Source organism: Thalassobacterium sedimentorum, from assembly GCF_031127905.1.
Lineage (GTDB): Bacteria > Verrucomicrobiota > Verrucomicrobiia > Opitutales > Coraliomargaritaceae > Thalassobacterium > Thalassobacterium sedimentorum.
The window spans coordinates 1-57,671 of record NZ_JARXIC010000006.1 but is presented as its reverse complement, the minus strand read 5'-3'; the positions used below and the strand labels follow the sequence as shown (position 1 = coordinate 57,671).

Below are 57,671 nucleotides of genomic sequence, written 5' to 3'. Positions count from 1 at the left end.
TAAATGCGCCGTTTTAATGAGAGTAAATACAAGCCGGCAATCCGAGCCAAACTGGATGGTTTTGAATAAAAAAGATCGTGCCTGAACAGAGGTGTATACTGAGCACCTGTGGATTCCTTAAATTTGACTAGTGAATCACTACCTCCACCTGTAAAGTCAAAGTAACTGGCTCCCTCCAAATTAGCAGCTTCAAAGGCATGTAGATACATCGCCGAAGCGGCCCCGGTTGATAGTAAAGCAGAATGACTCACCGAATCCACTCCATAATACCCATGCGGGCCCCTTGCCACAATGAGACTCGTGGCCAATTCACCGTCAACTAACGCATGATAAGCTCGCAACCGGCCATCACTCGCCAGTGCTTGAACTAATATCTCTAGATCCTCATTAGACAGGAATGGCCGACTTTGCTTTTTTCTCAAAAATTGACTTCTTAACTGCAAGTGCTGGTCAAAGTCTCGTGTTTCTGTCCAAGAAGATATCTGAACACCTTGGCGTTTGGCCTTACGTATGGTAGCGCGAAAACGCTTCGCACTACGCGCTAGAATTGCATCGATGGAAACAGTCGTATCGACTCGATAGGTGCGGCGTGTAGGACGTCGCCGCTGAGGTAAAAAATAGATACCAGACAGTTGTGGCCACTGTTCAAGTTGCGGATCCATGCTCGCCAAAACCATATACTGTACATCGTGATCTAAGCACCATTCATGTAGGGCAGCTTGCACTATATGTGGATTACAACTTGAAAATAAGGGGCCCATCTGATTGCCATCGGCCTCAAAACTTGATGATGCTACCCGAATCGCCCCTCGACGACGTACCAATAATGGACAGAGGAAATGAGCACCTGCTTTATTGGCAAATTTCAATCGGTATAATCGATAGCCACGAATGCGTGCAATCGCCTTTAACCATGATGAAGTATGAAAGAGCGAAGCGTTCTGATAACACGCCACCGCACGATCCCAAGTGGCATCATCCACTATCGAATCCCATGTAAAATGCCTAATCCTCATATAAGCGTATGAAGAGATGTATCTAATCGCATCTCATACAAGGAAAACCACGTATTTTTCTTTAAATAATTACGCAAGTTAGGCGGGAAGCTTCCTGGCATTGCTAGTTCAATAAAGCCATACGCTACATCGCCGGAGAACTCGGTGTCGGTCTCTATGGAGCCAACCCTGAAAACTAAAGTCTGGTTTGCTACTCAACTCAACTCGTAATCGCCCGCTCGAATTTGACGGCAAAGTTCACGCGGCGTTCGATTCGCCATACGCCGAATGAAACGCGTAAATACCGACTGCGAATTAAAGCCGCTTAATTCTGCGACATCAGAGAGGCTACACCGTGAATCGCGCATCAATGAAATGGCAGTGTGGAACTGATAGTTACTGCGGTAATCTCGTAAGGAGAGGCCCATCTGACGCTCGAAGCGCTCGCGTAGATGTCGTTGCGAAAACCCGACTCGCTGGGCGACTTCTTCAAACGTCCATCCCTCGCGGACAGAACGAATGATTAGGGCTTCCACCTGTGCAATCCACTCATGAGCACTGTCCTGGCGAGGTAGTGTCGTGCGGGAGGGATGTGTTGCTGTGGCCTGTAAGTGCGTGAGTAAGCGATCCAGTACAGGCATTATTTCTGACCGCCTATCCGCATCCTGGTGTCCCCACAAAGACGCGATTTCTCCCCACAAACGATGTGCGGCACCATCGGGTTGTAGGCGACGATAACTTAAATCCGTTAACGATGCATCTCCTTGAATTAAATCGAAGGTGATAAATAACCATCGTAGTTGATCCAACTCGAGATCTACGTAATGGTGAAATTGATAAGGGGTGACCAACAAAGCCTCGCCTGCTTCCAATTTGAAGCTTTGACCATCTACACTCACGACGCCCCCGGTTTTGAGTACGCGCATCAACACGTAGCGATGATGCATTCGATTAGCTAAGTCCTGCTGCTGCAACGACTTGCGGGTCAATCGTTCGAATACAATGACATTGCGGCAAATCACACGATTCGGGAGATCTAGCCCCTTATAATAATTTACTGGGTCCTGAATCTGCTCCGGGAAAACCTCCAGTAATTCACAATCATCTGCCATTTCCGAAAAGATCAATTATTACTCCGATTTAAGCAAGTAATTTACAGTATAAAAATCATATTATTGAGGACATGACACACTTGGTATCAGAACTAACCCAACTTGAACGTATCCCTACCCAAATCTACGAAAGCGCTGATGCTGCTTGCCTTACAGTTGCCAATGCGATCACTGATTTAATTAATGAACGCAATGCGGCTAACAAATCTACTGTGCTCGGACTGGCCACCGGATCCACGCCAGTACGACTGTACCGTGAACTGATTCGGCGTCACCGGGAAGAAGGGCTGTCCTTTGCCAAAGTAATTACTTTCAATCTGGATGAATATTATGGTCTCGCGAGTGACCATCCCGAAAGTTATCGGAAATTCATGCAGGATCAGCTCTTCGACCATGTCGATCTTAAGCCAGAAAATACTCATGTGCCGGATGGTTTGGTTGATCGTGATGCGGTTTTTCAATCCTGTAAAGATTACGAGGATGCCATTGCCGCCGCAGGTGGCATCGACATCCAGATTCTAGGAATCGGTCGCACCGGGCATATTGGCTTTAATGAACCAGGTTCAGGTCCAGAAACGCTGACACGTTTGGTCACACTCGACAACTTGACTCGTCGCGATGCCGCGCGCGACTTCCTCGGGGAAGAAAACGTTCCGCGCCATGCGATTACGATGGGAGTCGGCACCATTCTGGCGGCGCATCGCCTTTTCTTGCTGGCCTGGGGTGAGGGGAAGGCCTCGATCATGGCAAAGACCGTGGAGGGCACGCAAACCGAAACCATTCCCGCGACTTTTCTACAGCAGCATGCGAATTGCACCTTCTGCATTGACCAGGCAGCTGCCAGCCAACTCACCCGGCAGTGCCACCCTTGGTTAGTCGGACGTATTGAATGGACGGCTGAGACCACGCGTAAGGCTGTGATATGGCTGGCACAGAAAACTGGTAAATCGCTACTTAAATTGATCGATGAAGATTACACTGAGAACGGGATGTCCGACCTACTGGTGGAGCAAGGGCCCGCCTACGATCTCAACATTCGACTCTTCAACATAACCCAGCATACCATTACTGGTTGGCCAGGCGGTAAGCCCAATGCCGATGACAGCCATCGTCCCGAACGGGCCACACCCTTCCCGAAGCGTTCATTGATTTTAAGTCCTGAACCACTCGACGATGTCTACTGCTTGGGAGGCACAATCAATCGGCTGAAGCAACATGGCAATGAGGTCACAATCGCCTACCAAACTTCTGGCAATTTAGCGGTTCCAGACACTGAGGTACGTCGTGCAATCGAATTAATGATTGAACTAGGCACAGATCGTATCGGTGAAGCGGATTTGAGCTACGCCATTACTGTTGAAACGCAACTCAACGAAAAGGGCAGCTTTGGCGCTGATACCAGTGAAATTCGTCAACTCAAGGGCCTCATTCGTCGTAGTGAAGCACGTTCTTCCGCACGCACCCTTGGCATCGATACTGAAAATCTACATTTCATGGATCTTCCTTTTTATGAGGAGGGACGTTACCGCCGTTTTGTCGCCACCCAGGCAGACGTGACTAAAATGTGCGAATTATTGGAAACTGTTAAACCGCATCAGATCTTTGCGACTGGACATGGACATGACCCCTTATCCGTGCCTGCACTCAGTTTTGAAATCTTAAGCGCAGCGCTTCAACAATGTGCCGATTCAGAATGGCTAAAGGACTGCAATATCTGGCTCTACAAGGGACCCGCGGATGAATGGGAGGCACATGAAATTGACATGGCGGTACCACTCTCTCCCGATGAATTCGAAAATAAGATTCAAGGCATCTACCAGCACCAAACACAACGCAGTCAGAGCCCAGGCAGAGCGAATCAAAAAAGTAGTAACACCTGGGACTTGGCGCGTGAAATTAATTGCGGCACTGCCGAAGTCTATGACGCGCTAGGACTGGCGGAATATGAAGCAATCGAATGCTTTAAGCGTTACACTAAATAATAAGCACATCCGATGATCAAAATCACTCCACGTTGTAAGCCACCGCTCGATCCTGAATTTCTTCCAGCTGTATTATGGAATCATGCCTACTTAAAGGCCGCACTCGCTGCGCCTGATTGTCGAAAAATCCGGATTGCGATTGATCGCCCCGAAGGTACAACTTGGGTTTACGATACCACCCTGCTCCCCGCCTCAGCCGACAACCAGAACGACACGCTCAAATATTGTGAGCGTATCGTTAAATTTTTACTGTGGGCCTGGGGGGGATCACAGGTGCGTATTAGCAATGCCCCGGATGTCGTCGAGCAACTTCGGACCATCTATTCTGCCCAGGGGGCCCGCGCATTTGATTACGATTTCATGGGGAAGACTTGCTTTGATCAGGAGTTTGCCATTGAAAATGGAGACGATTCCGATCTGCAACAAGTACTCCCGCCTGCAACCGGCGGTGTGGGATCATTGCAAGGCAACCGTATCGGTTTTGACTTAGGAGGTAGCGATCGTAAGTGCGCTGCGATGATCGATGGCAAAGTTGTTTTTTCTGAGGAAATTAAATGGAGCCCCTATTTCGAAAGCGATCCCGCCTATCATCGAGCAGGCATACAAGACAGCCTCACACGCGCCGCTGCCCATCTACCATCTGTCGATGCCATCGGAGGCAGTGCAGCAGGCATTTATATCAATAACGTGCCCCGCGTTGGTTCGCTGTATCGTGGTATCAGCAGCAAAGATTTTCATGAGTCGATTCGTCCCCTCTTCTATGAGCTTAAAGCTGAATGGAATGATATCCCTTTTGAACTAGCTAACGATGGCGACGTTACCGCAATGGCAGGTGCAATGGCAATCAATGACAGTGCGGTGCTAGGCATTTCCATGGGCACCAGTCTTGCCGCTGGCTACATCAACCCGCAGGGATCCGTCACTGGTTGGATTAATGAGTTGGCCTTTGTACCAGTTGACTATCGGGAAGGTGTCGCTAAAGATGAATGGAGCGGCGACGATGGCTGCGGCGTACAATACTTCTCACAGCAAGCTGTTGCACGTTTACTCCCACGTTCCGGCATCACTGTTAGCGGAGACTTGGGCTTGCCGGAGCAACTCGAAGTGGTGCAAACGAAAATGATTGAGGGAGACGAACGAGCACTCGCTATTTATCAAAGCATTGGCACTTACTTTGGCTATACTATTGCACAGTTTGCGGAGTTTTATGAATTTCGTCATTTGCTATTTCTCGGACGTGTCAGCTCGGGCCCCGGTGGGGATATTATTATGCAAGAGGCGCGTCGCGTGCTCGATCTAGAATTCCCAGAGCTTTCCCAAAGCATTCAGTTTCAAACTCCCGATGAAAAGACAAAACGTCACGGTCAAGCAATTGCAGCTGCGACTTTGCCTAAGATTAATTAAATACTTTAACTTCAAAAATAATAGATATGAACCCACACTTTTCCCAGAACGGCTCTGATCTCTACGTCCCTGACTCGAATCAGGCAGCCCTCAAACGCACCACACATTTAGGTGTGGGTGCCCACCAGGATGACTTAGAGTTTATGGCCATGCATGGCATCATCGAATGCTATGATAATGCGGATCGCTGGTTTGGTGGCGTCACTTGTACCAATGGCGCAGGTAGCGCGCGCACAGGCGAATTTGCGCACGTGACCGATGTGGAAATGCAAGCGATCCGCGCCGAAGAGCAACGTGAAGCGTCTCGCGTAGGTCAATACAGCTTTATGGCGCAGCTTCATCTTTCGAGCGCCAGTATCAAAGACCCCGAGAACGATGATTTGGAGAATGATCTTGTTCAAATCCTGAGCGAGGCACAGCCTGATGTTATCTACACTCATAATTTGGCAGACAAACACAGCACGCATATCGCCGTAGCGGCCTCTCTGATAAAAGCTCTACGTCGTTTACCATTCGAGCAACGACCGAAACAATTGATTGGTTGTGAAGTATGGCGCAATCTGGATTGGCTGCCCGATGATAAAAAAATCATTATGGACCTGAGTGCCCGCACTCAGTTGGCGAGCAAGTTAAATGGTCTCTTTGTTTCGCAAATCAGCGGTGGCAAACGCTATGACCTTGCCGTCGATGGACGTCGTCGAGCTAACGCGACATTCTTTGATAGTCACTCTGTTGACGATGCTCAAAGTGTGGCCTTCGGTGTTGATCTCACGCCATTAATCATAGACGATGAACTATCGCCTGAGAATTACATCGTGAGCTTTATTGAAGCGTTTAAACAAGACGTCCGAGGACAAGTTAGCACCTTCTTTTAAGACAGCAGTACATGCTGTCTTAAAAGATAATAAGCGATTTGTTAAAACTGTACTTACCTGATTCAAACCTATTTTAGACAATTATTGGGCGATTTCCTGTATTAATAATCTCCGCAGGTCGCGGACTAGATTAGGTGAGGTATCAAATAAATTAGTGGTCTCGCCGGGATCTATGCTTAAGTTATATAATTGCCCACAGTGATGTCTACTGAGCGGTTCTCTCTTTCCAACGGGTTCAGTAAAACCGCCAGAACCATTACCAAGTATAAATTTATAATCCCCCCTGCGGATTGAGAAGTGGCCTTCACCGGAATGATGGATCAAAGTCTCGCGGGTAGCGCTCGCTTGCGGATCTTTTAACAAGCTCAGAAAACTGATAGAGTCTTCGACCTGATCTCTATCGACAGCCACGCCCAGAATATCTGCAACAGTTGCATACATATCTGATAAGCCAATTAGTTGATTACAGACGCCCTGCGCTTCGATTTGTTGAGGCCAGCGAACCAAAAAGGGTTCACGGTGCCCTCCTTCCCAGATGTCAGCTTTCTGGCCACGATAGACTCCATTCGCGGCATGACCATAATCTTGGCCATTTGCGCAGGTGATGCGTGCTCCATTATCTGAAGTGACTATCACCATCGTATTTTCTGATATACCAAGAGTGTCGAGCGTATCCAGGATTTGTCCAACCATCCAATCAAAGAGTAGCACCATATCGCCGCGATCACCGGCAGCGCTTTGCCCTTTGACAAATTCGGGAGCGACTTCACATGGGCGATGCGGTGCGGAGGCTGCCAGATATAGGAAAAATGGTTGCTCGCCGGCGTGTGTATGATGCTTCTGAATGCAACCAACCGCCTCCTCTGCGAAGCGCATGTCCACCTGCTCCTCTATATAGTCGGGCGAATGCATGCCGCGTCGCTGTTGATTGTAATAATGAGCTTTCTCTGATACTGGCGGAGTTATTACGTGATCGCCCTCGATGTAACAATAGGGAGGCATGTCCATCGAACCTGAGATGCCGAAGTAGTGATCGAAGCCAACATCCAAAGGTCCACCTGCCAGCCTCTGAGTATAATCTACATTAAAACCCTGCGCATTCATGTCATCGGCCTCTTCGAAGGGCAATAGTTCCCCAGCCTGATTCTGCCATTCGAATCCGAGATGCCACTTCCCCACTCCATAGGTCCGGTAACCTTGTTCTTGTAGCATACGTGGTAGAGTGCTTTGCTCGGGTTCAATGAGCGGACGTCCGAAACCACCGATGACCCACTGTTGCAAACGAGTGCGCCAACAATTACGTCCTGTTAGGATGGAATAGCGACTCGGCGTGCATACCGCCGAAGAAGAATGTGCATCGGTAAACCGTAGCCCTTCCGAGGCTAATCGATCCATATTGGGCGTCACAATCTTCTCGGCTCCATAACAACTGAGATCTCCGATCCCCATGTCGTCCGCCAAAATGTATATTATATTGGGAGCTGTTGTCATGACTTTGGTGATTCTTAGGCTACTGTTGATGCTTTCAAGGCGCTATTAACTGTATCCGCAAAAGCCGTATAATCGTCGTATAACTGATCCAACCAATCATAGTCTTTTGCTGTTACTTCAGCATTATTCAAGAAGGATAAAAGGGGAAACTTGATTCCCAAGCGGCGGCCCACAAAGGCCTTGGCGCTTGCTGGATATGATCTAGCTAGAGCCCAATTATACTCTTCACAAAATCCTTGAATGCGCACTGCAACCTCAGGGTGCGATTCACGACATTCGAACATCTTGACGTGTAAATCAGGCCACAGGTTGGATTGTAAGCCGCAATATCCGTGCAGTCCCCGCTGGTAGGAGTCTAATGTAGTGCCCGCATGAGCATTAAACACTTTAAACCCTACGGCTAGCCCCGCATCACGCTTACGACTTTGCTCTGCAGGATCACAGGAAGTTTCTTTTAAAAAACAAAAACGTTCTGCGGACACAACAAATTCAGTTAATTGCGTCGTCAGCATGCGATGATTGGGAACCGGGCATTCGTAGAGTCCGAGTGAGAGATCGGGCACCTGTTCTAGAAACGATTGCATCGTTTCAATCCATACAGCATCTGAGGCATCCGCTTGGACAACTTCTCCGAGTGGTATCACCGCTGCAACTGAACCGCCATCAGCCATAGCCTTAGCCATCATGATCCGCTCCTCATTACTGCGACACCCCATCAGGCCGCCCACTACAGGAACTCGCCCAGCGCTGCGTGCTACAGCTCGCTCAACCAATGTGATGCGATTTTTAGCCGACATGCTAAGCGATTCACTAGAGAGACATGATGCAAACAATCCGTGACAGCCCTGCTCAATGTACCAGTCGATGAGTTGGTCATAGGCGTCCCAATCCACTCGATCGGCTCCCGCAAAAGGAGTCATCACAACAGGCCAGACTCCATTAGTAATCAAATTATTCATTGTTCTTTATGTAATTTTATTTATTTAAAAAGTTTGCGCAATTTGCATGTAATTACTTGCAAAAATCTTTATAATCAATAAAATAATTGATCAATTACATTTGAAATTTTAACCTACCGCCTGATGCAGCACACCACGAAACGCTTCCCCCCTGAACAACGTAACTTTACGCAAAAAACGAATGCCGGATTTGCGTTGACGCTAGCACTCAGTTTAATGGCCTTTGTATTGATTCTGCTGTTGAGCATCACAACGCTCACGCGAGTCGAGACGCAGGGCTCGCAAATGATGCTGGCGCAAGTGCAGGCGAAACAAAATGCGCAACTTGCCCTGCAACTGGCCTTGGGTAACTTACAGCAGCATACAGGAATTGACCAAGTTGCTACGGGTCCTGCGGAATTGAGTGACGGTGCTTCGCCTCCAACGCAGGCGCACTGGACCGGTGCATGGCGACGTCGTTCCGGGGTCTCGACCAACCCGCTGGACCCAAGCTATCAAGCGCATCCAGTTGAAACTCCAGTCTGGCTGGTATCCAATGATGCGTCCAGCCCACTACTCCCATCCGATACGCTGCCGACACCAAGTGCAAATGCGACTTCAACCACGCAGTGGCTATTGAAAGATGCTGTCGAAACATCGGAACAGCAAGTTATAGTACCATTGCAGGAGATTGTCGGCAACTCTGATCAAATCGGAGGCAAATTCGGATGGTGGGCTTCGGACCAAAGTCTCCAAGCCAAAATAACGCTCATTGACGCAGATGTGGTTGCAGACGAGTCAAGCTTAAGCCCTTCTTTTATCGTTTCACAACGAAATGGTATCGAAAATTTCACTAACGATCCATTTTCCTACACTCCCAATGATACGCAGCTTACGACTGTGTTTAGTCCAGATCAGTATCAGCTATTAACAGGGGTATCCGATGCACTCGCGAGCCATTATCATGATGCAACAACCTATGGATATGGTTTGGCTGCAGATACTTTGAATGGCGGGCTCAAGCGCGACTTAACTGCCCTGTTCTTTGGTTCCAACACGATGGTTGCTGATATGCTCAGTGCGGGCAAGCTAGTGAGCTACGAAGGTAATCGTGTCGCTAATTATCCACTACAACCCGGACAAAGTATCTCAAACTCAAATTGGGTTAAGTCCCCAACCTGGCAATTGCTTGATTCATTCGCAGATTTAAGTGATGCGATTGACAACTCAGGCAATATCAGCCCTCGCGTGCCAGCGGAAGATCAGCATAAGGCTGGTCCAGTATTACTCGCCAGTTCACTGGAATTGACTCCATTCAAGGAAGAAAGACTGGACTTGGGAGTTCCTACCGATGAGTATGACATACGTTTAGACTTGGAGTTTACAGCGATGCTATGGAATCCATACGACGTCACGCTGGCCCCCTCGGATTATGAAATTGAATTTTTCATTGTCGAAAACGGTTCCAGTATTGCAGCTGGCGACACGTCTCCGATTCGCAATACTAACTTAAGCCTCACTCAGAACGGTGGCAGCGGCTTGCACTTGCCGCTGGATGAATTCAACACGATTAGTCGTATTCAACCAGAGGCGAATCGCTACGAATCGGGGATAGGCTTAGTCTTTGCTGCGCCAAACGTTTCACTGGAACCCGGCGAAATCATGCTTCTTTCCATCGATGATAGTAGTGATGAAACGGAATATAATCCAGCCAACGGACTGCCCACTTTAATCGAGGATATTGCGCCCACTCGCAATCGTGTATTTATTAAACACGGAAATGGAACTGGATTGACGGAGGCTGAAATCGATGGCGAATGGCGTATCGCAAACACAAACCCCAGCAATCATTCGTCGACTGCTAACATCCCCTTCCTACATAGCGCTGGCATACGCACGGCTGGGAGTGCGATTGGGCAGATCGATGCCTACTACCATCAGATATCCAGTGTAAAAACAATTAATGGGCAAATCACTTTCAAAGTGAATGATTCCAATAATCCATATCATCAACCTGCCACAGATGCCAGTCCAAGTAACGACGATCAAACCTACCAACTACACTTTCAATACTCCAACAATCAAAGTAAGACGCGCAGCATTCGCTGGCTAGCCAATTACGATCCTACGGCTACATTGGCCAGCAAGGACTCACTTGATCTGACTACAGATTCAAATGCCTCTTACGACTATACTCGTGACCTCGAAGGTTATGATTTTTATAGTCGTCGCCGTTCAGATAACCTTGCGCAAAAATTCCCGACAGGTACTGCTTTCATGCCAGCTGATGGTGAACTGGACCGTGTTATTTTAAGAGATTTACCGGACTCTGAGCAACAGTTGCTATCCATCGCACAATTTCAACACGCCAACTTGCACGATCATAGTTATGGAGCGCCTTTTTTAGTGGGTAATTCAGATGTTGAAGTTCGTCTTCCAGATACCGCGCAAGTCGCACGCCTGGAGGGAGACCTTCCTGATCCCAATTATCGCAATAATGTTGATCGAGCATGGTTACTCAATAGCGCGCTCTATGATCGCTTTTTCTTCTCTAGTGTGACCAGTTCTGGAAACTTGGAAAGTGTGAATCATCGCATGCTGCCGGTCAACCCTAGCAGTGCCGACCTCAGGGACTTTGAAAAAGCATCTTCCAATCTATATATTGACGGTGCCTTCAATGTGAATTCAACTTCTGTCGAAGCATGGAAGGCAATCCTTAGTGGTCGCAATCAGTTGCCAATGGATCCAAGCACAGGCAGCTCAAGTGCCAATGAATTACAAAACCCATTCTCGCGTCTAAGTCATCCAAGCGCCACCTCCAACCTAAGTTCAATGGATAACAAATGGAACGGTTTTCGTGAGCTCAGTGAGAGTCAACTTGATGATCTGGCAAATGCGATAGTCGACGAAGTTATTGAACGTGGTCCTTTCTTAAGCCTTTCCGACTTTGTCAATCGACGCATCGACAGCGATCATCGAGTGGGCTTGAACGGAGCCATACAAAGTGCGATCGAACAAACCGCATCCATTAATTTGGATTTCGACGACATCAATAATGACAACGAAGCTGACGACGTAGATCCGGATCGCATTCCACCCAACAAAATGATCCTTGAAGCTGCCAAAGGCAATCGCAACGAGAATGCAACTGCCTGGCTAAAGCAAGGAGATGTGCTGCAGGCAATTGATGCGTTTATAACAAATCGAGGTGACACTTTTACCGTCAGGACATATGGAAACCAGATCGATCCAGTTAAAAATACTATTATCGCAGAGGCATGGTGTGAGGCTGTGATTCAGCGGACTCATGAGTATGTCGACAGTACAAATCAAAGCCATGAATTACCTTATCTAGTCAGCTCCCCAGACACTCTTAATCCTGCCTTGTCTGACATCAACCAGCGATTTGGTAGACGCTACAAAATCGTAAGCCTACGTTGGCTCACTGAAGACGAAATATAAAGACACATTCCATGACCTACCGCTCCATTTTATTTTTTCTGCTTTTCATAGCCACTCAGTCGGGACTCATGGCTGAGAACTTCTCCATCCGTACTTTTGGTCGCAATCTCAGTTCGGATGCCACTTTTTGGATTAGTTCAAACGGTGAACGTAAAGCAATTCAGGTCAGTGAACACAGCTTTTCCGACTATCAGAATTATGTCGGTTCTGCAAACCTCGCGCTGTATCGTGACCGTGAGTCCGAAACACCGATCACTACAATACAACTTCCAGTCGACCATAAGAAACTACTTTTAATTTTCTTAATTGACGAAAATAATCGAACAAAAGTCATTCCCATTCGAGAGGTGCCGTTATTCAACGAAGCTGGTTGGCTCTATCTAATTAATGCGACGAATCAGCCATTGGTCGCTTCGGTCAACGAGGAACGCGCATTACTTGAAGCATGGAATTCGAATCATTTGCGCTTTCCAGATGTTAAAAGGATACGGGTTCTACTTGGGGCGAACGACGGTCAAGAGTGGAAGATTGCCATTCGCTCAAATATACGACTGGGGAGTGCCGCCGCACGTAAACAACAGAATGTGTTTGTTTTCATTGTACCACAAAGATCCAGCGAGGAGCGGCAAGCGGCGAAGGGAGCCCTGACTTGGTTTACCTTTAGAGAAACCATCGCTCCTCCGGAGCCAATTGCAGAAAACAATCAGGAGTAATGACCCGAATATAAATGGGCGAAGTTGTATTCAATTACGTAATTACTCAATAATTGCTTGATCAATACAAAGATGCAATTAAGCCTAATTAACTAATACCTTAATAATAATAACAACCTACCCCATGAAAACAAAACATACACAACTAGTAACATGCCTCCTCGCAGGCTTCGCCCTTAACGCAAGCGCTGCAGAATACATCCTAACCTTGGGAGGCTCCGGCACCGACCATCGCCATGCAACTGGTGTTGCCCCCTTTACTGATGACGTTACCACTGCTGGAACTTTTGACGATGCCTTCGACAGCACACTCGGTTTCTCCGCCGGCACAGAATTCCTTACTGTTGGTTATGCGAATAATGCCCCAGCTGGACAAGTGCGGCGTGCCATGATGAAGTGGGACTTGAGTGTGTTAGATACGGCTGGACTCACATCTGCCAACGACATCCAGTCCGTAATTTTAACAGTCGGGGTGTCTCAGTTCACCGCGGAGCCCTATAGTAATCTTTGGGTGGGACAAGATCTCAGTGTTTCTAGTGGCACCAATCCAAGTGCAGCTGACTTCAATGAAGGGTTCATTAATGGCTTTTTTACCGGAATCACAGCAGCTGACGTTAACAATACAGCTGAGACTGTATTTAACATCGATATTACAGATTTCGTTCGCAACGACTTTAATAATGACGGCGGCAATACACATACGACCCTCATATTCTATCTCGAGGATGAGTATGCTGAATTCTCGAAAAACACAGCACAGTACAAAATTGGAGCTTCGGGCGCCGTAAATAGCACGAAACTCACCATTACCACTGTGCCTGAACCCTCTCAAATGGCTGTTGGGCTCACGGCATTGGGCGTGGTTGCCTACACCTTTATTCGCAGACGACACGCTTAACAGGCACATGCTTATTGCTCTCTCATAATCAAACAGTTCTAATCTAAAGCTGTTTGTTTGTGGGAGACTAAAGTAATGCCGACAAGGCACATAATGAAAAAGATCTTACTGCTTACATTCATTCTCCTATCGCTACACGCACATGCGGCCATCACGACCTTAACGCTCGACGGTCTCGGTTCAGGACATGCTGGCAAACATCGCCACGGAACGGGGCAAGATACGGGCAATGATGGGAAATATGATGCAGTCATGCATCATGGCGGAGGGACGCCTTTGCTGGCTGTTGGCACGCAGAACACTGCTGCGGGTGAAATTAGGCGTGCTATGATCAAGTGGGCTCTCCCGGCAAGCATAGACAACGTAGCCATCACCTCAGGTTCGCAAATCAAATCTGTTCAACTTCGCTTGCATATTGATTTCACCACCCAACGTCCTCCATCCGATTTGATGCTTGGTCAAAATTACTCCTTCAGCCGTCTAGTAAATCCGAGTACATTAGACTTTGAAAAAAGCGTTGTTAATGCCTTTAACACAGGTGTCACCCCACATCAAGCAACTGGCGAAGTGATCATCGACGTCACGCATCTCGTAAAGACACAATATAACCAAGGGCCCGAACGACACATTGCAGCGTTCATTTTCTTTCTGGAAAATGAAGCCGAACATTTTGCAGATACAACGGCATTGTACCTCATTGGTGCATCTGGCGCTCCGACTCCGACGACGCTGACCATTGAAACTTACTGAACACACCGCAGCACCGATGAAACTGCATCAGGCAATGGTTTTCGCGTTGACCTTATTCCTCTCTCATTGCCTGAGTTCCAGCGCGCGCCCCAATATCATATTTATTTTTAGTGATGATCACGCCGCACATTCGATCGGTGCATATGGTGCAAGCATACGCCCCACGCCTAACTTGGATCAACTCGCTCAAGACGGCGCAATTTTCCTAAACAATTTCTCTAACAATGCAATCTGTTGCCCTAGTCGTGCTGCAGTATTAACAGGGACGCATAGCCAAATCAATCAGGTGTATACCAATTGGAACGGCTTAGATCCGCGCAAGAATATTACCTACCCCGAGGTGCTTCAGGCAGCCGGCTATCAGACCGCGCTCTTTGGGAAGTGGCATCTTAAATTCAATCCTACTGGTTACACGGACTGGATGATTTTTCCCGACCAAGGAGACTACTACAACCCCACTTACAAAACAGCTCATGGTCATGTCCGACACGAAGGCTATTCAACTGATATAACGACTAATTTGGCCATTGAATGGTTGGATAAACAACGAAATCCAGAACAACCATTCTTACTCAGTATACAATATAAAGCACCGCATCAAGATTACATGCCGGGGCCCTCTGAACTCGAAAGAGGCGACTACACGCACATCGAATTCCCTGAGCCCGCCACCCTGCTGGATGATTACACGTCACGCTCACCTGCGCTGGGCAATGCAACGCAATTCTTCATACAAAACTGGGGCGGCATATCAGAGCACAAACTTACTTTGGGCCAGAAATCAGCGTTCAAGTCGGTAAACAAGTCCATCGGCCGCATGAATCGGCAGCAATTAGGTATTTGGAATCAATACTATGCTACCATCGCAACCAGCGACAGTTACACTGATCCACTTAAACGCACACGCGCAATTTACCAACGCTTCATCAAAAACTACTACATGACGGTGGACGGCATCGATCGTAATATCGGCCGTCTTCTCCACTACTTGGAAGACAGATCCCTGGACGAAAACACACTCATTGTCTATTCTTCGGATCACGGCTATTTTCTAGGGGAGCATGGTCAACGCGGTAAGCGCTGGTTCTATGAGGAAAGTGCCCGCATGCCACTGATCATGCGTTGGAAAGAAAAAATCGCCCCCGGCACACGTATAGAGGCACTCACCCAAAACATTGATTATGCCCCTTTTTTCGCAGATATTGCACACACTAGCATGCCTAAAACCACGCAGGGCAAAAGCTTTCTGCGATTGCTTTCTCAGCCGCTGGCCCCCCGATGGCGCGAAGCCATTTACTACACCTACTTCCAACCCAATCAGGGGGTCGAACCGCATGAGGGAGTCCGCACGCAACGGTACAAATTGATACACTTCTACCAACTGAATGCCTTTGAACTTTATGATTTGGAAAACGATCCGAATGAAATAAAGAACTTATATGGCAGCGTTCAGTATTCCAACCTGCAGACTAAGTTGAAGCAAATTTTAGATCAACAACGTTCACAATACAATGCCCATAGCTATGACACATTGATTCGTGAAAATATTGAATTTCGAACACCGAAAGAAACGGTCCAATCATACAACAGTGTCTCATATCCAGTCAAACTACCTTAATAAATGCATCAGCGACTTCTACTCATTTTATGCAGCATTCTTTCGTTCGTATCGCAAGCAAAACTCCAAGCTGGTTTTACATTCTATAGCGGTTTTGAAAGCCTGCAAGCCGAGTATGCGGCAGGTGATGCTAAAATACAAATTAGCGATCAATTGCCACTTATCGATCTTGTCACTTTCCCTACTGGAAAATTCGGAAGCGGTGTTCAATTGGCACCGAATCAGTGGTTACGCATTGCTTTGGATCAAAACGTTTCATTCGACCAAGGCAGTCTTTCATTCTGGATCCAGCCGCATTACACCATCCCCGACTACGACCGCGCGAACCGCACGGCGGAACAGTATCTATTCGCTTTCAACACGCGCACTGGTGATTGTTTTGAGCTCAAAATCGTCAATGATAAAAACAGCTACCTGGCGCTCACATTAGGATCAAATAAGTCCAATCGTCGCACCTTGCGCTATCCACTCACAACGCCTTTAAACCAATCTGAATGGTATCCAATTACAGTGCGATGGCAACGCAAGTCCACACTTACAATTGAAGCCGCGGGGCAAGCGCCACAGAATTATACTGACTTTTCGATGCCAGACATCCCTGAAGAAATGGGCCATGACCTGTTCATAGGTTCAAATGCAGATGTCCTCATTTTTCGCCGATCACTGCAATCTTTTGATGGAATTATAGATGAATTGAAAATTTCGAGTCAAATGGATCAGGACATGAGTCAGTTCCCTAAAATCACGCCTGAGAGCGTACCGGAGAAAATCCCGGATTTGACTTGGCTCACTGAAAATGCTGCACGCCAAATTATACGAATCGTCCCTCAGCAGAAAAGTACATTCAAGAAATCACCAGCACTGGTAGAGCTCGATATCAAAGAAGTCTCAACTCGCTCGCCTGCTCAGCGTAATCAACTCATTAAGACCTTCCGTCTAATACGGTATAACGACAATGGAATACCGATACCCTACGATACAAAAATCGAAACTGAAGAAAAATACAGCCACCCCTTTTTGGCTACATTTGATGATCTCGATCGTAGTAAACTAACCTTACGCTTTAACCATGCGGGCTTAGAACCTGCTTGGTATGGTCTCTATTACGATTTCGATAATGAGTCCAGTCAGCACTCGCCAATGCAGATTCCAATGATTGGAAACGGTGAAAAATTGCGAATTGGCGACAAAAATAGTATCGGCCAATTTAGTGCTGGTATCAGTGGCGGTTTTGACGTCGCAGACTTCGATGGTGATGGTGACTGGGACATCTGGGCAAATAGTGGTACGCACTTCGTCCGTCGCGGATTCGATTTGAATTATGGCAACTTTTACTACGATGGCTTAGCTAAGAATACAGGCCTTCCTGATTTAGTAGATGCGCCCACTCGTGTTATCAGTCGCAATTCATTAACTGGTTCGATTTCAGGCAACACCACTCCATGTATAGGTGATTTAAACGGTGATGGAAAACTGGATGTACTATATTATGGTCACTCAACCCATGAATGGTGGGAACTGGAAATGGTACACGGCAAGCCGGAAATCGTTAAAATTCATAAACTGAATCTAACTGCGGCGCCCAGTAAGCGTGAAATTAAAGTCACACTTTACGACTATAATAAAGACGGGTTGCTAGACATTGTGACTGGTTTTATGCGCCTCAATCCGGTGACCAATGATCCACTAAAACCAGAAATACTCCATGTGATACTCAATATCGGAAGCGTACGAGAGCCAAAATTTGATAATGAGAATCCGCTTAAAATAAATTTACCAGATAATGGTGATGGTGAATGGCAGTACAGTTTCATTGATCTCAATAACGATGGGCTCGACGATATTCTTTCGGCTGGCTTCAATACGCGTTTCTTTACTTACCTCAATACAGGTAGCGCAAAGGCCCCCATCTACACAAACCGCAAACAATTGCGAACCTTTGATGGGCATGAGATTTATACCCCGCAACAATTAAACTATGCACGTGTCGTTGACTGGGATCATGATGGTGATGTCGATATCCTATTTTCAGGCGAAAACACGACGATGGGGCTACTGGAAAATATCGCTGAACCTGATGGTCCGGCACAATTCCGGCAAACGACTTGGATACAGCAACAACAACCAGTCATCGACGCAGGGAGTCTTGCCATACCTGCCCTAGCCGATATCGACAGTGACGGCGACTTGGATATTATTGCTGGAAATTCAAATCCTCACTTATATCTATTTGAAAATCATGGTGATACTGAGCGTCCTTTTTGGGGGCATCGCAAACGTATAGAAGCGGCCGGGAATCCCATCGATCTGCGCCCGGGGCCAGTTGGGTCATTACAATCAAAACACGAGAATGATTGGGGATATAATAATCCAGAGGTCGCTGATTGGACTGGTGACGGACTGTTGGATATCGTTGCGCAGGGTAACCGGATGGACCATATTTTATTTAAGAATATTGGAACTCAAAGGGTGCCCTACTTCGCGCGTGGCGAGCAACTAATGCTTGATTCCGAAGGTGCCAATGTACCACTCCCACACGGTTTTCCTTACATCCCCACGCCTGGTAGTTTGATCACGGTGCACCGCTCACGCCCGGCAATGGTGGATTGGAATGGAGATGGCTTGATGGACTACGTTGCATTGGATTCAGAAAGCCAATTCCGAGTTTATCTGCGTAAGCAGGATGAAGATGGCACGTTGCGACTGACGCTCGGGCATACTTTGAGTTTACATGGTAATCATGATCGAGCGATTGCAATAGTTCGAACACCTCCTGAAGAATGGACCCGCCCTGGCTATGCTGGGCGTACTGTAATTAACGTGGCAGATTGGGATGGGGATGGCGATTATGATATCGTCCTGAATAATATTAATGCGCGACTTTACGAAAATGTCTCAGGGAATGTTGAGAATGCTCAGTTCGAGGACCGAGGTAATTTGGTTCAAGAAAGACTCTCTGCACATAATGTTGCACCCGAACTGGTGGACTGGGATTCGGATGGGTTACTAGATTTTTTTCTTGGGACTGAAGAAGGCCAAATATACTTCTTTAGTCGTGCATACATAGAACATGGAAACCTACCTTATTCATTGTACCCGGAAGAGCACAGGCACTAAATATACAAACTGGAGTTAGGTGTACAATCCTCTGATAGTGCTTCGGGCATACAAAGAACCTGAAGTAAAAGCTATTATTATCTAGTATGGGCATCGAACTTGCTCGTTATTGTAATCATAGACTGCAATGAAGCGATCTTTGAGCACTTAAACATACTATATTTATTTAACCAATCGTCAGCTGTGATAAGAACAACAATTGCGGCGTCGACGAAAGCTACCCTAGTTGAATGGCTCCTATGATGGGGGCACAACTTTTGCAAAAAATGGCCCTTCTAACACGAGACTGTAATTGCACGCTAAATGACTTCAATGCTTTCGCCAACAATGTAATTACGTAAATAGCCAACACAATTACTTGATAATTACAAATCCGGGGATCATTATAAAGTAACAATTTAAACTGGCACTAAATAACCACCTAAAAACGAAAAATAAATGAAACAAACACTAATCACCGCACTCCTGCTAACGGGCGCAGCCGCAATTACTAGCGCTGAGACCTATATAATTAACATGGATGGTGGCACGGGTACGCACCGTTATGGCACCGGCAAGGATGCCTTGAATGATGATGTATTTGAAAGCACATTAGGATCCAGTGTGACAACGGAATATTTAGGTGTAGGGTATGCGAATAACGATGATGGCGAAGTGCGTCGTGCCATGATGAAATGGGACTTGAGCATACTGGATGAAGCGGGGCTGAGTTCTTCCAGCGATATTCAATCAGTAATTTTGACGATTGGTGTCACTCAATACACCTCGGAGCCCGATAGTGACCTTTGGGTGGGGCAGGATCTCAGCATCACCTCAATATCCAACCCAACCGCAGCTGATTTTAATGAAGGTTATGTCAATGGTTTCTTTACCGGTGTCACCGCTGCTGGCGTTGAGGCAGGTTCTGAAACGGTATTTGACATCGATATCACCGATTTTGTTCGCAATGATTATGACAATGATAATGGCGATACCTTCACGACCCTAATCTTCTTCCTGGAAAATGAGGATATCGACTTCACTGACCACACCGCTCAGTATCGGATCGGTGCGGGCGCAGCGGTCAATGTTCCCAAACTGACAATCAGCACCATACCGGAACCTTCGCAATTCATGCTCGGGCTCGTAGCGTTGGGTACGGTCGCAATAGCCGCAACACGCCGTCGCCGCAATTGATGCGATGCGCCCTAGCGCGTTTAATAATTCCACACTCTACAGCAGCTCCGTAAGGGAGCTGTTTTTTTATATATGCTAACTTAAATGCCAGGGCGTTAGCCATCGGACGAAATAATTACCGGGTTAATAACGACTGAAATCTCGCGCGAAATCTGTGGATTTCGAATCTTCCACAGCAATTGATCCGCGGCAACGCGTCCCACCACATCATAACCAAAATCAACCGTCACTGGTGCTGGATGCAGTCCCCGTAAATAGCTCGTGTAGCCGCCGCATGAAATGACTGTGACATTCGGACGATCAAAAAATCCGTTGGCAATTAGAAACGGATACAGGCTCGCAGTCAACCAGTCTGCCGGGATGAATAGCGCATCAGCAGCCAATACGTCAGCCACAATCTCATCCCATAGGTGCGCCCATGCCTCCCTCCCCGAGTCCGGGGCAAGTCGCGAGCTCGAATGAATACCAACCTCTAATTCCAATTCACGTGCTCGCGCTTCGCAGGCACCACCGCGAGCCACCAGAGCATCAGCTTCTCGATCTGGGTTGATGATAAAAACCTTCTTATAACTATGTTCGGCTAGGTATTCTGCAGAGATAACGCCTGCGCGCCGATTTCCCGCCAACAGAAAAGGTTTACCATGTTCACGCCGCGATGTCATCCAAAGGCTCGTCACCCCGGATAAGTGTCCGCATACTTCCGCGCTGACATTTCCGAAATAAAACACTCCGTCGATTTCACGATCTCGTATGCTCTGCGGTAATTTTTGAACCGACATCCCATCGGTCGAAATTAAAACAGCGATCCCTTCCTCCGCGAATCGCTGGCAAATTGGATGTACTTGCTTCAGAAACACTTCTGAAGCATGTAGAAAACCATCTCCCGCAACAATGATGGCAACCGTATTATAATACACCCCCAAGCTAACTGCGGTCTTCACCTTAACTTGATTGCGCCCGCGAAGTTTCGGCCGTTCACCCATCTCATCGACAATTTGTTGGATTTGAGCGACGCGACTCTCTGATACGCCGGGGAGTCCATTGAGCGCACGTGACACCGTGGCGATCGATACGCCCGCTTTTTTTGCAATTACGTCAAGATTTAGCTTAGCCATAGCGCCATTAAACAAACTCTATGGTGCCAGTAAAGCGCAATTAAGCAGTATAATTCAAAAGTGCGCTCTGATCTCACAAACGACAAAAGAAGAGAAAAAGCATAGCTTCTCACGACTTGCCAGACCTGACGATGAGCCGCCTTCAACACACATAATCGACATTGGTAGAGTAGACATGATTTATCAGGTGCAAGCTCTGCAAAAAAAAACACCACAGGAGCTGGTTCTTGGTCTTTTTTTTTTGCGTAATTACATTTTAATTACTTGATTTGCGATAAGATCTCATTCACTTGTAACATAAACTCAGCTTTTCGCCATTCATAGGCTTCCGCTCATATAACAATGTGGCAACGTTCATGCTTAACAAGCCACCCTTCCCCAATACACACGATGACCATCTCTCGTTTACTTTGCCTGATAACAACAATCTTCCTCGCATCGAATTTAGTTGCAGAGGTTATATTCTACAGTGACTTCAATGATGGATTCACCGCAAGTATCGCCCGGGGAAATGCTACGCCGGTCATACACGATGACCTGAAACAAAGTGATGCTCAGGCATTGCGAGTACGGCCCAATCATTTCCTACGTTATGACGCGAAGGACAATATCGAACCTTCCGAGGGAACCTTGCATTTACGATTTAAACCAAACTTCAACGGCACAGAAACAGCCCCAAACTATAGTCAAAAAGCGCAGCATTTATTCGGAACTCGCCTGCGTTCTGGCCCTTGGATAAATGCCTATATTGATTTATCCAAGGATGATACACCTGCAGTTGTCTTTGCCATAGCCGCAAACACCTCAGGGGCAAAGAAGCTGCGTTTACCGTTCATTCTTGAAGAAAACAGATGGTATACGCTCATTCTGCGCTGGAAGCACGATGGTAAAGTCTCCTTACAGCTCGATCAGGCAATTCAGAGTGAACCTGCAGATGGCATGGTGCCAACTGTACCATCCAGTTTCTTAGGCGATTTATTTGTAGGTACGAATACGAAACAAATCCTACGTGGACCTTATGGCGATATCGGCCACTTCGATGGTTGGGTTGACGATCTAATCATCGATAATCAAGTTGATGCAGACGTGACGACAGTCATCCCTCCCACTAAAGTTGTATCACATCCACTGCCTCAGCAGCCTTGGCAGCTCGAGACTCATAATCGACGCCTAAGATTCCAGCTGCAAGACCTCGGATCGCAAAAGGGCACGTCACCAATTAAAGCAAAAATTACACTGAACGATGAATGGTTAACGCTCTCGAGTGCACAAAAGCGCGCGGCGATTCGTTCTTTTCGACTCATTAACCTGGAAACTCCTGAGACCCATCATCCATTCAGAATCGATGATTCTTTCTATTGGACGAACACTGGCACGTTACGCTGGAGTCATTCAGCGAACGCATCGGCGAATTATGCACTTTATTACGATTTGAATGCGGCGGACTGGGAATCTTCCCCAAAGTCGATCCCAATGATTGGCAATGGCGATCGACTTATGCTTGGAAAGAAAGATGAAATACACTTGCTCAGTGGTACGCTACGTGGTCATTTACAAGCATGGGATGCAGATGGTGACGGCGACCTGGATCTTTGGTTTCAATACGGAGATTTACGTGAAACCAATGATGAATTTCGCTCCGGCCATTACTACTACGAGAATTTAGGCCCCGAAAAGCCCAACATCTACGCCGCCCCTCAATTAATCATCCGCCATTACCCTCCTTATGTAGAGCTGAAACGGACCAATCGCGCCATGCTCGGAGACCTAAATCGCAACGGCGCGCCCGATCTGTTGCTAATCAACTCAACCGGTGCGCAATGGAGTGAATTCGAAATGCAGGCGGGACGACCTGTGATTACAGCACACCATCAAATCCACCTATCCAAAGAACTTCGAAGCAAAGAACCGCATCTGATCGACTGGGATCACGATGGTAACCTCGAATTAGTACTCGGTAATGAAGTTTACAGATTTGAAATGCAGAATGACAAGCAACTGATACTCAACCCCACTCCAATTGCCATCCTAGAACATCAAAGTGAATCAATTCTAGCATTTGTTGACTGGGAGAACGACGGTGACTGGGACATTATCAGCGAGGTAAAAAGAGAGGTAAAGGAAATGCCCTATCGCAATGGACGTGGTGGCAACATTCAGCGCCTCACGATTCCGACTGTAGAAATCAATGACGGCAGCAATAACTTCGCGCCCCCGGTAGAAGTCAAACTCTACGACGGTCACGAAATCGATATTCCTGGAGTATTCTTTGCTCCGACCTTTGTCGACTATGACAATGATGGCGACCTTGACATGCTTTGGTCCAATGACCGGGCAATGATTGGCTACAATGAGAACATCAGCTTCGACAGTCTCCAAACTCCGCTGTGGCGTCCCACCACCTTTCTACAGCAAGAGGAGCGATCCTACTTGGACCCAGGAGCCCTCGCGGTTCCCGTTTTTACCGATTGGGATGACGATGGAGATCTCGACCTCATCATCGGCGCCGCACATGAACATATTGAGTATTTCGAGAATGTTGGCAGTCAAGCAGAGCCCATTTGGCTAGAATCCGAAAGAATGATGGCTGACAATGCAATTATTTCCTTGCGCGCTGGCCCCTACGGCTCACATCAGGGTCCGCAGGAAAATGACTGGGCTTATACTCAACCTAAAGTTGTTGATTGGAATGGCGATGGGCTCAAGGATCTAATCGTTAGCGGAATTGATGGGCGACATCGTTACTTTAAAAATATCGGTCAAAAGGGTCGACCCAAGTTAACGCGCTGGGAATTTCTGGAAGTGGATTGGGGCGACAAGACTCCTCAATTCCCCGATTGGTTAAATTATGACCTTGAGGGGCATGAATTGGTGACTGCACACCGCAGTCAACCGGAGATTATAGACTGGGATGGTGATGGACAGCTCGACTACATCACACTCGACCACACCAATCATCTTGCATTGTATCGAGGTCAGGTAAGTCATGCCGGAACGCTGCGGGTATTACCGGGTGAACAAATATTTAAAATTGATGCGCCCTATCGCCATATCGTTTACCTGGCTCAAGCCAGTCCAGAAGAAAACTACTTCAAATCAAAGTTAAACTTCTTTTACTTCGGACGCACGAGCACTAGCTTAGTGGATTGGGATGGTGATGGAGATCACGATCTAATCTGGAACAATCTAAATAGTCGCCTGCTGGAGAATGTGAGCGATGATACGCACCCGGAGTTTCGTGACCGCGGAAATCTCCTGCAGGAACATTTAGAAGCACACAACAATACACACGACGTTCTTGATTGGGACGGCGATGGGAAGCTCGATCTATTTATCACGACAGAAACTGGTGCTACGCATTACTTTAATCGGAAATATATCGACCAGCAAGTGCCGCAGGTTCAAGCCAGTAAAGTTGAAGTGAAAACTAAATAGTTCATAGCACTTAGCCTTCGGACTCCAATACAAGATCAAATCACTCTCCGACCAAAATAAACTTCATAAAACCATGAAATTGTATTTCTTTCTATTATTCAGTGTGCTGTCCGTATGCACAGCTGAAACACCCAATATTGTATTCCTATTAACCGATGACTTAGGTTACGGAGATCTCGGATCTTACGGGAGCGAAAACGAAACTCCGAATATCGATCAATTAGCCCGCGATGGCATTCGTTATACAAACTTTTATGTGAATGCTCCCGCCTGCTCAGCTGCGAGAGCTGGCTTTTTAACTGGAACCTACCATCGCAGAAATCGCGCTCAATCCGTCTACAATCCAGACCTAAATGAGGAAAAACATAGAGGACTAAGCCTGGGCGAAATCACCATCGCCGAGCTGTTAAAGACCCGCGGCTATACCAGTGCATGCATCGGCAAGTGGCATCTAGGCGACCATCCACATTTTCATCCGCAGGCACAAGGCTTTGATTACTTTTATGGACTTCCTTATTCCCACGACATGTGGCCTGAGCATCCAACCCGAGAATTCCCTCCACTGCGCCTTATTCAAAACGATACGATCATCAACCATAACATTGTTGAAAATGACCAAAGAAAAATGATCGATGCACTCACGCAAGAGGCGATTGATTTTGTTAGTGAGAATAAAAAAGCGCCCTTCTTTTTATATTTGCCATATCCCGCACCGCATACGCCACTCTTACCCGATCAACGTTATCTCGGCAAAACAGAAAAAGGTCTCTATGCAGACACCTTGCTTGCGATTGATGAGTCCGTAGGTCAAGTAATCGCTCATTTAAAGGAATCCGGGTTGGAGGATAATACCATTGTTATTTTCAGTTCCGATAATGGCCCATGGCGTATGTATGGTACCCATGGCGGTTCATCTGGTGGGCTACGCGAAGGAAAGGCGACCTGCTGGGAAGGCGGTATCAAAGTGCCGTTGATCGTCAAATGGCCTAAGCACATTCAAGCGAATACCAGTTTCGAACAACCCGTGATCAACTTGGATATCTTACCAACAATTGCGGATATCGTCGATTATGATATAAAAGAGATCCCGCACAAAATTGATGGCTGGAGTATATTAGATACTTTCTATGGAAAAGAGAACTTTGATTTGGAACGACGTCCGCTGGTATTTTATTATCGATCGCAATTGAGAGGGCTACGCTTAGGTGATTGGAAACTCATGCCGAAGCAGACCTACTTCAGTATGAACCCACCGGAAAAGGAACCCGATAATCGAGGTGCGCCCGGAGTGTACAATAGAGTCGCGATGGAAGATCAGCTATTTGATCTGTCGAAAGATCCAAATGAACTGAACAATGTGATTGAGCAATACCCGGGCATATATCGCGACCTTACAAAAATTGCGAATCACTACCGTCAGCAACTAGGCGATATCACTACCGGCGACAAGGGGACACAACGTCGTGGAGGTGAAAACTATATTGAAGAATAAACAACCGACTGCCCACTCTGGTTGCCTTAAAATAACTGGCGAATTCAACGCCGTAAAATACAATGAATTTACATATACTCGACTACCTAGTCATTGCCGCCTACTTTGCAACCACGATTGGCATTGGTATTTATTGCTCACGTAAGAACACTGACACTGAAGAGTATTTCCTCGGAGGACGTTCGTTCCCTGGATGGGCAATCGCACTCAGCCTAGTTGGTACCACGATGAGTTCAGTGACTTTTATAGGGCACCCCGCAGACACATTCAAAACCACAATGATTCGACTTGTGCCAGGACTAGCGATGCCCCTGGTTGTCATTGTTTCAGCCTATCTATTTCTTCCCTTCTTCCGCAAAGGTACCATCTCATCAGCCTATGAATATTTAAAACTACGCTATAGTGCTTCAGTTTCTTGCTATGCTGCTACGCTTTTTTTCTTATTACAACTGATTCGTGTGGCGAGTATTCTTTTCCTAATCTCATTAGTCATCCAGTCTGTCACAGGCCTTGACTATGTACTTTGTATGATTGTCGCCGGAGGGGTCACTGCACTGTATACTGGAGCTGGTGGTTTCGGCGCTGTTATTTGGACAGATGTGTTTCAGACAATCGTACTTATCAGCGGTGCATTTATTATCGTGGCGATTGCAGCGTATTCCACTGAAGGTGGTTTTTTGAGCTTACTCGAAACTGCTCAAGCTGGACATAAACTGTCTTTCTCGGCAGACCTGAACACGGATACGGGAGCGATTGAACCACTTGCAAAAGGTTTCTCTCTCTCGGAAAGAACCATGACCATGCTGTTTATTATTGGCATCGTTCAATTCCTCACAAACCAATTCGACCAAACTAATGTGCAACGCTGGTGCTCAGCTAAATCTGCCAAGGAGGCAAGAAAAGCAATTTTAATATTGGGCATCATTGCAGTTCCGATTTGGTATAGTTTTAAATTTGTTGGTGCTATCTTATGGGCATTCTTTCAAAAAATGCCGGATCCTATTGCCACTGAAATTCTTAATGGGACTAGAAAAGCGGAAGAAATTATTCCCTACTACATTGTAGAATACATACCAGCTGGCATCGCCGGCGTACTGATTTCTGGAGCTCTGGCCGCAGCAATGTCTTCGCTTAGTTCCAGTATTAATTCGGCTAGTATGGTGTGGGTTAACGACATCTATCAGCCCTACATCGCTAAACAGCAATCCGATCAACATTATTTAAGAGTCGGCTTTATCGCTGCCGGCGTCATCTCCTTGTTCATGATTATTGGTGCCTATTGGTTCTATGTCGCTGACAATAAAACCTTTAATGACATCGGTTTAATTTTAATTTCCGTCTTTGGCGGCGGTTTATTAGCAGTCTATTTGGTCGGAATCTTTTCAAGACTAGCAGATGCGCGGGCCATTTGGATCGCCATAGCTGGGAATGCTGCGTTTACTGGCTATCTGCTACTGTCGACTCGCGGAATCATTCCAGTGGACTATACCTTAAAAATCGACATTTATTATGCCGCCCTTTGCGGCAATACGATCACGTTACTACTTGCTCTCGTAATCGGATATTTCCTACGCCCGAAACAAGATCTCAAGAATTTAACCGTATGGGATCAGGATGACAAACCGCTGGTTTAATAACATGCTAATAAAAATACTAATTCCCGCGCTAGCATTCATTGCAGCTTCATTCTCAAATCTATTTGCGGCACCAACAGTAAATGTACGTGATTTCGGAGCCATGGGGGATGGATTGACTGACGATACAATCGCCATACGCGCGGCCTTGGAGGCATCGTCCAATATATTTTTCCCCGCAGGAACCTATGTGTTATCAGACGGCATTCAATTGCCTGCCGGTGCTCATATCCGCGGTGAAGGTTCTCCGCGCCTAGGCACCTTTCCAATGATTGAGGATGACAAACGTTACCTGCGTCAGGGCCTTAAGGATCAATTACCAGGCACCACTCTATTATTCACAGGCAAAGGTGCCCAGAGTACGATTCTGGAGAATCGTAGCGACCGATTTAACGAAGTGCGCTACGCATTGGCTACAGCGACAAAACATCCCTTTCACATCGAAGGCTTGGCCATCGCCTTAGACGTTAACGTCATTGGATCCAATGGCCGGGTCACCAAACCTGAGGATGATAATCGTGCCGATTATGACGTCGGGCTATTAATCGATGATGCTGGTTTCAGCACAGTTCGGGATGTTTGTGTCTATGGCTTCTACAAGAAAGCAGGCTTACTCATCAGTACACGTGGAATCGGAGGCAATCCTGATTATGTTACGTTTTGGAATTGTAGTTTCATGGGCGACGTTGGAGTAGCCTTATTAGGTGATGATGCTCCGGGAGATCGTATCACATATGGCCTGAGTGGAACGCAGTTCTATGGATGCAATTTTTTTGCTAACGATCATCACTTTCGCTCTTCTGAGCAGTTTGGAACGACGGCAATTCTAATCGATGGGCACACGAATGCCAAAAATGCGGACATCAACGGACACTATTTCTTTGGTGGTAGTGTCAGAACTTACAGCGCGAATGCTGTGACTTTAAAAGCTGCATCCAATGTGGTTTTTTATGGTACCATTTTTGAGTTACCAAAAAGTAATTGGGGTGGCATTGAATATGGAGAGTCTGACAATCGAATCACTGGAACTGAAGACACTCGTGATGTATCGTTTTACAGTTGTCGTATGCACTCAAAGGGGCTGGATGAACTCGGTCGATCGATGACGAATGGGAAATTATTCGTGGTACAAGGACACTATGGAGACATTTCAGTGCAATCAAATGGTGCTATTGCACGACTATATGCGAACTCAAACAAAGAAGCCATCTTCCAATTGTCAGATAAAAATAACAGTGCGTTCACTGGTTGGAATTTCCGTTTTAACTCTGACAAGCGTGAACAACTACGCCTAACTTTTGATAGTAAGGAAATTGCCCGATTTGAATCCGATGGAAAGTTCATTGTTGATTCCACCGATACCAACATGCAAAAGAAAGACGTCGCGTCCAGCCTGGGAGCAACTCAACAGGTTATATTGAATGATGGTCATATCTCAGTCGATTCTGCAGTTGTTGCTATTGACAATGAACGTGGTGGCAACGCATTGCGGGAAATCACCGGTGGTTCTGAAAACCAGTTATTAGTGCTAAAGAAAACTCCGAATGCGGCCACTTTCTCAATTACATCTGGAAGAAATATCTATCTAAGCGAATCATTTAGAATGCGGTCAGCTACAGACCGGCTTACACTCATTAAAAATGACGATGGCTGGTATGAAATCAGCCGTATCGGAGGCAAAAATTGACTTATTTATTTCAAGCAATTCTACCTACATTAGAGACGCAAGGTGCTGACTGTCGCTAAAAGCGTGAAGGCATAAAATATAAGAAGTAACCACAAATTTGTATTCAATCATCATGCAGCATCTAACACGAACTATCTTATCCAGTTTTATTGGGTTTCTGTTGTTAACACCACTTCAAGCCGAACTTTGGCTGCCTGCTATCTTCAGTGATAACATGGTGTTACAACGTGAAGCACCTGTCCCCATTTGGGGATCTACGATTGCTGGCTATAGTGTTTCAGTGGAAATTGACGGACAAACAAAGTCCACCACAGCAAATTCTGAAGGTAAATGGCGAATCGACCTGGATCCGATTCCTGCTGGTGGTCCCTATACTCTGGCCATACAAGCGAATGAAATAGTCAAACGTTTTGAAAATGTTCTAAGTGGAGAAGTCTGGATTTGTTCTGGTCAATCCAATATGGCCCTCGGAGCTAAAAGAAGTTACGATTGGGATTTAGAGCGTTTGGTGACTCACTCACCTAATATACGAATACTCACAATTGGACAGCAAAGCGCAGAGAGACCATTGAACGATTTCAAGGGAGAATGGAAGCTAAGCACTGATCAAAGTTTAGAGGATTTTTCAGCAGTTGGCTATTATTTTGGGCGACGCCTCCATCAAACATTAAATGTTCCCATTGGGTTGATCGATAATTCATGGGGTGGCTCTACTGTCGAAGCATGGCTACCGAGGGAAACTCTTGACGCAGATTCGATGTTCAGTCCACTCATGAACTGGTGGGACCGGAAGATGGCCGCTTATTCACAAGAAGATTACGATGCAGATGTCGCTGCAGCTCAGACGAAAATCGCGGCTTGGGAGGCCGGCGGTCGCCAAGGGGCGAAGCCTAGAATTCCCCGCGATGATAGAAATGGTCAGAAACGCCCAGCTAATCTATATAATGCCATGGTTCATCCAATACTGGGCTACGGTATTAGAGGCATGATATGGTATCAAGGAGAGGCCAATACTAAGCGTGCGTATCAGTATCGCGAACTGTTTCCCTTACTCATACAAACAATACGTCAACGTTGGGGCCTAGGCGATTTTCCATTTTATTGGGTGCAGTTAGCTGATTACCGCGATGAAAAAAGCGTTCCCGTGCAAAGCGAATGGGCAGAACTACGTGAAGCTCAAAGTTTAACCTTGGAAAGACTCGATAATGTCGCTCAAGCCATCATCATAGATGCTGGCGAAGGCCGTGATATTCACCCCCGCGACAAGCATACAGTCAGCGAACGCTTAGCACGTATCGCACTTGCAAGAGATTATAACTATAATCTCGCTTATCAAAGTCCTCAAATGCAATCAGTCGAATTTAAAGACGGACAGGCTTTAATTACCTTCGAACATGTCGATGGGAGTCTGTATACATTTGATGTAAAACAACCACTTGGATTTACCATTGCAGGTGTAAACCGTAAATTTGTTTGGGCCGAAGCAAAGCAAATTGGAAGCAATAAAATACAGGTTTGGAGTGACGAAGTGCCGAATCCTGTTGCTGTCCGTTACGGATGGGCAGACAATCCAATCGTCAATGTCTATGACAGAGCCGGATTGCCGCTAACACCATTTAGGAGTGATGATTGGCCGGGAATCACAGCGCATACAAAGACGCCTTAAGTAATCGAAGCATCAATTACTTGACAATTTAATGCGATGCCTATCGCCGTATTGGACTCAACACAGACCGCTGTTTGAATTCAGACGTACAGCTTAAATGCGGAATAAGTCTTCTCTTCGATCGTCCCACGCGCTCAGTTTCGAACGAACTTGATCCACCGATCTGGGATCAATCTCAATATCAAGAAGAGATTCGTTTTCATCGGCCTCCAGCACGATCTCACCCCATGGATCCACGACCATCGAGTGACCAAAGTATTGAGTTTTATCCACGCTACCATGATGACCTTCAAGTCCGCATTGATTGACAGCAACGAAGTATGTTTGGTTTTCAATAGCACGTGCCCTTACCAATGTACGCCAATGATCCAAGCGTGGATGTGGAAATGCAGCGGGTAAGATGTGCATAAACGCACCCGATGCAGTATTACGCCGGAACAACTCAGGGAAGCGTAAATCATAACAGATTGCTGCTGCAATCGTCCCAAAATCGGTAGCTACGGTGATGCACTCATTGCCCGCTTCGACATGCTGTTCTTCGCGAAATAAAGTAAACAAATGTAACTTGCGATAACTCGCTAACAGCACACCATTTGCATCGAAATAACAAAAACAATTGGCTGCATTCCCGCTCTCTGTTTGCTCTAAAAAGGAACCACATATTGCCAGTGAGTGGGAACGGGCAATAGTTGCCACCGCATCAATAATTTTAGACGCCGCTGCCAAATGCTCCCGATTATAAGACCAATCAAAGCCTGTGGTGCACATTTCTGGCAAACACAGTAAATCGACACCAGCGGCTGATGCTGTTGTTGCTCGCTCTCCGATTCGTACGAGATTCTCTGCTGGATTAGCACGGGCGACTTCGAACTGAGCAAGTGCGAGTTTCATACGATTCCCTAAGTTTCTATAGCAGCCTCTCTAGGCCTTCTTAACAAATTCAGATTTCAATTTCATTCCTCCAAAACCTTTGATCTTACAATCAATATCATGATCCCCACCAACCAGCCGGATATTCTTCACCTTGGTTCCAATCTTAAGTGTCGACGAAGTGCCCCCAACCTTAAGGTCTTTAATCACGGTGACGGTGTCTCCGTCTGTAAGCGGTGTACCAAAGGCATCACGATATTCAACAGTGTCCTTTGACGATTCCTCCAAAGATTCCAGCGTAAACTCATGCCCGCAGTCAGGGCATACGATTAAACTACCATCTTCATAGGTATATTCAGAGTCGCACTTGGGACAGTTTGGTAATTCAGACATTACATTACCTGAAGCAAAGATGCATAATGAGGCAAGCATCGAAATGTGCTGAAAATCACCACATCACACCTGTGATGTGAACAGACACTCCATTTTTCTCCACAGTTCATTTGCTCTGCTATAAAAAATAGTTAGCCATACTCCTATGAAACGAACCAGCGCATACATACTGCCCATCTTGCTTTCCATCTTCACCATAGCTGAAGCCAATATACGCTTAGAGAGCTTTGATTACCCCTTCACTGTAAACAACTACCTAGTCGAGAGTCAGCAACAAAGCCTCGAAATGAGTTATATGGATGTCGCTCCCCGGGGCGAGGCGCTAGCAACGGTATTATTGCTACACGGTAAAAACTTTTCAGGCGCCTATTTCGAAGAAACCGCCCGCGCTTTACTACAAGAGGGCTATCGTGTAGTCATGCCAGATCAGATTGGATTCGGGAAGTCTTCAAAACCTGAAAATTACCAGTATAGCTTTCAGCAATTAGCGCAAAATACTCGGCAGTTACTAGAGTCGCTTCAGATCCAAAAGGTGCACGTGCTCGGACATTCTATGGGAGGGATGATTGCCTCGCGTTTTGCTTTAATGTATCCGGAAATGACCACAAGTTTGACCTTGCTGAACCCGATCGGACTGGAGGATTGGAAGGCTAAGGGAGTTCCTTACGTATCAGTCGACGCTTGGTATCAATCTGAATTGAATAAGACGCCGGAAAAAATCCGAGCCTACCAACTGGATTCCTATTATGATGGCCAATGGAAGCCAGCATATGACGCCTGGGTTGAATTATTAACGCTATTTATTCAAAGCCCTCAGTATGCTCGCATGGCATGGAACCAGGCACTTACCTATGACATGATCTATACGCAGCCGGTCGTCCATGAATTTGATCAAATTGCAGTGCCTACCCTATTAATTATTGGTCAACGGGATACAACTGCGCTGGGTAAGAATTTAGTTTCAGAGGAAAAACGTGCCACACTCGGCAATTACCCGCAACTTGGACGATTGGCTCACGCGGCAATCCCGGACTCGACACTGGTGGAACTCGAAGGTCTTGGACATTTACCACAAATCGAAGCATTCGCTCGCTTCTTTCCACCCTATCTAGAATTTCTAAAAACTCATAATTCATATAGTGAAGAGCGCGCTGCCCCAGCTTCACAACAAACAGCTGCACATTGATCAATTCCCGTAGGTAAGTATAAATTGACTCATTTTGAATGCAGTTTAGTGTAAAACTCATGATCGCCCGCCTGCAATGGAATCGACTACTAACAAGCTTGCTTTGGCTACTAACTCTAGCAGGCAGTATGATAACTCAAGCGCAGGCAAATAACGACGTCTCGATACGAGTTGGCATACGCGACGCGGCCCCCTTCGCCTTTCAGTCGGACAACGGACAATGGCAAGGCATCGCAATCGAACTCTGGCAGAAAATGGCGGACTCCGCGGGGATTCAATACACGCTAGAGCCTTTAAGTTTGTCGGAATTACTTGATGCATTGACTAAGGGAGAGGTTGACCTTGGTGTGGCGGCGCTAACTGTAAGTCAAGAGCGTGAAGCGAACTTTGACTTCACGAACCCCTTCATGCGTTCAGGACTCGCTATTGCTACTGAAGTGACCCCTGCTGGCTGGCTACAAACTGCACGTCGTTTCTTCTCACTGCCGTTTTTATCGGCCGCGGGTGCATTGATTGGTGTGCTATTTGCCTTTGGACTACTCATTTGGTGGTTCGAGCACCGCCACAATGATGAGTTTGGAGGCACCACAGCAGAAGGGATTGGCTCTGGATTCTGGTGGTCAGCAGTCACAATGACGACGGTTGGTTATGGGGACAAGTCACCGAAAACGCTAGGCGGCCGTATTGTCGGATTAATCTGGATGTTTGCGGCGATCATTATTATTTCGGGATTTACGGCCGCGATCGCATCTTCATTGACTGTTAGCAGCTTACAAACTCGAATTCAAAGTTTGGATGATTTGCACGGAGCAAAAGTAGCTGTATTAAGAGACTCGAGTGCAGCTGTATTTTTAAACAACGAAGGTATCAGGTTCCGTCATTTTGAGACCCTTAGTAGTGCTGTCACTGCTTTAGCAAAAGGAAACGTTGATGCGGTCGTACATGATGCTCCGATGCTTAAATATCAATTAAAACTGCAAGCGAATGAAACGCTACAAGTCTTGCCGAATAGAATCGAAGATCAGTATTATGCTTTTGGGCTACGTAACGAGATGCCCTTACGTGAAACGCTGAATCGAGCACTGCTACAAGTGCTTTACAGTGACGAATGGGATTCTCTGATTCAAGGCTATCTAGAGTGATGATCCCTACCGCGGGAAAATAATGTAATCAAGTGAACTCTCGGTAGACTTGCTCAATCGAAATTCTGATACCACACGAGTGGTGGTAAGCGTTAAGACAAATCAACTTCAAGCGAAATAAATCATCGCTGACGACGGCAATGACTCATTTACCACACTTATAGTATTCGCGGTAGAGGCTATGGCTGAGCGCTTCTGCTTGGCCACGGCTCCTCAAGCGTGCAAAGCGGTAACGTGACACAAGGCTCATGACTAAACGAAAACGCGTGAACCACTCAGACGCGTTCCAACTGCGATGACAAACCTCACAGGGTTGATTCATAAATACAAAACCACTAGTCTCGCGCAAACGCCAACTGGACTCAACATCCTCCATCAATGGTTGTGCTGGCATGAGTTGATGGCGCAATGCGGTCATACGGTGAAAAAATTGCACTTGGTCACCAAATGCAGTGCGTGAGAACAATGCGCGTCCATCATTCAGCACTTCGATCGGCAATAACTCTGCATGGTTATCTGCAAAGCGTTGCCCTAAGGCCCCCCCACAAACCTCAGGGTCCACAGATACACTTCGATCTAAGCACTCTAATGCCTGAGGGGATAACAGTGCATCGGCGTGCAGAATACATACCCAAGAGCCAGAGGCAGCCGCGATTCCCGTAGCTATTTGTTGCCCGCGCCCCTGCTCGGATTCGATTACACTTACAGGAAGCGCATTCGCTTTCGCCAATGCTACAGTTCCATCGCTGGAACCAGCATCAACGCAAATGATCTCAATTGGCTGCAGGGTCTGCTGCGCCACACAACTCAATGCGCCTTCGAGTTTATCCACGATATTTAAAGTAGGAATAATTATCGAAATTGTCACGGATTCACCCAGTGTACGCCTGATAGGAAACATCACCCGCCCCCGCGTACTCCAGATTTCATAGATCAAGGCCAAAAAGAAGGGGGACCACAGTCCCCAGCGTTGCCAAACACTCAACCCCCAGATTTCGTTAGACCAAACCAGAAAATATAGCCCACTGGTCAGCGACAGAATAATCCATGGTAAACTAGGACGTAAACAGACGAAAGGTAAGACCCATCCAAGATACCAAAAATGAACAGTCGGCGAGAGCACGATCAATACGCCCAAAATCCAGCGAACATGGGCATCCAAAGTGCAACGCCCCCGCAGGCTCCAGCGCCAAAGACAGACGACTGCTAGCAAGCCAATCACCAGCGAGGAGCAAACGGCACGCGGTAGATTCAGCCCAAGCAGCATAATATCATATACCGGCCCGTTAAAGCTTCGCGTCCCTCCAAATCGAAATAGTCCCTCAAACAAAGCTGGCAACGATTCCCAAAAATATAAAGCCGGAAAGATCAGTGTCAGCAGCGCGATAAATAGATGCGGGCTACGTTGCCTCAGCGCTGTCCATATCGCGAAAACGCCGCCCTCTTTACTCTGCTCATTCCCCCATATCACAAATGGTAATAGTGGCAAGGATATCCACTTAACACCAGTGGCCATGGCGACCAAAAACGATGACAACTTTTCACGTCCGTCTGCGGCTGCCCAGACACCCCAAGCTAGGGCAGCCACCATCAACGCATCAAAGTGCCCTTCACCGGCATATGCGATCAATATAATTGGCGATAGTGCATAAAACCCAGAATACTGTAACGCGATTCCACGTAATTGTAACAAGCGCAGCACGGCTGCCAATGTCAGTAAGTCCGCGAAAACAAACAACAGCTTAAACGCTAGCGAATGGTAAGCTACTTGTGCGACTACAGCAAAGCTCAATTCCGACAACGGCGGATAGGCGGTGGGCTGGTCTTTGTGATTCATCAGCGCCCACTGGGCATCACGATATGCACGTACAGATTCCGAGTCTGCAGTTTGCGCATATGGGCTCATACCTTCGTTCACGAGTTGCCCCTCCCATAAATAGCGACTGACATCATCTGAAGGTGCCGCAGGCAGTAGCAAAATACGTAGTGAAATCGCCGGCAACCAAATCGCTAACTGTAGCGTTCTGCCTTGTTTTAAGTGCGGGAACAGAAAAATGCTCAATACACCCGCGGCTCCGATGACTACAAAACATAGTGCACGCGGCGCACCAGCCGCATCAAATTCAGACGTCACGATCGTATAGCCCCAAGCAGCTGCGCCTGCAATTATAAGGCTGAGCAACCAGGCTGCACTACGGGCATGCATGCCGCCTAGACTCGTGCTTCGGCGAGGCCCTTTGAACCGATAACGCCAAATCCAAGTGTATACACCGCAACAAATGGCATCAAGCCATACAGCCCCAAGTAAGCCAGCACGCCAATGGTAATGGCACAATAAGCAGCAAAGATCATTTCAATGCGCGGCATCCAATCACGCTTGACCAAGTAGTCCTTCAGGCTCTTCTCACCAGACTTGGGCGTGCGCACGAAGGTACTATCATTCCCAAACATTCCAGCTAATACAGCTTTGCCATTGGATAAACAAATGCCAAATCCTACCAGTAAGAGGAATGGTAGAAAGGCAATGCGTCGTTTCCACGTATCTGGATGCTCACTATATTGGCAAACAATATAGCCCAAGCTGGGACCAATCGCCGCAGGAATCAACAAACTGATAAAAAGCACGGAACGATAGAACCAGACCCCACCCTCACCTAGACTAAGTATCAAGGGCAAGACCAGCACCGCAATCAAAGCCATCTGTAGATTCAATCCATAACGTGTCAGATGTACCGTCGCTTGTAATTTTTTAAAAAAAGGCATGGGCGCACGCCAGACCGTTGGCAACAGTTTGCGGGCAGTTTGCAGCGTCCCCTTTGCCCAACGATATTGTTGACTCTTAAATGCGCTATATGTGGGCGGTAATTCTGCGGGCACAAGTAGCGTGGGCAAATAATGAAAACGCCAGCCGCGCATCTGTGCACGATAAGAAAGATCCAAATCCTCGGTTACGGTGTCATGCTGCCAGCCCCCGGAATCGTTGATTGCCGCACGACGCCATACACCTGCAGTGCCACAGAAATTCATAAACAGTCCATTACGATTGCGTGCGGTCTGCTCAATCACGAAGTGCCCGTCAATCCCCATAGCTTGCACACGTGTCAGCCAGGATTGATCCTGATTCACGTGATCCCAGCGCGCCTGCACTAGGCCACACTTTTCGTCGGCCCACAAATGAGCAAGTGTGCGACGTAGAAAATCAGCTGGAGGGATAAAATCACTGTCAAAGATCGCAATATACTCGCCATGACTGACTGCCATCCCTGCCTCGAGTGCGCCAGCCTTATAACCGGTGCGATCCTGACGACGAAAGACTTCGACCCAGTGCCCCTGTTCACGCAAGTCAGCAGCCACCTGATCAACCAAAGCACAGGTTTCATCATCAGAATCATCTAACACTTGAATCTCATGGCAGGCAAGTGGATAGTCCATCGCTGCCACTGCACGAATCACACGTTCGGCGACATTAACCTCATTATAGAGCGGAATCTGTGTCGTCACGACAGGTAGGTCCTCGCGTCCTTGAAAATGATCGGAGAACTGTGCCTCGGTGCTGATATCGCTCTCCAAATTCGCCTGTCGCTTACGCAGGTAAAGATAGAGAACTAAGTAAGTATTGATTCCATAAAAAAGCAGTAGAACGCTACAGGATGTGTATAAGATAAAAACAAGGAGACTCAGAAGGTTCATATAAATAAAATGAAGTATGCGAACGTATCGTCGCGAAGCTATACTAGAATGTTTCTCCGCGCTTGCGAGCGTTCGATAAGAACTGATCGACTGGCGTCAAGTCTTGTAACTCTTGCATGCGAATGGGTGAAGCAGACAACTTGTCTAGGACCACTCCTCCCGAGCGACTCAAGCGACCAAAACTCAATACACCAGTTGGGCAGGACTGCACACAAGCGGAGCAACGCACACACTCCGGGTCTTCCATCGGTAGTCCCTTATTCGCAAAGTTCATAATGTCAATCCCCTGATGACAAACCGAGGTGCACACGTTACAGGAAATACATTTCTTTTTTTCCGCAAAAATACGAAACTGCGAAAAACGCGCGTAGATGTGCATCAGCGCGGCCAATGGGCAGGCAAAACGGCACCACACCCGCCCAGATAGATGAAAGTAAAGCCCATAACCAATCGCCCCCGCCAACCAGAGGTCAATTAAGACTTTATAACTCAACAGCTCATTCTTATCAATGAATCCAGCGATTGCGGTGTCAAAACCTTCCCACGGAGTCATCCAGCCAATAATGCGCAAAATGAGTAAAACGAAGGCGAGCGCTAATATCCACTGACCGATCATATTGAGCCGATTCCACTTTGGACCATGTGGCATTTTGTGGCGGTGTTGGTCACCTAATGTCTCAGCCATCGCACCACAGGAGCAAATCCAACCACAGTAAGCCCCCTTACCCCAGCGCCAAACGATTAACGGAACGATCACGAAGCTTTGAACAAAACCAAAAATGATCCACCCCCAGATCGGCGCTTCAGTAAATATATTATAAATGAATAATGGCCATGCCAGAATGAAGCCGAAAGAGCGCCAAAACTGGTTGGGATCCCCACCTTGACCATCTGATAAAAAAGTCATCCCAAACCACTCACCGAGACCGCCATGAGTGAATACACCATGCTGATATAAATAAGGAAACAGCAAATACGGCAGTATAAATAAAGGTATAACTTGTATGGCCATCAAGGTTAGCGTCTGAAGCTTAACGTAAGGCGTCTTCCGACGTCGCATACGCCGCAGGCCAAATACTACAATCACAGTGGTGTATATCAGTGCAAAGGTGAAACCGGGATCATTGCGGGCGGCATTGAGAAAAGTATGGAGTAGACCTCCTTCCCCGCCAAGGATTGGAATATTGAAAGGAAACCACTGCTTGCTTGCGAAAATCTGCCACAGATTAGTGCCTGGAATGCCAAGGAAAGTTTTATATGCCTTAAGGTGATACAAAAACGCCATCAGTAGCATGAACGCAATCAAACCAAGCCAGACCTTTGGCGTCCAATCCCCCGTCACCGGAATACTCGACTTACGAAAGAAATCCAGTGGCGGCTCACGACCAATCAAGGTAAACACGTAGTCATTCTCAATCTTACAATCCTCACTGTCTTCACGGCATAGTACGACATGATCCTCATTAATCTCCTGCAGTTGAGATTCCATCAGCAATTTCAATCGCGCCTGATCTGCGAGTTCCTTAATGCGTTCAACATTATCAGGTTTCGCACGTGAGAATTCTTTTTTACGATAGCTTAAAGTAACTACAGCATCAGCTTCTGCCAAAGCTATCGCTGCTTCCAATGCAGAATCCCCGCCACCAACAACCATAACTCGTTGCTTGGCATACTCGCCTGCATCAAGCAGGCGGTTTGAAACTTTATCCAACGACTCACCAGGTACATTGAGTTTACGGTAGTTGCCTGTGCGACCGATTGCCACGATTACACGCTGAGCACGCACCTGCTGTCCCTGAGCCAGCTTCACTTGTAGTACACCTCCCTCACGCTCGATATGATCGACTCTGGCGCGGGTCGTTTGGATCGCATGTGCTTTTTTCTGCGCATCAAGCTCCAGTAACAAATCTTCCTTCACCTTCGATTCGAAACGCAATTCCCCCGCAGGCGTCATCTCGCTGGGATAGGTGTAGATTGGCTTCTTACGAGGGAAATTTTTTATCGTCGAAAAGCTCTCATCAGCCTCGAATAGCACATAATTCAGACCTGCTTTTTTAGCTTCGATTGCGGCAGAAAGACCTGACACACCTGCCCCAACGATCACTAAATCGTAAATCTTGGCATCACTGCCTGCACCTGGCTTAAAATCAGAGTCTTTCAACAGATCCAGAACAGCCTTGGCCCCAGTATCCGCTGAAAATTTGAGTAGCGGTACGCCAGTGAGATCTCCAACGACCCGAACTCCCTTTAAGCGCGTCGAGCCATCTTCACTTACATTTGGCCCTTTTTCAACACCCCCAGCAGGCCACCGCGTATGAAGCCAATTTGTATAACGTGAGATTATGTTTTGCATACGGTCTACTGAGATTGATTAAGTGACCAGTCATAGTCGATCCAAATCACCGTATGCTCGATCGGCAATGGCTCCGAACGGTAACGATTCAGAAATAAAGCTGGATTCGTCACTGCGAAATCAGAAGCGTACCATTTAAATAGCTCCGAATATGCTGTGCGCTGCTTACTCACATTCACACGAGCCGCATGATCGCTGGCAGCAAATAAACGTGTTTGCGCCTCCAGCTGTTGATCCAATTGTTTCGCCCGATAGGGTTCTGCACGCAAGGGCGGGCAACTGACGCTGGCACAGTTGACCGCAAAGTGAATGCGAGGATCAGGGAAATCCTTCAACAAAATGCCCTTTTCTATATTATCCAGACTCAGGCTACGATCCATTAATTGAATATAATTTTTCTTAAAAATACTGAATGGTATTAGACCAATGTCCTTTACAGACTTGATGGGATAGCGTTCCAGCACGGCTTGTAGCATCCCTGCGTTATACAAATTGATATAAAATGCTTTCTGTTCATCTGCAGACAGCTCCGCAACTGAAATTTGAGCCCACTCGGCGAGCACCGCATTCAGCGCCGCAACATCAGCATGCTGCCCCGCCCATACATCATAACTCACACCGTCTGCTTGCACATATTTGTGAAGAAGCTCCGCATAACTGGTATAATCCACCTTGGCATCGGAAAAATGCATCGCTGCCAAGAAGACACAAACAAGTGAGAAAAATTTCATGATGGATGAGGGCCTGAACGATGACTAAGTACTAGTTGAGCGGTAATTCGCGGGCATCTACTGGAACAGAAAAGTCTGCTGCTTGTTTGGAGGTATAGCGGATATTCGAAACCGTCCCGACACCCTTCGGCGTGTCTCCAACCACAGTGTGCCGCTTGGCATTCCAATACCAGAACTCGTAACGAGTCGCAATAACCGGCCCATCCGCATCGACATAATCATAATACTTCAAAATGGACGGTGTTTCATTCGCAGTGTCCACATCTTTACCAAAAGTGACGATGTAAGCCATCGCATCCACCAGCTTGGTTTTAGGATTCAAATAGAAGCGATACCAATCATCCGGGGTATCCCCCATTTCATCGCCAAAGGTTTGAAAGATTGTGTCATATGCCTGACCATCCACTTCAGCCTGATTGAGATCACTCAAGTGGATGCCATCACCTTGCATTTTAAAAGGTGCCATTATGAACCATGGCCATGTCAACACATGAAAGCGACCTTTAGGCGCGCTTGCGTCGCCCGGCGTCACCCACGCGGTCTCACCATCAAATATAATCGAAGTGCCATCTTTACGGTCGTAACGTGCACGCGGCCCATGGGCTTCAAAGCTGAAGGTGCCATCAACAATGGTATGACCACCGAATATAATTTCGACATCAGCTACGACCACTTCCTTTCCCCACCAAGCCTGTAGGCCATGCGCTTCTTGTGTCGCATCCACTGCGACCAGAAGCTCGGGTGGCATCGTCGTTTGTGCTGAAACTGCTTGCGTCAATGCCACCAACACCAACGTTGTGCTGAAAGAAATGGTACGTATAATTTTTAATATCATAGCGATAGGATCGTCTAATACGGACTTTATTCCTGCAAATTGCTATTTAACGTGCATGAGGTAATCACTTGCAAAAAAATCAGATGCGACGTACTATATGAGGGTCGCACAGTCTATTCCCCTCAACCCCAGGCACCCGATGGAACCACACCCCAGTTACCAAGAATGTCGCAGCTACGTAGCCGCTCACTTACATCATCAGCCACAAAAGCCTATAGGTAATACCCTAGCTCCAACCAGTCTGACTATTTCCCGTCAAACGGGTGCACGAGGACGAACAATCGGTATAAAACTCAAGGATAAGCTACGTTCTTTAACACCTACCTCCCCCATCCCGTGGACACTTTTTGACGAAGACTTGGTTCAGCAGGTCTTAACAGAACACCAACTTCCCATTGATCTAGAGCAATTCATGCCGGATGATGGTACCAGTGAGATTACCGCCTCAATTAACGAACTATTGGGACGGCATCCTTCACTATGGACGCTATTCGAGAAGACCGCGGCAACAATCAGCCGTCTCGCTCGTATCGGACACTGCATTATAGTTGGCCGCGGTGGCAATGAAATCACTCAAGGGTTTTCCAATGTGATACGCGTGCGGCTAATTGGCTCGATGGAACAGAGGCTGCATCAAATGACTGCCGTGCACGGCATGTCTAATACCGGCGCAATAAAATTCATTAAAGAGGAGGATACCGCACGGAGACGTTATATAAAGCAGCACTTCGGTGCTGATATTGACGCGTCAAATCGTTATGATTTAGTGATTAATACGGACAAGCTCTCTGATGAAACAATTGTCAATCTACTTGCAACTGCGATCCAGCAGCATTCCAAGACAGTCTGACAGATCTCAGCACGCTTGCTGAAGCATAGCGAAAAGCGCTCTTAATCCTCGATCAACCAGAGTAATTCGTAGGGAGCTAGATCAAGTGTATCATGCGTGGAGACCATGCGTTCACTTAAGGTGTCTTTGAAAAAATGCGCCAATCCTTCGCAACGTAAATTACGCATATTTACAGTCTGCTCGGAATCTGCAAAGTTAGCAATGACTACCAATAGATGCCCCTCATCCCATCGTAGATAGCTCAGCACATGTTCATTTTCTGTATTTAATAAACGCATCTGACTACCATTGAATGCAGCGCAGCGCTTTCGCACATCAAAGAGTACCTGCATTTCGCGGAAAATACGTGCTCGTGGCGAATGTTGCTGCTTTAGCTCATTAAGGAGTGACCAATCCATTTTAGGTCGATGTACCCAACGACTGTCATCTTTTTTCTCTTTATCACCTAAATACTGATAATCATTTAGAATACCCCACTCTTCTCCAAGGAATATGAGCGGAATACCGCCGATGCTAGAGAGTACACCATAAAGCATACGAATACGCCGTAGAGCCATATCAATCAAAAGTGCATCCTGGCTCGCCAAGGCTTGTTCCAGCCCAGCCAGCGAGGCCATCGTACCAGAAACCCGCATGTCCCCAGTATCCGTATTATGTTGAAATGGCACCCCCGCTGCAAATGTACCTTTAAATGTGCCGGTATAAAAACTGTTCAAAAAATCCCGATGATCATCGGGCTTAATACCCACGGCCCATGCATCCCCATTATCAAACGACCAACCGATATCGTCATGACTACGTAAATAATTCACCCATACGGTCCCCGGCCAAAGTGACTGGCGATGGTTCACGGATTGTTTCAACAACTTAGTTTCACGCGTGGCTATCGCCTCCCAGAGCAGCGCCATCAAGGTGGGGTTATAAGAGATCTGACATTCATTGGTACTGATGTATTTGACGACTTCGTCAGGATGAACAATTGCTTCCGATTTAAAAGCTAATCCAGGCGCAGCAATACGACATACAGTATTAAAAGCTTGAATCAACAAATGCGCTTCAGGCAGATTCTCACAGTTTGTGCCCATTTGCTTCCAAATAAAAGCGACCGCATCCAAACGTAAAATCTCAACACCAGTGTTCGCGAGAAACAACATTTCCTCAACCATAGCACGAAACACCTCAGGGTTGGCATACTTCAAATCCCATTGAAAGCTATTAAATGTGGTCCATACCCAGCGTTGCATTCCTTCGTGCCATGTGAAATTTCCACGGCGAATCGTAGGAAAGATCTCACGCAAATTATGCTCGTATTGATCTGGAATACTGCGATCTGGATAGATATGATAATAATCCATGAACTCACGATCTCCCTCCTGGGCACGTATCGCCCAATCGTGATCATCAGCAGTGTGGTTAAATACGAAATCGATCACTAAGGAAATACCAACAGCACGAAAGTCATGCGCCAGCGCACGCAATTCATCCATAGTGCCCAATTCAGGATTCACACTACGGTAATCACTAATCGCATAACCTCCGTCACTATTTCCTTCACGATCCTTAAACAGCGGCATTAAATGAACGTAGGTAAGCCCGAGATCTTTCAAATATGAAATCTTGTCGCGTAACTGATTCAGATCATCACTAAATAGATCTACATAGAGAGAGCCCCCAACCATACGTTCCGATAAATACCAGTTCGGGTCGTTTTCGCGACGCAGATCTAACTGACGAAGGTCTTCTGGACGCCGCAACCATGAATCGACCGCAGTTAAGAGTATGCGCTCAATATAGTAAAAGAAGTCGTAATGCTGTCCATATAGGCGGTACAGCAGACCGAATAAATGAGCCCAGTGCTCATCCAGGCGAGCCTCTATCGTTTCCAACAACTGAGCAACTTCACATGGGGCATCCGCTTCAACCTCAATCTTACTTATAATTTTAGGACGAATACGGCGTAAAGTGCGACTGGCTTCGTAAACTAAATCCAAATCAAGCATCCTCGTTTGCGGTCAACTTCTCATTCGGAATCGTGATCTGATCCAGAAAATTATAATAATTAATACCCTCGATAATACCGGCTGCGTGATTTTGTTCTGCGAAGTAAACTCGTGGGTATTTACGCAATTTCTCGAGTTCTTGACTATAATTACCAACAACGACGCCGAGCGTACTACCTGCTAACATTTCTTCATCATTTCCCGAATCACCCGCCACTAAAATATGCTCTAATGGGAAGCCCCACTTGTAAGCCATGTGGCGAATACTAATACCACTGCCAGCACGACAAGGAATAATATCCAGGTACATTCCCAGTGAAACGATACACTTCGTGCGAATCCCATGCTCTCGTAGGATGCGCCGAATTGCTGCAGGACGTGGAGCCACGGCAAAATCAACTTTATAACTAATCTTAAATTGAGACTGCTCATTGTCATCCTGCAAATACAGCCCTTCGACCTCTTCGAGCACATCACGGATTTTTTCAGGTTCCCAGCGAAAATCGATATGCTTACGCCATGATGTGTCTAAAGTATAATTTTTACCGTAGTATATTTCGGTGCCCACGGAGGTGATCAACACTTCAGGATTGGGGATGTCATATTCAGCCATTAATTGCATGACGTCTTCATACCGTCGCCCAGTCGCAATACCAAACCCAACATGCTCTTCCGTTTCACTGATTAAACGGAAGAAATCCAACATTGCATCGTCATGGCCAGTTAACGTGTTGTCGATGTCGGCAATAATTAATCGATCGATTTGTGGCAGTCGACGTGTCGTTCGACCACGGGCAATTGGTGGCGGCACGTCCGATTCTCTTAGCACTTCATGCACATCACGCAAGTAGCGCTCGACATGACGCTTCCATGAATAGTGCTTATTCACATTCTCAATCCCATCGCGCGACCACTGATCCCATTGCTCAGGTTCCAGCAACGCATGTACAAGTGCCTTTTCGATTGCCTTCGAATCAAATGGATCCACCAACACGCCATTCTTACAGTTCGCAACGATGTCGGTCGGTCCACCATCGTTTGTAGCAACAATGGGCGCCCCACTTGCTGCCGCTTCTAATAATGTGAGTCCAAAAGGCTCTGTCATAGCAGCATTCACGAAGATGCCTCGTGACTTGGTGATTTCCCGATATAGCGTCGCCACATCATCTGCCTGATGATACTTGGGATAAGCCACACGTCCATACAGATTATAAACATCGATCAGAGTCAGTATTTGGGTTAACACGGCACGTTGGCCCGCAGGCATTTGACGCATATCGTCACGTGTGCCCATAATCAAAACAAGATTTGCCTCACGTTGCAATTGTGGTGATTCACCGTAGGTTTTAACCAGCATAGCCAGGTTCTTACGTTCGTCTGGTCGTGCCATCGCAACAATCATCGGTTTTTCTGGATCGTGTAAAAAAGCATTCACATCTTTGGTTAATTGTGACATTTCGTCACCTGCCTCGGGAGGACGAAAAGAGCTCAAATCCACCCCAGGTGGAATAACTTCCATACGTTCAGGTATGTAGTTCTCATACTGTTCATACTGCTCTTTGACCTCTTGATGAGTGCTAGTACAAATCAGAGAACATGTCTCTAGCGCGAACTCTTCTGCCTCAATACGACGGGAAATCGCATAATTGGCCTCTATTTTATCCGGCTTAAGCCCCGCCTCCTCCAAACGTGCTTTTTTAACACGTCCAAGCGAATGCCCAGTGAAAATAAAAGGCACACCGATAAGACGAGCCAATTGCCCGCCCCCATAACCAGCATCTGCATAGTGCCCATGAATAACATCTGGAACTGTACGAGTACGTTGAAAGTGACTCAAACACTGGTCAACAAACACTTCCATATAGGGCCACAATTTAGACTTGCTTAAATAACGCTTCGGCCCAAATGGGATGCGCACTATATATGCTTTGTCCGCAATCTGCTCTTCGAGTTTAGCGTAATCATCCGACACCTTCTCATCGATGATTTGACGTGTGATCAGGTCAACCCGATCGACATCTTCTCGCTCGGATAAAGCGCGTGCAAGTTCCAAAACATAACGAGTCTGTCCACCCGTATCTTCATCACGCCCAAGTTCTAATTCTGTGCCTCGAATCAAGCCATGTAGGCTAATGAGTGCAATACGTAGTCCTTTTTTATTCGCCATAGTAGATTATTGATAAAACAATGTTTCGTTATTATAAGCATCGTGCATATCGCAAATCTTAGCCACAGCGTGGTGTGCATTGTGCACGATATACGATATAATGACGCTTAATACGATGTTATGCAGATGGTATGCCGAAACCAAGCACCCTGGGTTGGTGCCCTGCGGGTAACTGCTAGCCACAGAACCAATCGTCCACGAGGGATACAACGTGAACTTAATGTTGTTTTCAGTTCCTGCTAGTGATTCGCGTAATAACATGTATATTCAGCAGCTTTGTAATACTAAGAGCGAAGTCACTCGCGAGCCTGATCAAAGCCTAAATTATTTAATACCACATCATGAATGTTTTCAACCCTCAACCTGAAGTGACGCCAAGTGTCTTAGCCACAGACTTGGACGGGACGCTAATTCCCCTGCCGGATTCGGAGACGCATCACATTGATTTGAAGTATATCGCTGAATGCTTTGCAGATTCGAAAGTTCAACTCGTCTATGCCACTGGCCGACATTATGAATCGGTCGTTGAAGCAATGCGCACCTATAATTTACCCACTCCTGAATGGATTATCTGTGATGTAGGGAGTAGCATTTATCAACGTACTGATAACACATTTAGAGTATTTGAAACGTACGAGTCACACTTGTTAAAAAACTCAGATGGTCTGGACCGTCAGATCATTGAAGAAGCGCTGGGGGCAATCGAAGGACTCATCCCTCAAGCGAGCGAGCATCAACGCCGTTTTAAAATCAGTTACCAATCCAGCGCGCAGGCTCTGGAAGCTTTGGTTGAGCAGGTCACACAAAAACTATTGGCGGCACAGTTGCCCTACGACTGCATGGGAAGCCTTGATCCTTTTTTGAATTGCGGGCTCATTGATGTCATGCCGACCGGTGTGTCCAAGGCCTACGCCTTATTATGGCTAAGCACACATGCTGATTTTACGCCAGATCAAGTCGTCTATGCTGGCGACTCCGGAAATGATTATGCCGCGTTGATCAGCGGCTTCCGTGCGATCATCGTAGCAAATGGAAGTCAAGGCCTGGTCAAGAAAGTGAGTACACATTTATCTCAACGCAACCTGAGTGATCGACTATATGTTGCGCATGCGAGCGCGACCAGTGGAGTGCTGGAAGGCTGTCGTCACTATGGTCTACTTTAAGCCGCCCAACTAAACCAGCAGTTAGCGCAGTTGCCCTTATTATCAGGGGCAACTGCGTACAGTAATTATTGCACAGCGATGTCCTTAATGATCTGTTCAAATGCCCGAATCGCATTGTCCATCAACCACAGGCTAAAGCTCTCATCGGGTGCATGTAAATTATCCACAGGAGTGAACAGGCCTATCATGAGCGCATCAAGTCCAGCGCGCTTTTTGAAATCAGCGATCACAGGAATACTTCCGCCTTCACGCAAATAAATCGGTGGCTTCCCAAATTGATTTGCGATAGCCGCATCTGCAGCCTTGAATGCGCGTGCCAAGGCTGGCGATTGCTGTGCTGGTGTGTTAGGACGTTCAGGCGGTACCACGTAGTAAGCCTCGGCAATTCCACCATCTCGAAAAGAAACTCGCACCCCCTCCGGACAACGTTCCTGTATCGTGGCAATCAACTGTGCCTGTAATTTAACCGGGTCTTGATTCGCCACCAAACGACAAGTAATTTTTGCGAACGCTTCGCTGGGAATGACTGTTTTGGACCCCTCCCCCTGATAACCGCCACCGATGCCATTGAACTCTAGCGTCGGGCCAAAACGAACCGCTTCAAGCGGGCCCAGCCCATTTGCGGGATAAAATGCAGGGACATCCAGCATCTTGCGGTAGCTTTCAACAGTTTCGGGATAACGTTTCAACTCCTCGCGTTCCCAATCAAATACTGGAACCACATCATCATAAAATCCCGGCACATTCACACTACCATCCGTATTATGTAATGAAGCACAGATTTCCATCAGCGCCTGAAGTGGATTATATACGGCCCCCCCGTGTATTCCCGAGTGCAAATCACCTTTGGGCCCACGTACTTTAATTTCAAAATCTACTAACCCACGCAAGGCTGTGGTAATCACAATCTGTTCGGTGTTAGGACTTCCCGTATCAGACACCAACATAAAGTCCGCTTGCGACAGACGCTCAGCATATTGATCAAAGAATTTAGGCATACTGGGGCTACCAATTTCTTCTTCACCTTCGATTACATAAGTAATGTTTAACGGCAGGTCTGGGTTGGCTTTTAAAACACGTGAAAGCGCGGCCATGTGGACAATTGTGGGGCCCTTATTGTCGGCGGCCCCTCGACCATATAGGCGCCCGTCACGTTCAGTAGGCTCAAAAGGTTCGTCTGTCCACAGGGCAAATGGATCTGCAGGCTGAACGTCGTAATGTCCATAAATCACTACATGCGGCCAATCTGGGGAACCAATACGATCAGCCAGCAATATGGGATGCAGCTCCGTTTCAACGACTTCGACTGTGAAGCCAAGTTCTGTTAACAAGCGCGACGCATACTCACGGGCTCCGGCCATGCCTTCTGCGTAAGCAGGATCGGTCGATACCGATGCGAAACGAATGTAATCTTTTAAAACCTCTACTGGATTATGCATATGATTTAACGTGTTTTATAAATTTCGTAGGCCTTGGGCATAAACTCATTGAGTTGCCGAATGCGTGTACTACCCGATGGATGGGTTGAAAGGAATTCCGGAGTTGAACCGCTTTTCTGAGCTTCCATCCGCTCCCAAAATCCAATTGCTGCGCGCGGATCGTAACCTGCTTTGGCCGCATATATCAGACCAATTTCATCGGCTTCACTTTCATGATAGCGACTATAAGGCAATATGACGCCGAGCGTGGCACCCGCCCCATAAGCTGCCATAATCATTGTTTGATCCTCACTATCCATGTCCTTTGTGCCTAATTGTAGCGCCAGAGCGCCTCCTGCAGCTAATAGCTGTTGCGACACACGCTCATTACCATGACCAGCGGCAACGTGCGCAACTTCATGCCCCATAACTACCGCAAGGTCAGCATCCGTCTTTGCCACCTTAAAAATCCCAGTGTACACTGCGACCTTCCCTCCTGGCATAGCGAACGCGTTGATTTGGTCCGGATCATCAAACACAACAAATTCCCATTGCGCATTCGGCATGTCTGGAGCGGCTACATACGCGATACGCTCACCCACGCGATTCACCATAGCCGTGTAAGTAGGATCTCGTGAAATGGGGGTTTCTTGTTTGAGCTGTCCAAATTGTGTCGATGCCATCGATGCCAATTGATCAGAAGGAACTAAATGCAAAGCAGAACGTCCAGTTTGAGGCACTGTATGGCACCCAACTCCCCAAAGCAACATAGCTATAAGAAGTGGCAAAATATAGAACTTCGAGTACATGGCACGATTTTGCGCAGCTTCGCGTGACAAAGCAACTTTGTTTGCGTTTTTCTGAATGATTAACTGACGTGTATTTGAACTGTAGGCCGTGTTCTTGCACACATACCGAGCAGATAAGTCAGTTTGATAATGCGTATTCATATCGATACGTACTAAGGGAAAATAAAGTTTCCCTTGTGTAATACTTACTTTCCGAGTAATGCTACGCAGCCTTCATGGCTAAGAAAGAATATTTAGGACGTTACACCCGCTTGCTCCCCGTGATTGGGATGCTCTTCATCGGGTCCATTCCCAATATAATCGGTGCGCAAACCAAGGCTGAACTCGCCCAACGCGTCTCTCAGCTGGAACAAGATCTCGCAGCTGCACGTCAAGCGCTGAATGCGGCCACTCAGCGCGAGCAAAGTGCATTGGACCGAGCCCATCAGGCAGAAGAACAACTATCAGCCACTAATACTAAGCTCGCTCCAGCAAACATACAAATTGGCAATCTAACGGTTGGCGGCGCAATTCGCGCTAATTACATAATTGGCGACTACGATAATCCCAGCCCCGATCGCCCGAGCCGCGGCGGTGACGGAGGCAATTTTGAGTTAGACACCTTCAGAATCAATTTAGACTACATTTCCGGTCCCTATAGCGCGAAAGTAGAATACCGCTTTTATAACACTTATAACTTCCTTCACACTGCTTGGATTGGCTACACTTTAGAAGACGAAAGCCGATTACAGTTGGGCGTCAATCGTGTACCATTTGGGCCAGGAGCTTACGGAGTTTCACAGAGTTGGTTATTTGATCAGCATTATTACGTCGGACTATCCGACGACATGGACCTCGGCATTAAATACACTTTTCAACCAGACAACTGGACTTTCGACCTCGCTTACTATATCTCTGATGAGGGGCAATGGCGCGGTGCCAGTCAGGACAGTGCTCGTTATTCTTATGATGTCGTCAATGAATCAGGTGACGGTTATCAAGAGAATCACCAGCTAAACTTACGAGCCATTTATCATACGCAACTTGGCAATGTTGATACAGCACTCGGCGGCTCGATGCAATACGGGCATTTGGCCAGCCAAGGTAATCAATCTGACGGGGCACATTACGCTGGCTCGCTGCACGCAGTCCTCAAGTGGAACGATTGGACACTCGCGCCTCAACTGACTTACTATCATTACGATGTGGACGCCCACCGCGTTCAGTCGGGCGTCATTAGTGAGGAATTAATCGATTTAGGCGCTTACGATTTTGCGTGGCCCGTCGCTGCGGAAGCATGGATTCCAGCGATCTCATTGAGTCGCTACTACGAAACACCAAGGATTGCTTGGCTCGATTCAATCACGCCCTACCTGGAATACAGCAGTATTATCAAAACAGCGCAGGGGCATAACGACAGCGAACTCTTCATCCTAGGAGCAGCCTGGGCCCACGGAGGGTGGTACATTTATACCGATCTCGCATTTTCCAATGGTAACTACTTCGTCGGTGGCGACAGTTTCACTACCTTTGGAGAGAATGCGGACGACACCTGGCAATCACGCTTCAACCTGAATTTCGGTTATTATTTTTAACTATGCATAAGCACACGACACCTAAACCTAACAGAGAGCTGACGCTGGCTGAGAAGCTGAAGAAAGCAGAAAAAATCGCTCGCGAGAAAGCGATTAAAGAACGCAGTAAGTTTAAGGGCCTGCAGATCCGCCCCACTCCAGGACTGTTCGACGAGTCAGAAAAACAAGAACCAGGCGAAAATAATTGGAGTGGTTTCGGCTTCGACATTCATCCCCATGTCACAGTTACCTCAGTCATTATATTAACGCTGTTTATCGTCATCACATTGATGTTTAAGGACCAAGCCGCAGCGATATCTACGGATGTATTGGCATGGATCTCCAGCAGTTTTGGTTGGTTTTTTATTCTAGCAGCTAACATTTTCATCGGCTGTGCTGTGTATTTTGCATTCAGCCGATTTGGAAAAATACGCATTGGCGGAGCCAAAGCCTTACCTGAATTTTCAACCCCTGCCTGGTATGCCATGCTGCTAAGCGCAGGAATGGGGATTGGCTTAATGTTTTGGAGTGTCGGAGAGCCCATGTTTCACTTTGCCTCTCCCTCACCAATGTTCAATGGTGTGGAAGGACACACGCCAGAGGCTGCACAAGCTGCGATGGGCCTGACCTATTTCCACTGGGGACTGCACCCTTGGGCGATCTATTCTATCGTTGGCCTTGGCTTGGCCTTCTTTGCGTACAATCGTGGACTGCCTCTGACGATTCGGTCGATTTTCTACCCGATTTTAGGAAACCGCATCTACGGCCGTTGGGGAGACTTCATCGACGTGCTCTCTGTTCTCGCGACTTTGATGGGGCTGGCCACATCCTTAGGTCTGGGAGTCTCTCAAATTAATGCCGGCCTGAACTATCTATTTGGATTTAGTGTGTCCACACAAATGCAAGTGACTTTAATCGCCATCATCACAGCGGTCGCAACGCTGTCGGTCATGTCCGGCCTGGACGGTGGTGTGAAGCGCTTAAGTGAATTAAACATGGGCTTAGCAGGACTCTTACTATTGTTTGTATTGGTTGCCGGCCCCACCATTTATATACTCAGTGGCTTCACTCAAAACCTCGGCTTCTATATCGAGAATTTCGCCCAACTGAGCCTCTGGACAGAAACTTTTCGTGACAGTAATTGGCAGGGAAGCTGGACAGTATTCTACTGGGCTTGGTGGATCTCCTGGTCCCCATTTGTTGGCATGTTTATTGCCCGCATCTCGAAAGGACGCACCGTGCGTGAATTTATACTGGGTGTTATGGTTGTCCCAACATTACTTTCTTTTCTATGGATGTCTGTATTTGGCGGTTCCGCCCTCTGGATGGAAGCCAGTGGGTTGGCGAAAATTTCAGAAGCCGTAAATGCGGACGTCGCTACAGCGATGTTTGCAATGTTTGAAAACCTTCCTATCAGTAGCGTACTGTCCTTTGTTGGTATCATACTGGTCTCGGTATTCTTTATTACCTCATCTGACTCAGGCTCCCTGGTTGTCGATCACCTCACCTCCGGAGGAAAACTCGACTCTCCAGTGCCACAGCGCGTTTTCTGGGCAGTAATGGAAGGTGTCGTCGCCGCAGTGCTCCTATTGGGAGGTGGCTTACATACTCTACAAACAGCATCCATTGTGACAGGCCTTCCATTCACCGTCGTGCTACTGCTGATCTGTTACTCGCTCTACCTGGGACTTTCGCAAGAAGCACACATGGAAAATGCAGTTAAAAATAAACTGCGCGACGTACATGCAGATCATAAATTAGATGAAGCGATCAGTTCAGCCCATGAAGAATTACTAGAAAAAACAAAGGCTGAGCTTGCGAATGAGTGACAACAAACACTGAAATATCCTTTCGCTGAGATGCCTAAGCGAATGTAGAGAAATGTAATTTCAAACTCCACTCCCTCAAAGCGCCAAAGCGCATACACAGAATAAGAGTTAAACTCTTCGTCTGCACTTCATTCCATGACCTCACTGGATGTCGTTTACATATCATAATTACGATATCGTTTACGATGCGCTGCAGCCGTGCGGTCATAGTATTTTTTGAAGGCTCGGCAAAAGCTCTCGGAATTGACATAACCAACATCCAATGCAATCGCTTTGATAGGCCGGTCGGAACTCACCAATAAATGAGCTGCTGCACGCATTCGCGCACGTATCAGGTATTGATGAGGTGTCTGATCTAAATGCAAACGAAAGAGCGAGTGCAGGTGTGAGGCGCTTAAACCCACATGCTCGGCCACGTCTTCCACGGAAATCGCTTCAGATAAGTTATGTTCGAAATAAGACATAACCGCCTTCAAGCGCGGTGGAATCTCATCTTGAGCTTGTTCCAGTCTAGAAGCTTCTAAGCGAAAACGAAGTTGATTCAAAATAAAATCTCCAATGATACCACGGTCCAAGATCTGGTGATGATACGCAGACAACATTTCATCTGAAAATTTAAGCACTGCATTCATATCGTTCCATAGAAAGCGACGTGGCCATTCCACCAATGCTTGTAAATCAGTATAAGCGAAACGTATGGTCAAACAGCTGTAACGAGTCTGACCGGGGCTACGGGTCACCGTACAATCCCCGGGTTTGTGTACGAAAATCGAGCCGATTCCATGCAACTGCGCAGGCTTTTCGAAACCATAGACCTCCCCGGCAGTAATGATTTCAAAAAACAGGTCATCTTCACCAATACGAGCTGGCTCGGCGGCACCCCCGACCGGACTCGTATAATAGCCCACCGAGCGTAAACTTGAAATGAGTTTTGACGCTATTATCATAGAAATTGTCAATATACAAAAGAATGATGTTCAATTAGTATGCTTATAACGATTCAAATACACAGAAATCGTCAATACTCTAAATAATACACAATGACTATATTACCGCAAATTACCGTTCAACTCTACAGTGTGCGCGAGCATGCATCCAATGATTATGAAGCGACGCTTCGGTCCATCGCAGCGATGGGATTTGGCTGCGTCGAACCAGCAGGCTACCCAAGCTACACCGCAGAAAAGGCAGCGAAATTATTCTCCGAATTAGGATTGAGTGCGCCTACAGCTCATATCGCTTTACCCGTTGGTGACAAAAAAAACGAAATCATCGAACAAGCACTCATGATGGGCCACAAATATCTAATCACAGGCTGCCCACCAAATTTTAAAGAAAACTTCAGCTCGATCGACACTATCAAAGCGACTGCGGAGCTCTACTGCCAAGCCGCAGAAAATGCTGCTGCACATGGATTACAGGTTGGCTATCATAATCATGATTGGGACCTGATCGACGTAGATGGCAAACCTGGCTATCAAGTATTCCTAGACAATACCCCTGAAACGATCCTCTGGGAAGCCGACCTCTTCTGGGTCGCCCGAGCCGGACGCTCTCCTGTTGAATTTTTAAAAGAAATCGGTGTACGTGGTAAAGCGCTACACTTCAAAGACGGCAACACACATACCAACGATACCTTCACTGAAGCTGAAACAGAAGATGGTAAGATCATGGTTAGCGACGCAATTCCGTTCCTACCCGCTGGCACTGGCCAAGTTGACCTCATCGCAGCATCAAAAGTAGCCACGTATGCCGAGTACATCGCTGTCGAACTTGACAGCTATAACGGTGATATGATGGAAGCCATTCAGACTAGTTACACTTACCTCACAAGCCAAGGTATCGCACAAGGCAAACGTTAACTTCCAATACATTTATAATATGAATACTCCCAATAAAACAGTCGGTGTCGGTATCATCGGGTGCGGCAATATCTCCGATGCCTACTTTAATGGTGCCAACACTTTTGAAATTCTAAACATTATAGCCTGTGCTGACATTAATATATCTGCAGCAGAAAAGAAAGCAGAGGCACATGGTTGCGTTGCGCAATCTGTGGACGAATTATTAGCTAACCCTGAAATCGATCTGGTAATTAACCTAACGATCCCAGCCGTGCACGCTGAAATCAGTATTGCGGCACTGAATGCCGGAAAACACGTTCATTGCGAAAAACCACTCGCAGTCAGTCTGGAAGACGGTAAAGCAGTGCTGGATCTAGCGGCAGAGAGAGGGCTACTGGTTGGCTGTGCCCCCGATACTTTCCTAGGCGCCGGTCTGCAAACATCCCGAAAACTCATCGATGATCAGTGGATCGGTAAAGTGATCGGTGGCACTGCCTTCATGATGGGGCGAGGCCCCGAGTCCTGGCACCCCAACCCAGCCTTCTTTTATCAAATCGGTGCAGGCCCACTCTTCGATATGGGCCCCTATTACATAACTGCACTCGTACACCTACTGGGACCGATCAAAAGCGTGCGTGCAGCAACTTCAAAAGCCTTCGAAGTTCGCACGGCTACCAGCATAGAAGCCTTTGGACAAGAGCTGCAAGTGAACGTCCCGACCCATTACGTAGGCATCCTAGAATTTCATAGCGGCCCCACTCTCACGATGACGATTTCTTTCGACGTGCATAAACACGGGCACAGTCCGATCGAAATCTATGGAACTCAAGGCTCACTCAAAGTGCCCGATCCCAATACCTTTGATGGTCCAGTTGAACTATGGACCCCCACGACCAAAGAATGGCGCTCACAGGCGCTGAGTCATCCGTATGCTACGAACATGCGTAGTATAGGCGCGGCCGACATCGCTTACAGCATTTTAAGCAACGGTCAACGCACACCACGCAGTAGCGGTGCCCTCGCCTACCATGCTCTTGAAGTAATGCATGCCTTCGAGAAGGCTTCCAGTTCCGAACAAACCATTGTTATTGAGTCTAAACCACAACAGCCCACCGCACTACCTCTGGGCTTAATTTCAGGCCGCCTCGATCCCTAGACCTGTAACTGGAATTTCAAATATAAACGTCCCGTCATCATTATAATGTGACGGGGCGTTCTTTTTGCTGCATAGATTGCTTAGAAAATATAGTTTGTCTTCTCACCACCCAACTTGATTAG

41 protein-coding genes (1 of these 41 running past the window's edge) are annotated in these 57,671 nt (G+C 47.1%); 23 read left to right on the top strand and 18 right to left on the bottom strand.

From position 1 onward, the window contains the following. Together QEH59_RS05085 and QEH59_RS05080 are read right to left on the bottom strand one after the other, a co-directional pair. Positions 1 to 1,016: the 5' portion of a GNAT family N-acetyltransferase gene (locus QEH59_RS05085; protein WP_308984275.1), read on the bottom strand. It extends 1 nt beyond the left edge of the window; only the first 1,016 of its 1,017 coding nucleotides appear in the window; its start codon is at positions 1,014 to 1,016; only part of the stop codon is in view: it crosses the left edge, with 2 bases visible at positions 1 to 2. Positions 1,017 to 1,210: 194 nt separating this feature from the next. Beyond that, positions 1,211 to 2,107: a helix-turn-helix transcriptional regulator gene (locus QEH59_RS05080; RefSeq protein WP_308984274.1), complete on the bottom strand. Its 897-nt coding sequence runs from the start codon at positions 2,105 to 2,107 to the stop codon at positions 1,211 to 1,213. A gap of 71 nt (positions 2,108 to 2,178) precedes the next feature. Here QEH59_RS05080 and nagB point away from each other — a divergent pair, with 71 nt between their 5' ends. From nagB to QEH59_RS05065, 3 genes are read left to right on the top strand one after another with little or no spacing between them, the layout of a single operon-like run. After that, on the top strand, positions 2,179 to 4,089 hold the full coding sequence (nagB, locus tag QEH59_RS05075; protein WP_308984273.1) for a glucosamine-6-phosphate deaminase: 1,911 nt from the start codon (positions 2,179 to 2,181) through the stop codon (positions 4,087 to 4,089). A gap of 12 nt (positions 4,090 to 4,101) precedes the next feature. Beyond that, a complete protein-coding gene (locus tag QEH59_RS05070; RefSeq protein WP_308984272.1) occupies positions 4,102 to 5,493 on the top strand; it encodes a hypothetical protein in 1,392 nt (463 codons plus the stop codon). Between the two features lie 26 nt (positions 5,494 to 5,519). Then, positions 5,520 to 6,368, top strand: a complete 849-nt coding sequence (locus tag QEH59_RS05065) for a PIG-L deacetylase family protein (protein WP_308984271.1) — start codon at positions 5,520 to 5,522, stop codon at positions 6,366 to 6,368. 81 nt (positions 6,369 to 6,449) lie between these two features. Here the strand turns inward: QEH59_RS05065 and QEH59_RS05060 are convergent, their stop codons facing one another. Together QEH59_RS05060 and QEH59_RS05055 are read right to left on the bottom strand one after the other, a co-directional pair. After that, the gene (locus tag QEH59_RS05060) at positions 6,450 to 7,859 is read right to left on the bottom strand and encodes a sulfatase family protein (RefSeq protein ID WP_308984270.1); all 1,410 of its coding nucleotides are present in this window, start codon (positions 7,857 to 7,859) and stop codon (positions 6,450 to 6,452) included. Between the two features lie 14 nt (positions 7,860 to 7,873). After that, positions 7,874 to 8,818 (bottom strand): dihydrodipicolinate synthase family protein, encoded by a 945-nt coding sequence (locus QEH59_RS05055; RefSeq protein WP_308984269.1) that lies wholly within the window; start codon positions 8,816 to 8,818, stop codon positions 7,874 to 7,876. A 123-nt stretch (positions 8,819 to 8,941) separates the two neighbouring features. On the opposite strand from QEH59_RS05055, the gene QEH59_RS05050 reads away from it, so the two are divergent. The 7 genes from QEH59_RS05050 (at position 8,942) to QEH59_RS05020 (ending at position 20,531) form a co-directional block, all read left to right on the top strand. Further along, positions 8,942 to 12,259, top strand: a complete 3,318-nt coding sequence (locus tag QEH59_RS05050; RefSeq protein WP_308984268.1) for a hypothetical protein — start codon at positions 8,942 to 8,944, stop codon at positions 12,257 to 12,259. An 11-nt stretch (positions 12,260 to 12,270) separates the two neighbouring features. Continuing rightward, positions 12,271 to 12,972: a hypothetical protein gene (locus QEH59_RS05045; RefSeq protein ID WP_308984267.1), complete on the top strand. Its 702-nt coding sequence runs from the start codon at positions 12,271 to 12,273 to the stop codon at positions 12,970 to 12,972. 124 nt (positions 12,973 to 13,096) lie between these two features. Beyond that, positions 13,097 to 13,870 (top strand): hypothetical protein, encoded by a 774-nt coding sequence (locus QEH59_RS05040; protein WP_308984266.1) that lies wholly within the window; start codon positions 13,097 to 13,099, stop codon positions 13,868 to 13,870. Between the two features lie 93 nt (positions 13,871 to 13,963). Next, positions 13,964 to 14,620 (top strand): hypothetical protein, encoded by a 657-nt coding sequence (locus QEH59_RS05035; protein ID WP_308984265.1) that lies wholly within the window; start codon positions 13,964 to 13,966, stop codon positions 14,618 to 14,620. Next, positions 14,607 to 16,238, top strand: a complete 1,632-nt coding sequence (locus tag QEH59_RS05030) for a sulfatase family protein (RefSeq protein ID WP_308984264.1) — start codon at positions 14,607 to 14,609, stop codon at positions 16,236 to 16,238. Before QEH59_RS05035 ends, QEH59_RS05030 begins: the two co-directional genes overlap by 14 nt. A gap of 3 nt (positions 16,239 to 16,241) precedes the next feature. Beyond that, on the top strand, positions 16,242 to 19,355 hold the full coding sequence (locus QEH59_RS05025) for an FG-GAP-like repeat-containing protein (protein ID WP_308984263.1): 3,114 nt from the start codon (positions 16,242 to 16,244) through the stop codon (positions 19,353 to 19,355). 438 nt (positions 19,356 to 19,793) lie between these two features. Beyond that, the gene (locus QEH59_RS05020; protein WP_308984262.1) at positions 19,794 to 20,531 is read left to right on the top strand and encodes a PEP-CTERM sorting domain-containing protein; all 738 of its coding nucleotides are present in this window, start codon (positions 19,794 to 19,796) and stop codon (positions 20,529 to 20,531) included. A gap of 95 nt (positions 20,532 to 20,626) precedes the next feature. On the opposite strand, the gene QEH59_RS05015 is transcribed toward QEH59_RS05020, so the two are convergent. Continuing rightward, positions 20,627 to 21,646 carry a LacI family DNA-binding transcriptional regulator gene (locus QEH59_RS05015; protein ID WP_308984261.1) on the bottom strand — a complete coding sequence of 340 codons (1,020 nt, stop codon included), beginning with the start codon at positions 21,644 to 21,646 and terminating at the stop codon, positions 20,627 to 20,629. Positions 21,647 to 22,036: 390 nt separating this feature from the next. Between QEH59_RS05015 and QEH59_RS05010 the strand changes: the two genes are divergently transcribed. The 5 genes from QEH59_RS05010 (at position 22,037) to QEH59_RS04990 (ending at position 31,560) form a co-directional block, all read left to right on the top strand. Further along, entirely contained in the window at positions 22,037 to 25,081 is a 3,045-nt protein-coding gene (locus QEH59_RS05010) for an FG-GAP repeat domain-containing protein (protein ID WP_308984260.1), read from the top strand. A gap of 73 nt (positions 25,082 to 25,154) precedes the next feature. Continuing rightward, positions 25,155 to 26,573 (top strand): sulfatase-like hydrolase/transferase, encoded by a 1,419-nt coding sequence (locus QEH59_RS05005; RefSeq protein ID WP_308984259.1) that lies wholly within the window; start codon positions 25,155 to 25,157, stop codon positions 26,571 to 26,573. Between the two features lie 62 nt (positions 26,574 to 26,635). Beyond that, positions 26,636 to 28,207, top strand: a complete 1,572-nt coding sequence (locus QEH59_RS05000) for a sodium:solute symporter family transporter (RefSeq protein ID WP_308984258.1) — start codon at positions 26,636 to 26,638, stop codon at positions 28,205 to 28,207. Between the two features lie 4 nt (positions 28,208 to 28,211). Further along, the gene (locus QEH59_RS04995; RefSeq protein ID WP_308984257.1) at positions 28,212 to 29,894 is read left to right on the top strand and encodes a glycosyl hydrolase family 28-related protein; all 1,683 of its coding nucleotides are present in this window, start codon (positions 28,212 to 28,214) and stop codon (positions 29,892 to 29,894) included. Positions 29,895 to 30,006: 112 nt separating this feature from the next. After that, complete coding sequence (locus QEH59_RS04990) at positions 30,007 to 31,560, top strand: sialate O-acetylesterase (RefSeq protein ID WP_308984256.1); 1,554 nt, start codon at positions 30,007 to 30,009, stop codon at positions 31,558 to 31,560. 93 nt (positions 31,561 to 31,653) lie between these two features. Here the strand turns inward: QEH59_RS04990 and QEH59_RS04985 are convergent, their stop codons facing one another. Both QEH59_RS04985 and QEH59_RS04980 read right to left on the bottom strand, forming a co-directional pair. Beyond that, a complete protein-coding gene (locus QEH59_RS04985) occupies positions 31,654 to 32,451 on the bottom strand; it encodes a nitrilase-related carbon-nitrogen hydrolase (RefSeq protein ID WP_308984255.1) in 798 nt (265 codons plus the stop codon). Between the two features lie 30 nt (positions 32,452 to 32,481). Further along, positions 32,482 to 32,823, bottom strand: coding sequence for a zinc ribbon domain-containing protein YjdM (locus QEH59_RS04980; RefSeq protein WP_308984254.1), 342 nt, complete (start codon positions 32,821 to 32,823; stop codon positions 32,482 to 32,484). A gap of 145 nt (positions 32,824 to 32,968) precedes the next feature. On the opposite strand from QEH59_RS04980, the gene QEH59_RS04975 reads away from it, so the two are divergent. Together QEH59_RS04975 and QEH59_RS04970 are read left to right on the top strand one after the other, a co-directional pair. Continuing rightward, positions 32,969 to 34,009: an alpha/beta fold hydrolase gene (locus QEH59_RS04975; protein WP_308984253.1), complete on the top strand. Its 1,041-nt coding sequence runs from the start codon at positions 32,969 to 32,971 to the stop codon at positions 34,007 to 34,009. A 38-nt stretch (positions 34,010 to 34,047) separates the two neighbouring features. Next, complete coding sequence (locus QEH59_RS04970) at positions 34,048 to 35,151, top strand: transporter substrate-binding domain-containing protein (RefSeq protein ID WP_308984252.1); 1,104 nt, start codon at positions 34,048 to 34,050, stop codon at positions 35,149 to 35,151. 145 nt (positions 35,152 to 35,296) lie between these two features. Here the strand turns inward: QEH59_RS04970 and QEH59_RS04965 are convergent, their stop codons facing one another. Genes QEH59_RS04965 through QEH59_RS04945 form a run of 5 tightly spaced genes read right to left on the bottom strand, consistent with a single transcriptional unit; the run spans position 35,297 to position 42,760 of the window. Beyond that, positions 35,297 to 37,357: a glycosyltransferase gene (locus QEH59_RS04965; protein WP_308984251.1), complete on the bottom strand. Its 2,061-nt coding sequence runs from the start codon at positions 37,355 to 37,357 to the stop codon at positions 35,297 to 35,299. A 5-nt stretch (positions 37,358 to 37,362) separates the two neighbouring features. Next, on the bottom strand, positions 37,363 to 38,841 hold the full coding sequence (locus QEH59_RS04960) for a glycosyltransferase (protein ID WP_308984250.1): 1,479 nt from the start codon (positions 38,839 to 38,841) through the stop codon (positions 37,363 to 37,365). A gap of 43 nt (positions 38,842 to 38,884) precedes the next feature. Continuing rightward, positions 38,885 to 41,194 carry an NAD(P)-binding domain-containing protein gene (locus QEH59_RS04955; protein ID WP_308984249.1) on the bottom strand — a complete coding sequence of 770 codons (2,310 nt, stop codon included), beginning with the start codon at positions 41,192 to 41,194 and terminating at the stop codon, positions 38,885 to 38,887. 5 nt (positions 41,195 to 41,199) lie between these two features. After that, the gene (locus tag QEH59_RS04950) at positions 41,200 to 41,925 is read right to left on the bottom strand and encodes a DUF547 domain-containing protein (protein WP_308984248.1); all 726 of its coding nucleotides are present in this window, start codon (positions 41,923 to 41,925) and stop codon (positions 41,200 to 41,202) included. Positions 41,926 to 41,956: 31 nt separating this feature from the next. Next, a complete protein-coding gene (locus tag QEH59_RS04945) occupies positions 41,957 to 42,760 on the bottom strand; it encodes a hypothetical protein (RefSeq protein WP_308984247.1) in 804 nt (267 codons plus the stop codon). Positions 42,761 to 42,899: 139 nt separating this feature from the next. On the opposite strand from QEH59_RS04945, the gene QEH59_RS04940 reads away from it, so the two are divergent. Beyond that, complete coding sequence (locus QEH59_RS04940; RefSeq protein WP_308984246.1) at positions 42,900 to 43,610, top strand: cytidylate kinase-like family protein; 711 nt, start codon at positions 42,900 to 42,902, stop codon at positions 43,608 to 43,610. 41 nt (positions 43,611 to 43,651) lie between these two features. Here the strand turns inward: QEH59_RS04940 and QEH59_RS04935 are convergent, their stop codons facing one another. From QEH59_RS04935 to QEH59_RS04925, 3 genes are read right to left on the bottom strand one after another with little or no spacing between them, the layout of a single operon-like run. Continuing rightward, positions 43,652 to 45,610: an amylosucrase gene (locus QEH59_RS04935; protein WP_345785327.1), complete on the bottom strand. Its 1,959-nt coding sequence runs from the start codon at positions 45,608 to 45,610 to the stop codon at positions 43,652 to 43,654. Further along, on the bottom strand, positions 45,603 to 47,777 hold the full coding sequence (locus QEH59_RS04930; protein WP_308984244.1) for an HAD-IIB family hydrolase: 2,175 nt from the start codon (positions 47,775 to 47,777) through the stop codon (positions 45,603 to 45,605). Before QEH59_RS04930 ends, QEH59_RS04935 begins: the two co-directional genes overlap by 8 nt. 6 nt (positions 47,778 to 47,783) lie before the next feature. Continuing rightward, positions 47,784 to 48,038: a hypothetical protein gene (locus QEH59_RS04925; protein ID WP_308984243.1), complete on the bottom strand. Its 255-nt coding sequence runs from the start codon at positions 48,036 to 48,038 to the stop codon at positions 47,784 to 47,786. Between the two features lie 80 nt (positions 48,039 to 48,118). On the opposite strand from QEH59_RS04925, the gene QEH59_RS04920 reads away from it, so the two are divergent. Next, entirely contained in the window at positions 48,119 to 48,940 is an 822-nt protein-coding gene (locus tag QEH59_RS04920) for an HAD-IIB family hydrolase (RefSeq protein ID WP_308984242.1), read from the top strand. A gap of 65 nt (positions 48,941 to 49,005) precedes the next feature. Here the strand turns inward: QEH59_RS04920 and QEH59_RS04915 are convergent, their stop codons facing one another. Next, positions 49,006 to 50,379 (bottom strand): M20/M25/M40 family metallo-hydrolase, encoded by a 1,374-nt coding sequence (locus tag QEH59_RS04915; protein WP_308984241.1) that lies wholly within the window; start codon positions 50,377 to 50,379, stop codon positions 49,006 to 49,008. Positions 50,380 to 50,384: 5 nt separating this feature from the next. Then, the gene (locus QEH59_RS04910; protein WP_308984240.1) at positions 50,385 to 51,308 is read right to left on the bottom strand and encodes a M48 family metallopeptidase; all 924 of its coding nucleotides are present in this window, start codon (positions 51,306 to 51,308) and stop codon (positions 50,385 to 50,387) included. A gap of 74 nt (positions 51,309 to 51,382) precedes the next feature. Here QEH59_RS04910 and QEH59_RS04905 point away from each other — a divergent pair, with 74 nt between their 5' ends. Further along, a complete protein-coding gene (locus QEH59_RS04905) occupies positions 51,383 to 52,741 on the top strand; it encodes a hypothetical protein (protein WP_308984239.1) in 1,359 nt (452 codons plus the stop codon). A 2-nt stretch (positions 52,742 to 52,743) separates the two neighbouring features. Next, positions 52,744 to 54,549, top strand: a complete 1,806-nt coding sequence (locus tag QEH59_RS04900; protein ID WP_308984238.1) for a BCCT family transporter — start codon at positions 52,744 to 52,746, stop codon at positions 54,547 to 54,549. Positions 54,550 to 54,704: 155 nt separating this feature from the next. On the opposite strand, the gene QEH59_RS04895 is transcribed toward QEH59_RS04900, so the two are convergent. Further along, complete coding sequence (locus QEH59_RS04895; protein WP_308984237.1) at positions 54,705 to 55,496, bottom strand: helix-turn-helix domain-containing protein; 792 nt, start codon at positions 55,494 to 55,496, stop codon at positions 54,705 to 54,707. A gap of 93 nt (positions 55,497 to 55,589) precedes the next feature. Between QEH59_RS04895 and QEH59_RS04890 the strand changes: the two genes are divergently transcribed. Further along, positions 55,590 to 56,411 carry a sugar phosphate isomerase/epimerase family protein gene (locus tag QEH59_RS04890; RefSeq protein ID WP_308984236.1) on the top strand — a complete coding sequence of 274 codons (822 nt, stop codon included), beginning with the start codon at positions 55,590 to 55,592 and terminating at the stop codon, positions 56,409 to 56,411. Between the two features lie 19 nt (positions 56,412 to 56,430). Continuing rightward, on the top strand, positions 56,431 to 57,549 hold the full coding sequence (locus QEH59_RS04885; RefSeq protein ID WP_308984235.1) for a Gfo/Idh/MocA family protein: 1,119 nt from the start codon (positions 56,431 to 56,433) through the stop codon (positions 57,547 to 57,549). Positions 57,550 to 57,671 lie beyond the last annotated feature (122 nt).

Excerpts from the sequence above, each read along its gene's own strand:
- QEH59_RS04995 (WP_308984257.1), top strand. The coding sequence starts at position 28,212 with ATGCTAATAAAAATACTAATTCCCGCGCTAGCATTCATTGCAGCTTCA.
- QEH59_RS04900 (WP_308984238.1), top strand. The coding sequence starts at position 52,744 with ATGCATAAGCACACGACACCTAAACCTAACAGAGAGCTGACGCTGGCT.
- QEH59_RS04980 (WP_308984254.1), bottom strand. The coding sequence starts at position 32,823 with ATGTCTGAATTACCAAACTGTCCCAAGTGCGACTCTGAATATACCTAT.
- QEH59_RS04945 (WP_308984247.1), bottom strand. The coding sequence starts at position 42,760 with ATGATATTAAAAATTATACGTACCATTTCTTTCAGCACAACGTTGGTG.
- QEH59_RS04960 (WP_308984250.1), bottom strand. The coding sequence starts at position 38,841 with ATGAACCTTCTGAGTCTCCTTGTTTTTATCTTATACACATCCTGTAGC.
- QEH59_RS04895 (WP_308984237.1), bottom strand. The coding sequence starts at position 55,496 with ATGATAATAGCGTCAAAACTCATTTCAAGTTTACGCTCGGTGGGCTAT.
- QEH59_RS05000 (WP_308984258.1), top strand. The coding sequence starts at position 26,636 with ATGAATTTACATATACTCGACTACCTAGTCATTGCCGCCTACTTTGCA.
- QEH59_RS04910 (WP_308984240.1), bottom strand. The coding sequence starts at position 51,308 with ATGAATACGCATTATCAAACTGACTTATCTGCTCGGTATGTGTGCAAG.
- QEH59_RS05020 (WP_308984262.1), top strand. The coding sequence starts at position 19,794 with ATGAAACAAACACTAATCACCGCACTCCTGCTAACGGGCGCAGCCGCA.
- QEH59_RS04905 (WP_308984239.1), top strand. The coding sequence starts at position 51,383 with ATGGCTAAGAAAGAATATTTAGGACGTTACACCCGCTTGCTCCCCGTG.
- QEH59_RS04935 (WP_345785327.1), bottom strand. The coding sequence starts at position 45,610 with ATGCTTGATTTGGATTTAGTTTACGAAGCCAGTCGCACTTTACGCCGT.
- QEH59_RS05040 (WP_308984266.1), top strand. The coding sequence starts at position 13,097 with ATGAAAACAAAACATACACAACTAGTAACATGCCTCCTCGCAGGCTTC.
- QEH59_RS05015 (WP_308984261.1), bottom strand. The coding sequence starts at position 21,646 with ATGGCTAAGCTAAATCTTGACGTAATTGCAAAAAAAGCGGGCGTATCG.
- QEH59_RS04975 (WP_308984253.1), top strand. The coding sequence starts at position 32,969 with ATGAAACGAACCAGCGCATACATACTGCCCATCTTGCTTTCCATCTTC.
- QEH59_RS04920 (WP_308984242.1), top strand. The coding sequence starts at position 48,119 with ATGAATGTTTTCAACCCTCAACCTGAAGTGACGCCAAGTGTCTTAGCC.
- nagB (WP_308984273.1), top strand. The coding sequence starts at position 2,179 with ATGACACACTTGGTATCAGAACTAACCCAACTTGAACGTATCCCTACC.
- QEH59_RS05025 (WP_308984263.1), top strand. The coding sequence starts at position 16,242 with ATGCATCAGCGACTTCTACTCATTTTATGCAGCATTCTTTCGTTCGTA.
- QEH59_RS04940 (WP_308984246.1), top strand. The coding sequence starts at position 42,900 with ATGGAACCACACCCCAGTTACCAAGAATGTCGCAGCTACGTAGCCGCT.
- QEH59_RS05065 (WP_308984271.1), top strand. The coding sequence starts at position 5,520 with ATGAACCCACACTTTTCCCAGAACGGCTCTGATCTCTACGTCCCTGAC.
- QEH59_RS04970 (WP_308984252.1), top strand. The coding sequence starts at position 34,048 with ATGCAGTTTAGTGTAAAACTCATGATCGCCCGCCTGCAATGGAATCGA.
- QEH59_RS04955 (WP_308984249.1), bottom strand. The coding sequence starts at position 41,194 with ATGCAAAACATAATCTCACGTTATACAAATTGGCTTCATACGCGGTGG.
- QEH59_RS04930 (WP_308984244.1), bottom strand. The coding sequence starts at position 47,777 with ATGGCGAATAAAAAAGGACTACGTATTGCACTCATTAGCCTACATGGC.
- QEH59_RS04990 (WP_308984256.1), top strand. The coding sequence starts at position 30,007 with ATGCAGCATCTAACACGAACTATCTTATCCAGTTTTATTGGGTTTCTG.
- QEH59_RS05070 (WP_308984272.1), top strand. The coding sequence starts at position 4,102 with ATGATCAAAATCACTCCACGTTGTAAGCCACCGCTCGATCCTGAATTT.
- QEH59_RS05050 (WP_308984268.1), top strand. The coding sequence starts at position 8,942 with ATGCAGCACACCACGAAACGCTTCCCCCCTGAACAACGTAACTTTACG.
- QEH59_RS04890 (WP_308984236.1), top strand. The coding sequence starts at position 55,590 with ATGACTATATTACCGCAAATTACCGTTCAACTCTACAGTGTGCGCGAG.
- QEH59_RS04985 (WP_308984255.1), bottom strand. The coding sequence starts at position 32,451 with ATGAAACTCGCACTTGCTCAGTTCGAAGTCGCCCGTGCTAATCCAGCA.
- QEH59_RS05080 (WP_308984274.1), bottom strand. The coding sequence starts at position 2,107 with ATGGCAGATGATTGTGAATTACTGGAGGTTTTCCCGGAGCAGATTCAG.
- QEH59_RS04965 (WP_308984251.1), bottom strand. The coding sequence starts at position 37,357 with ATGCATGCCCGTAGTGCAGCCTGGTTGCTCAGCCTTATAATTGCAGGC.
- QEH59_RS05060 (WP_308984270.1), bottom strand. The coding sequence starts at position 7,859 with ATGACAACAGCTCCCAATATAATATACATTTTGGCGGACGACATGGGG.
- QEH59_RS05035 (WP_308984265.1), top strand. The coding sequence starts at position 13,964 with ATGAAAAAGATCTTACTGCTTACATTCATTCTCCTATCGCTACACGCA.
- QEH59_RS05005 (WP_308984259.1), top strand. The coding sequence starts at position 25,155 with ATGAAATTGTATTTCTTTCTATTATTCAGTGTGCTGTCCGTATGCACA.
- QEH59_RS04925 (WP_308984243.1), bottom strand. The coding sequence starts at position 48,038 with ATGTTATTACGCGAATCACTAGCAGGAACTGAAAACAACATTAAGTTC.
- QEH59_RS05055 (WP_308984269.1), bottom strand. The coding sequence starts at position 8,818 with ATGAATAATTTGATTACTAATGGAGTCTGGCCTGTTGTGATGACTCCT.
- QEH59_RS05010 (WP_308984260.1), top strand. The coding sequence starts at position 22,037 with ATGACCATCTCTCGTTTACTTTGCCTGATAACAACAATCTTCCTCGCA.
- QEH59_RS05045 (WP_308984267.1), top strand. The coding sequence starts at position 12,271 with ATGACCTACCGCTCCATTTTATTTTTTCTGCTTTTCATAGCCACTCAG.
- QEH59_RS04915 (WP_308984241.1), bottom strand. The coding sequence starts at position 50,379 with ATGCATAATCCAGTAGAGGTTTTAAAAGATTACATTCGTTTCGCATCG.
- QEH59_RS04885 (WP_308984235.1), top strand. The coding sequence starts at position 56,431 with ATGAATACTCCCAATAAAACAGTCGGTGTCGGTATCATCGGGTGCGGC.
- QEH59_RS04950 (WP_308984248.1), bottom strand. The coding sequence starts at position 41,925 with ATGAAATTTTTCTCACTTGTTTGTGTCTTCTTGGCAGCGATGCATTTT.